The 57,671-nt window shown below is 67.7% G+C and carries 53 protein-coding genes and 2 tRNA genes (1 of these 55 running past the window's edge); 32 read left to right on the plus strand and 23 right to left on the minus strand.

Going from position 1 to position 57,671, the window contains the following annotated elements; translation table 11 throughout:
* Positions 1-158: 158 nt before the first annotated feature.
* The 6 genes from VFI59_02575 to VFI59_02600 form a co-directional block, all read right to left on the minus strand.
* Positions 159-566, minus strand: a complete 408-nt coding sequence (locus VFI59_02575) for an ATP-binding protein (protein ID HET6712578.1) — start codon at positions 564-566, stop codon at positions 159-161.
* Positions 567-575: 9 nt separating this feature from the next.
* The gene (locus VFI59_02580) at positions 576-1,205 is read right to left on the minus strand and encodes a hypothetical protein (GenBank protein HET6712579.1); all 630 of its coding nucleotides are present in this window, start codon (positions 1,203-1,205) and stop codon (positions 576-578) included.
* A gap of 65 nt (positions 1,206-1,270) precedes the next feature.
* Positions 1,271-2,077 carry a hypothetical protein gene (locus VFI59_02585; protein ID HET6712580.1) on the minus strand — a complete coding sequence of 269 codons (807 nt, stop codon included), beginning with the start codon at positions 2,075-2,077 and terminating at the stop codon, positions 1,271-1,273.
* Positions 2,077-2,946: an ATP-binding cassette domain-containing protein gene (locus VFI59_02590; GenBank protein HET6712581.1), complete on the minus strand. Its 870-nt coding sequence runs from the start codon at positions 2,944-2,946 to the stop codon at positions 2,077-2,079. The genes VFI59_02585 and VFI59_02590 overlap by 1 nt, the downstream gene beginning before the upstream one ends.
* On the minus strand, positions 2,943-3,779 hold the full coding sequence (locus tag VFI59_02595; GenBank protein HET6712582.1) for a zf-HC2 domain-containing protein: 837 nt from the start codon (positions 3,777-3,779) through the stop codon (positions 2,943-2,945). Before VFI59_02595 ends, VFI59_02590 begins: the two co-directional genes overlap by 4 nt.
* A complete protein-coding gene (locus tag VFI59_02600; protein HET6712583.1) occupies positions 3,776-4,306 on the minus strand; it encodes an RNA polymerase sigma factor in 531 nt (176 codons plus the stop codon). The genes VFI59_02595 and VFI59_02600 overlap by 4 nt, the downstream gene beginning before the upstream one ends.
* A 168-nt stretch (positions 4,307-4,474) precedes the next feature.
* On the opposite strand from VFI59_02600, the gene recO reads away from it, so the two are divergent.
* The 5 genes from recO to VFI59_02625 all read left to right on the plus strand — a co-directional run bounded on the left by recO (position 4,475) and on the right by VFI59_02625 (position 8,960).
* Entirely contained in the window at positions 4,475-5,215 is a 741-nt protein-coding gene (gene recO / locus VFI59_02605; protein ID HET6712584.1) for a DNA repair protein RecO, read from the plus strand.
* On the plus strand, positions 5,212-5,952 hold the full coding sequence (locus VFI59_02610; GenBank protein ID HET6712585.1) for an isoprenyl transferase: 741 nt from the start codon (positions 5,212-5,214) through the stop codon (positions 5,950-5,952). The genes recO and VFI59_02610 overlap by 4 nt, the downstream gene beginning before the upstream one ends.
* 130 nt (positions 5,953-6,082) lie before the next feature.
* A complete protein-coding gene (locus VFI59_02615) occupies positions 6,083-7,396 on the plus strand; it encodes a glycine--tRNA ligase (GenBank protein HET6712586.1) in 1,314 nt (437 codons plus the stop codon).
* Entirely contained in the window at positions 7,393-7,602 is a 210-nt protein-coding gene (locus VFI59_02620; protein HET6712587.1) for a hypothetical protein, read from the plus strand. The genes VFI59_02615 and VFI59_02620 overlap by 4 nt, the downstream gene beginning before the upstream one ends.
* Positions 7,599-8,960 (plus strand): hypothetical protein, encoded by a 1,362-nt coding sequence (locus VFI59_02625; GenBank protein ID HET6712588.1) that lies wholly within the window; start codon positions 7,599-7,601, stop codon positions 8,958-8,960. Before VFI59_02620 ends, VFI59_02625 begins: the two co-directional genes overlap by 4 nt.
* A gap of 8 nt (positions 8,961-8,968) precedes the next feature.
* Here the strand turns inward: VFI59_02625 and VFI59_02630 are convergent, their stop codons facing one another.
* Positions 8,969-9,463, minus strand: coding sequence for a cyclic nucleotide-binding domain-containing protein (locus tag VFI59_02630; GenBank protein ID HET6712589.1), 495 nt, complete (start codon positions 9,461-9,463; stop codon positions 8,969-8,971).
* Between the two features lie 95 nt (positions 9,464-9,558).
* On the opposite strand from VFI59_02630, the gene VFI59_02635 reads away from it, so the two are divergent.
* From VFI59_02635 to VFI59_02685, 11 genes are all read left to right on the plus strand, one after another.
* The gene (locus tag VFI59_02635; GenBank protein ID HET6712590.1) at positions 9,559-10,050 is read left to right on the plus strand and encodes a sigma-70 family RNA polymerase sigma factor; all 492 of its coding nucleotides are present in this window, start codon (positions 9,559-9,561) and stop codon (positions 10,048-10,050) included.
* Complete coding sequence (locus VFI59_02640; GenBank protein ID HET6712591.1) at positions 10,047-11,579, plus strand: hypothetical protein; 1,533 nt, start codon at positions 10,047-10,049, stop codon at positions 11,577-11,579. Before VFI59_02635 ends, VFI59_02640 begins: the two co-directional genes overlap by 4 nt.
* A gap of 76 nt (positions 11,580-11,655) precedes the next feature.
* Positions 11,656-14,346 (plus strand): pyruvate, phosphate dikinase, encoded by a 2,691-nt coding sequence (gene ppdK, locus VFI59_02645; GenBank protein ID HET6712592.1) that lies wholly within the window; start codon positions 11,656-11,658, stop codon positions 14,344-14,346.
* Between the two features lie 92 nt (positions 14,347-14,438).
* On the plus strand, positions 14,439-15,056 hold the full coding sequence (locus VFI59_02650; GenBank protein HET6712593.1) for a M15 family metallopeptidase: 618 nt from the start codon (positions 14,439-14,441) through the stop codon (positions 15,054-15,056).
* A 23-nt stretch (positions 15,057-15,079) separates the two neighbouring features.
* Positions 15,080-16,372: a hypothetical protein gene (locus VFI59_02655; GenBank protein HET6712594.1), complete on the plus strand. Its 1,293-nt coding sequence runs from the start codon at positions 15,080-15,082 to the stop codon at positions 16,370-16,372.
* Positions 16,369-16,755 carry a hypothetical protein gene (locus tag VFI59_02660; GenBank protein HET6712595.1) on the plus strand — a complete coding sequence of 129 codons (387 nt, stop codon included), beginning with the start codon at positions 16,369-16,371 and terminating at the stop codon, positions 16,753-16,755. The genes VFI59_02655 and VFI59_02660 overlap by 4 nt, the downstream gene beginning before the upstream one ends.
* A gap of 32 nt (positions 16,756-16,787) precedes the next feature.
* Entirely contained in the window at positions 16,788-17,396 is a 609-nt protein-coding gene (locus VFI59_02665) for a YdcF family protein (protein ID HET6712596.1), read from the plus strand.
* A gap of 87 nt (positions 17,397-17,483) precedes the next feature.
* Positions 17,484-18,506, plus strand: a complete 1,023-nt coding sequence (locus VFI59_02670) for a deoxyguanosinetriphosphate triphosphohydrolase (GenBank protein HET6712597.1) — start codon at positions 17,484-17,486, stop codon at positions 18,504-18,506.
* A gap of 28 nt (positions 18,507-18,534) precedes the next feature.
* A complete protein-coding gene (gene dnaG, locus VFI59_02675) occupies positions 18,535-20,331 on the plus strand; it encodes a DNA primase (protein ID HET6712598.1) in 1,797 nt (598 codons plus the stop codon).
* A 140-nt stretch (positions 20,332-20,471) separates the two neighbouring features.
* Positions 20,472-21,761 carry an RNA polymerase sigma factor RpoD gene (gene rpoD, locus VFI59_02680; protein HET6712599.1) on the plus strand — a complete coding sequence of 430 codons (1,290 nt, stop codon included), beginning with the start codon at positions 20,472-20,474 and terminating at the stop codon, positions 21,759-21,761.
* A gap of 104 nt (positions 21,762-21,865) precedes the next feature.
* Positions 21,866-22,363, plus strand: coding sequence for a prepilin-type N-terminal cleavage/methylation domain-containing protein (locus tag VFI59_02685; protein HET6712600.1), 498 nt, complete (start codon positions 21,866-21,868; stop codon positions 22,361-22,363).
* A 29-nt stretch (positions 22,364-22,392) separates the two neighbouring features.
* Here the strand turns inward: VFI59_02685 and VFI59_02690 are convergent, their stop codons facing one another.
* Entirely contained in the window at positions 22,393-22,662 is a 270-nt protein-coding gene (locus VFI59_02690; GenBank protein HET6712601.1) for a hypothetical protein, read from the minus strand.
* A gap of 113 nt (positions 22,663-22,775) precedes the next feature.
* Between VFI59_02690 and VFI59_02695 the strand changes: the two genes are divergently transcribed.
* Positions 22,776-22,848: transfer RNA gene (locus tag VFI59_02695), tRNA-Asn, on the plus strand.
* A 389-nt stretch (positions 22,849-23,237) separates the two neighbouring features.
* On the opposite strand, the gene VFI59_02700 is transcribed toward VFI59_02695, so the two are convergent.
* Positions 23,238-23,618 (minus strand): VOC family protein, encoded by a 381-nt coding sequence (locus VFI59_02700; protein ID HET6712602.1) that lies wholly within the window; start codon positions 23,616-23,618, stop codon positions 23,238-23,240.
* A 1,764-nt stretch (positions 23,619-25,382) separates the two neighbouring features.
* Here VFI59_02700 and VFI59_02705 point away from each other — a divergent pair.
* On the plus strand, positions 25,383-25,565 hold the full coding sequence (locus VFI59_02705; GenBank protein HET6712603.1) for a hypothetical protein: 183 nt from the start codon (positions 25,383-25,385) through the stop codon (positions 25,563-25,565).
* A gap of 704 nt (positions 25,566-26,269) precedes the next feature.
* Here VFI59_02705 and VFI59_02710 read toward each other — a convergent pair.
* The gene (locus tag VFI59_02710; GenBank protein ID HET6712604.1) at positions 26,270-27,052 is read right to left on the minus strand and encodes a hypothetical protein; all 783 of its coding nucleotides are present in this window, start codon (positions 27,050-27,052) and stop codon (positions 26,270-26,272) included.
* 868 nt (positions 27,053-27,920) lie between these two features.
* On the opposite strand from VFI59_02710, the gene VFI59_02715 reads away from it, so the two are divergent.
* Positions 27,921-28,547 (plus strand): hypothetical protein, encoded by a 627-nt coding sequence (locus tag VFI59_02715; protein HET6712605.1) that lies wholly within the window; start codon positions 27,921-27,923, stop codon positions 28,545-28,547.
* 23 nt (positions 28,548-28,570) lie between these two features.
* Here VFI59_02715 and VFI59_02720 read toward each other — a convergent pair whose 3' ends face one another.
* Both VFI59_02720 and VFI59_02725 read right to left on the minus strand, forming a co-directional pair.
* A complete protein-coding gene (locus VFI59_02720) occupies positions 28,571-28,780 on the minus strand; it encodes a hypothetical protein (protein HET6712606.1) in 210 nt (69 codons plus the stop codon).
* 67 nt (positions 28,781-28,847) lie between these two features.
* Positions 28,848-30,149 (minus strand): hypothetical protein, encoded by a 1,302-nt coding sequence (locus VFI59_02725; GenBank protein HET6712607.1) that lies wholly within the window; start codon positions 30,147-30,149, stop codon positions 28,848-28,850.
* Positions 30,150-30,283: 134 nt separating this feature from the next.
* Between VFI59_02725 and VFI59_02730 the strand changes: the two genes are divergently transcribed.
* On the plus strand, positions 30,284-34,123 hold the full coding sequence (locus tag VFI59_02730) for an adenylate/guanylate cyclase domain-containing protein (GenBank protein ID HET6712608.1): 3,840 nt from the start codon (positions 30,284-30,286) through the stop codon (positions 34,121-34,123).
* 30 nt (positions 34,124-34,153) lie between these two features.
* Here VFI59_02730 and VFI59_02735 read toward each other — a convergent pair whose 3' ends face one another.
* Positions 34,154-35,608, minus strand: a complete 1,455-nt coding sequence (locus VFI59_02735) for a hypothetical protein (protein ID HET6712609.1) — start codon at positions 35,606-35,608, stop codon at positions 34,154-34,156.
* A gap of 129 nt (positions 35,609-35,737) precedes the next feature.
* On the opposite strand from VFI59_02735, the gene VFI59_02740 reads away from it, so the two are divergent.
* Together VFI59_02740 and VFI59_02745 are read left to right on the plus strand one after the other, a co-directional pair.
* Positions 35,738-36,523 (plus strand): exodeoxyribonuclease III, encoded by a 786-nt coding sequence (locus tag VFI59_02740; GenBank protein HET6712610.1) that lies wholly within the window; start codon positions 35,738-35,740, stop codon positions 36,521-36,523.
* A gap of 43 nt (positions 36,524-36,566) precedes the next feature.
* Positions 36,567-37,442, plus strand: a complete 876-nt coding sequence (locus VFI59_02745; GenBank protein ID HET6712611.1) for a sulfurtransferase — start codon at positions 36,567-36,569, stop codon at positions 37,440-37,442.
* 12 nt (positions 37,443-37,454) lie between these two features.
* Here the strand turns inward: VFI59_02745 and VFI59_02750 are convergent, their stop codons facing one another.
* A complete protein-coding gene (locus tag VFI59_02750) occupies positions 37,455-37,877 on the minus strand; it encodes an AraC family transcriptional regulator (protein HET6712612.1) in 423 nt (140 codons plus the stop codon).
* Between the two features lie 81 nt (positions 37,878-37,958).
* On the minus strand, positions 37,959-39,350 hold the full coding sequence (gene fumC / locus VFI59_02755) for a class II fumarate hydratase (protein ID HET6712613.1): 1,392 nt from the start codon (positions 39,348-39,350) through the stop codon (positions 37,959-37,961).
* A 187-nt stretch (positions 39,351-39,537) separates the two neighbouring features.
* Here fumC and VFI59_02760 point away from each other — a divergent pair, with 187 nt between their 5' ends.
* Complete coding sequence (locus tag VFI59_02760; GenBank protein ID HET6712614.1) at positions 39,538-40,908, plus strand: hypothetical protein; 1,371 nt, start codon at positions 39,538-39,540, stop codon at positions 40,906-40,908.
* A gap of 707 nt (positions 40,909-41,615) precedes the next feature.
* Here the strand turns inward: VFI59_02760 and VFI59_02765 are convergent.
* Positions 41,616-41,870: a hypothetical protein gene (locus VFI59_02765; protein HET6712615.1), complete on the minus strand. Its 255-nt coding sequence runs from the start codon at positions 41,868-41,870 to the stop codon at positions 41,616-41,618.
* A 272-nt stretch (positions 41,871-42,142) separates the two neighbouring features.
* On the opposite strand from VFI59_02765, the gene VFI59_02770 reads away from it, so the two are divergent.
* The 4 genes from VFI59_02770 (at position 42,143) to VFI59_02785 (ending at position 45,346) form a co-directional block, all read left to right on the plus strand.
* Positions 42,143-42,787, plus strand: coding sequence for an ATP-dependent Clp protease proteolytic subunit (locus VFI59_02770; protein HET6712616.1), 645 nt, complete (start codon positions 42,143-42,145; stop codon positions 42,785-42,787).
* A 506-nt stretch (positions 42,788-43,293) separates the two neighbouring features.
* Positions 43,294-43,821 (plus strand): hypothetical protein, encoded by a 528-nt coding sequence (locus tag VFI59_02775; protein ID HET6712617.1) that lies wholly within the window; start codon positions 43,294-43,296, stop codon positions 43,819-43,821.
* 304 nt (positions 43,822-44,125) lie between these two features.
* On the plus strand, positions 44,126-44,338 hold the full coding sequence (locus VFI59_02780; protein HET6712618.1) for a hypothetical protein: 213 nt from the start codon (positions 44,126-44,128) through the stop codon (positions 44,336-44,338).
* Between the two features lie 75 nt (positions 44,339-44,413).
* Positions 44,414-45,346 (plus strand): hypothetical protein, encoded by a 933-nt coding sequence (locus VFI59_02785; protein ID HET6712619.1) that lies wholly within the window; start codon positions 44,414-44,416, stop codon positions 45,344-45,346.
* A 301-nt stretch (positions 45,347-45,647) separates the two neighbouring features.
* Here VFI59_02785 and VFI59_02790 read toward each other — a convergent pair whose 3' ends face one another.
* Entirely contained in the window at positions 45,648-46,091 is a 444-nt protein-coding gene (locus tag VFI59_02790; GenBank protein ID HET6712620.1) for a pyridoxamine 5'-phosphate oxidase family protein, read from the minus strand.
* Positions 46,092-46,495: 404 nt separating this feature from the next.
* Entirely contained in the window at positions 46,496-46,636 is a 141-nt protein-coding gene (locus VFI59_02795) for a hypothetical protein (protein HET6712621.1), read from the minus strand.
* A 149-nt stretch (positions 46,637-46,785) separates the two neighbouring features.
* Here VFI59_02795 and VFI59_02800 point away from each other — a divergent pair, with 149 nt between their 5' ends.
* Positions 46,786-47,718, plus strand: coding sequence for a hypothetical protein (locus VFI59_02800; GenBank protein HET6712622.1), 933 nt, complete (start codon positions 46,786-46,788; stop codon positions 47,716-47,718).
* Positions 47,719-48,272: 554 nt separating this feature from the next.
* Positions 48,273-48,776, plus strand: a complete 504-nt coding sequence (locus tag VFI59_02805; protein HET6712623.1) for a hypothetical protein — start codon at positions 48,273-48,275, stop codon at positions 48,774-48,776.
* A gap of 490 nt (positions 48,777-49,266) precedes the next feature.
* Here VFI59_02805 and VFI59_02810 read toward each other — a convergent pair whose 3' ends face one another.
* A complete protein-coding gene (locus VFI59_02810; GenBank protein HET6712624.1) occupies positions 49,267-49,635 on the minus strand; it encodes a hypothetical protein in 369 nt (122 codons plus the stop codon).
* Between the two features lie 207 nt (positions 49,636-49,842).
* A complete protein-coding gene (locus tag VFI59_02815; GenBank protein ID HET6712625.1) occupies positions 49,843-50,787 on the minus strand; it encodes a hypothetical protein in 945 nt (314 codons plus the stop codon).
* Between the two features lie 473 nt (positions 50,788-51,260).
* Here VFI59_02815 and VFI59_02820 point away from each other — a divergent pair, with 473 nt between their 5' ends.
* The gene (locus VFI59_02820; GenBank protein ID HET6712626.1) at positions 51,261-51,734 is read left to right on the plus strand and encodes a sigma-70 family RNA polymerase sigma factor; all 474 of its coding nucleotides are present in this window, start codon (positions 51,261-51,263) and stop codon (positions 51,732-51,734) included.
* Positions 51,731-53,644 (plus strand): hypothetical protein, encoded by a 1,914-nt coding sequence (locus VFI59_02825; protein HET6712627.1) that lies wholly within the window; start codon positions 51,731-51,733, stop codon positions 53,642-53,644. The genes VFI59_02820 and VFI59_02825 overlap by 4 nt, the downstream gene beginning before the upstream one ends.
* 2,126 nt (positions 53,645-55,770) lie before the next feature.
* On the opposite strand, the gene VFI59_02830 is transcribed toward VFI59_02825, so the two are convergent.
* A complete protein-coding gene (locus tag VFI59_02830) occupies positions 55,771-56,163 on the minus strand; it encodes a hypothetical protein (GenBank protein HET6712628.1) in 393 nt (130 codons plus the stop codon).
* 348 nt (positions 56,164-56,511) lie between these two features.
* Here VFI59_02830 and VFI59_02835 point away from each other — a divergent pair.
* Positions 56,512-56,585 (plus strand) — tRNA-Ile (locus VFI59_02835).
* A gap of 230 nt (positions 56,586-56,815) precedes the next feature.
* On the opposite strand, the gene VFI59_02840 is transcribed toward VFI59_02835, so the two are convergent.
* Together VFI59_02840 and VFI59_02845 are read right to left on the minus strand one after the other, a co-directional pair.
* Positions 56,816-57,382 carry a hypothetical protein gene (locus VFI59_02840; protein HET6712629.1) on the minus strand — a complete coding sequence of 189 codons (567 nt, stop codon included), beginning with the start codon at positions 57,380-57,382 and terminating at the stop codon, positions 56,816-56,818.
* Between the two features lie 83 nt (positions 57,383-57,465).
* Positions 57,466-57,671, minus strand: the final stretch of a protein-coding gene (locus VFI59_02845; GenBank protein ID HET6712630.1) for a hypothetical protein. The gene runs 655 nt beyond the window's last position; the window shows 206 of its 861 coding nt (coding positions 656-861); its start codon lies beyond the right edge, outside the window — the gene reads right to left on this strand; it ends in the stop codon at positions 57,466-57,468.

Raw genomic sequence — 57,671 nt, forward strand, 5'->3', positions numbered from 1 at the left:
GGGCCGTCGCGATCGCTCTGCGCGAACCCTCGGGTGGATCCCGAGGACTCCAGCCTACCTGGTGAGCGGGGGCCGGGCCGACCGTTCGAGAGCCGGTGTGCCCTCTCATCGGGTCCACGAGGTCGGATACAGGAGAATGTGCGTTCCATCCGACCTTCCTACGCGTCGGCGCCGTCGAACGTTGACGTCCACCGATGCTCGGGGCGAGCGTCTCCGCCGCTCGAGCTCACGGCAAGCCAACCCGTCACCGCGGTGCCGGCACCCGGACGTGAGCGAACCTCGAGCTCACCTCCCAGCGCTCGGATCCGCTCGGACATGCTCCGCATGCCGATCCCCCGCCGAGCGGTGGTGGGCTCGAACCCGTCGCCGTCGTCGCCGACGGAGAACGCGACCTCGTCGATCGATCGCCTGACCGTGACCGTGAGCGTCGAGGCCTTCGCGTACTTCGAGGCATTCTGCATCGCCTCGACGCAGCAGAAGTAGACGGCGACCTCGATCGGCTTCGGGAGCCGACCGACATCGCGGACCTCGAGCGTGACCGGTACCGCGGGTCGCGGTCGCGCCACCGAGGTCCATCAACGGCCCTCCTGCGCAGGCACCCGTACTGTCGGTCGCGGGCTGGCCGGCCGCCGGAGCCGAGCGATGATGCCGGGCACCGCAGGATCGCGATGCGCGAGCGCGAGCAGGAGGATCGCGATCGCGCCGATCGTCACCCAGTAGCTCACGGGGTCCCCGATCACCACCCGCGACGGATCGATCGCGATCGGGCGATCCAGCGAGAGACCGAGCGCGAAGGGAAGGGCAACGGTCACGCCGACCACCCCGACGGTCGCGGTGATACCCGATCGATCCGACGGCATGCGGCGTGTCGCGATCGCGGCACTCGCCAACGCGACCAACGAGATGCTGACGAACATCGCGGCCGTCGGAACGGTGGGGCCCTCGAGGGTCCCGACCCACGTCAACCCGAACCATACGAGCGCGGTGGCCGACACCGTGACCGAGGCCCGCACGGAGCGCCGCAGCCACAGAGGCACGGGCGCCGGTGAAGTCAGCTCGGCGGCATCGTCCTCGAACGTCAGGCAGATCCAGATGCCGAGCAAGGTCGTCGCGATGGGCAGCGCGACCGCGGCTGGGTCACGCCCGTCGCGAGATCCCTCGCGCACCACCGCGATCGCGACGACCACGATCACGGCCAGCGGCATCCATCGCGTCGTACGGGCGCTGGGGCGAAGGAGGAGACCGAACGTGGTGTCCCCCCGGACGGCCATCAGTAGCCGCCGGGCGGGGTCTGTTGCACCGCCGCGACGACCGCGACGCCGAGGGCAGCGATCGCGAGAACGACGCGCAGAACCGTCCTGCGATCGCGTGTGAAGGCCAGGGCGGCGAAGCCGACGATCACGGCGACGAGGTAGGCAAGGTGCCAGGGGACGCTGATACCCGAGGATGTGATCGCGATCCACGGCACGATCCACATCACGCCGGAGAACACGTGCGCGACCACGACGAGGGGACCTCCGAGCACGGTCGGGATCCAGCGGCCCACGGCCACGCCGAACGTCCCGAGGGCCACGACCGCGAGCAGGTACTGGCCGTAGAGGAACGGATCGGCGCCGGTCGCGAGATCGTCGTCGAGACGTTCGAATGCGTACCACGCGACCGCGCCCACGACGACGCTGAACCCGCCGATGCCGAGCGCGAGCCCGAGGAGCAACCCGGCCGTCCGCGCCTCCGTCGGGGCGGGGAGCGATCCGTAGAGCTCGACGAGGCGGTCGCGGCGGGCCCGAACGGTCGCGACGTTCGCCGTGAGCACGCATCCGATCAGCGTGCCGACCGCGAGCCCGCCGACGAGCCACGCCAGGTTCAGCTCGAGCCCCGTCTCCGAGGACGCCCCGATCGCGCCTCGGAACAGGAGCAGTGCGAAGGCAACGGACAGCAGGAAGGCCGGATGCCGCAGCATCTGCTTGGCCTCGATGCGTCCGATCGACCAGATCAAGCCGAAGCGTGGCCGGCCGGTGCCCGCCGGCACCGCTGAGGACCGTGCCTCATCGATCGTCGCTCGCATCGACGTCGCCATCACGCGGCCTCGTCCGCCGCCAAGGCGCGGTCGCCGACGAGCAGCAGGTATCCGTCCTCCAGCGTCGGGGTCAGGAGCACCGCGCCTGCCGGCGCGTCGCCGATGTTGCGATGTGCGCCGTCGGCCGTGCGCCACGACAACCGGGCGCCGACCGCACGCTCGTCCGCGAGCCACACGCGGCCGTCGGCGACGTCGGTGAGCTCCCGAGGCGTGCCTTCGAACAGCACCTGCCCGTCGAGCATCACGACGACCCGCTGGCACAGGGCGGCGACGTCCTCGGTCTGATGGGTCGAGAGCACCACCGTTCGGTCGGCCGTGCGATCGGAGACGAGCTCGCGGAAGCGCAGCCGTTGTTCCGGGTCCAGGCCGGCGGTCGGCTCGTCGAGCACGAGCAGGTCCGGATCGCCGAGCAGTGATTGGGCGAGCGCGACCCGACGGCGCATGCCACCCGACAACGCCTTGATCTTCCGACCGGACTCGCCTTCGAGACCGACGAGGCCGAGCACGCGGCGGACCTCGTCGTGACGGGCTCGCCGGTCGGTCATCTCCTTCAGGATCGCCACGTAGTCCACGAACTCGAACGCCGTGAACGATCGGTGGAAACCCGGTTCCTGGGGCATGTAGCCGAGGCGACGGCGGATCGCGAGGCGCTCGTCGGCGGCCTGAGGATCCCACGACATCAAGTGCAGGCGCCCGTCGTCGGGCGCGAGCACGGTGGCCATCATCCGCATCAACGTGGTCTTCCCGGCGCCGTTGGGGCCGAGGAGGGCGGTGATCCCGGCGGTGATGTCGAACGTCACCCCCTGCAGGGCCGAGGTCCGACCGAACCGCTTGCGGACGTCGGCGATCTCGATGGTCGGTGCGCTCATACGACGATGCCTCCTTCGTAGACGGTGTGACGGTGAGCCAAGACCGCGGTCGATGCACCGATCACGATGAGGCACGCGACCTGCGCGGCGGGCCGGAAGACGGCGAACCGATCCTGCGCGCTCACCGCCGCGCCGGCTGCGAGGGCGACCCACCCGAGCGCGACGACGCCGGCGGCGACGAAGGGTCGGAGCCACGTGCCGAGCGCGAGGGTGGCGACGGTGAGCCCGAGCGCCGGCAGCAGCCAGGCCGCCGCGATCGCGTCCAGGCCAGGCAGCGCGAGCGCAGCGAGGGCGGTGATCGACATCGAGGTCACGAGCACGGCTGCGGCCCGGATCAACAAGAGGCGGTCAGCTCGCATGGGCGCCGCGGCGCCGATCTCGTAGGCGGGGTCGACGCCCGGGCCGAAGGCGACGGCCACCCCTGCCACCGGCAGCAGGGCCGCCACCACGAGGAAGAGGAAGAGGGCGACATCCTCGTCGCGGCCGCTCGCGCCGTTGGCAGCGATCACGGCGAACCCCAGCACGAGCGCTTCGGCGACGAGCCACGACGCGCGCAGCGACGGGGTCGCGACGAGCAGGCGGGCGATGTGCTCGGGTACCCGCAGAGCGAGCAGGAGGCGCTCCACGACGCTCCGGCGCGGCGCGTCGATCGTCTCGACGACCCCTCCCCAGACGCGGTCGACCCTCTCGGTGGGCGTCGAGGACGCGAGCCCGTTCCGGCAGCGGTCGCACGTGAGCAGGTGGGCCTCGAGGGAGGTCGCCCGCACGTCGTCGAGCGTCCCGCCCGCGTAGTCCGAGAGCGTCCCAGGGTCGGCGTGCCAGGTCGTCGTCATGCCAGTACCTCTCGCAGTTCTCGGCGCGCCCGCGCCGCTCTGGTCTTCACGGTTCCCTGAGGGATGCCGAGCAGGGTGGCCGCCTCCTTCGTCGTGAGCCCGTCGAGCACGGTGGCCTGCATCACGGCGCGCAACTCGGGAGAGAGACGTCCGAGTGCCTCGCCGAGATCGCCGTGTTCCACGCCGAGCAGCACTTGATCCTCGGCGGAGACCACCGTGTCATCGTTCGCCCCTCGCCGGGTGACCGCATCCGGCGTCCGTCGCAGCCGATCGATCAGCCGGCGGATGCCGATGCCCCAGATCCACGCGGGGACCTCGCCGGCGCCCCGATAACGTCCGGCGCCTCGCCACACGGCGACGAACGTGTCTTGAACGACTTCCTCCACCAGGCCGGGGTCCGCGCACCGACGCCGCAGGCGCGCCAGGAGCCAGGGAGCGTGTCGGCGGTAGAGCACTTCGAGCGCCGGCCGGTCTCCCTGGGCCACCGCACGCAGGAGCGCGTCGTCCTCGTCTGCGTGGATCGTCATCACCCTCCCTGTCGTATGGAACCTTCCGAACGGTTCACGGTGGCCATCGGACCACGCTCGCCGCCCGCGGTCGAGGGTGTCTGCACGCCGCTCAGTGACATGGGCCGCAACGGAAAGAACACACTTCCGCTGGGGTGTTGGCGAGGGTGCGGGCGCTACGATTCGCGGATGCCGCCCTACAAGGAACAGGGCATCGTCCTGCGCTCGTACAAGCTCGGCGAGGCCGACAAGATCGTCACCGTCATGACCCAAGGCACCGGCAAGGTGCGCGCGGTGGCCAAGGGCATCCGCAAGACGAAGAGCCGCTTCGGCGCGCGGCTCGAGCCGTTCACCCACGTCGACCTGATGCTGTACCGGGGACGCGGCGCGCTGGACACCGTGACCCAGGCCGAGATCATCGCGCCGCACATGAGGATCCGCGAGGACCTCGCGCGGTTCGCCGCAGGCGAGACGATGCTCGAGGCGGTCGACCGGGTCGCCGAGGAACACGAGCGGAACGTGCGTCTCACCCTGTTGCTGCTCGCGGGCTGCCGCGCGCTCGACGCGGGGCCGGGCGACCCGGCAGCCGTTGCCGAGTCCTTCATGCTGAAGCTGCTGTCGCTCTCGGGGTTCCACCCCTCGCTCACCGCATGTGCCGTCTGCGGCGACCGCGATCCGCAGCTGTGGAACGCCGGGCTCGGCGGCGCCGTCTGCGCACGATGCGCCGAGCAGGGCGCCGGTCCGTGCTCCCGAGCGGCGCTCGAGTACCTCGCGACGCTGGCACTCGCCGATCTGGGTGACGCGGGAGCCGTGCTGGAACCCGATCCCCGCGTGCGCAAGGAGACCCGAAGCCTGCTGTACGGCTTCGCCGAGTACCACCTGGAGCGGCGGATGAAATCGGTGCCGATGCTGGTGAGGACGGCGACATGAGCTTCCTGCTCGACATCGATCGCTCGCGCGTGCCCGAGCACGTCGCGATCGTGATGGACGGCAACGGCCGGTGGGCGCAGCAGCGAGGGCTGGCCCGTACCGAGGGCCACGGCGCCGGTGAGGAGGCCCTCTGGGACACCGTGAAGGGCGCGAACGAGGTCGGCGTGCGATGGCTCACGGTCTACGCGTTCAGCACCGAGAACTGGAAGCGCCCCCAGCCCGAGGTGCTCTACCTGATGAACTTCAACCGCGATCTGCTGCGGCGCCGTCGCGACGAGCTCAACGGCATGAACGTGCGCATCCGATGGGCCGGCCGGCGCGACTGGCGCATGCCGCGCAGCGTGCTGAAGGAGATGCGAATCTCCGAGCAGCTCACGCGTGACAACACGGGCATGACGCTCACGATCGCGTTCAACTACGGAGGCCGAGCGGAGATCGTCGATGCGGTGAAGGACCTGGCGCGTGACGTCCGGGACGGCACGCTCAAGCCCGAGAAGGTGAACGAGCGCGAGATCGCCAAGCGCCTGTACCACGCCGACATGCCTGAACCCGACCTGCTGATCCGCACGAGCGGCGAGGAGCGCATCTCGAACTTCCTGCTGTGGGAGGTCGCGTACTCCGAACTGTGGTTCACGCCCGTCTTCTGGCCGGACTTCACGCGCGAGACGCTCTTCGAGGCGATCCGCGACTTCCAGAAGCGCACCCGTCGGTTCGGGGCGCTGCGCGAGGACGACTGACCGAACGGCGCGGTCGTGACGTTCCCGTTGCGGTCCGGGTCCGTGTGCGGGACACCGGTACGATGGTCTCCACGCCAGCGGCCGCCGCCAGCGGCCGGGAGAAGGGAGACCCGCACCGATGACCGACCTCATGGAGGCCGTCACCAGCCTCGCGAAGCGCCGGGGCATCGCGTTCCAGTCCGCGGAGATCTACGGCGGGTTGCGCTCGTCGTGGGACTACGGCCCCCTCGGGGTCGAGCTGCGGCGGAACATCCGCAACGCCTGGTGGCGCTCGACCGTGCAACTGCGCGACGACGTCGTCGGCGTCGAGGCCGCGGTGATCACGAGCCCCCGTGTCTGGCAGGCGAGCGGACACCTCGACACGTTCCACGACCCGCTCGTCGAATGCACGAATTGCCACCAGCGCTGGCGTGAGGATCACCTCGCGGCCGATGCGAACGGCATCGTGACGTGTCCGAACTGTGGTGGGGCCGAGTTCACCGAGCCGAAGCAGTTCAACCTGATGCTGAAGACGTTCCTCGGCCCGATCGAGGACGACGACGCCGTCGCGTATCTGCGTCCCGAGACGGCCCAGGGCATGTTCGTGAACTTCTCGGCGATCCAGACCGTGTCTCGCAAGAAGCTCCCGTTCGGCATCGCCCAGATCGGGAAGTCATTCCGCAACGAGATCACGCCGGGGAACTTCATCTTCCGCACGCGCGAGTTCGAGCAGATGGAGATGGAGTTCTTCGTCGAGCCCGGCAGCGACGAGGAGTGGTTCGAGTACTGGGTCGAGCAGCGTCTGAACTGGTACCTCGAGCTCGGGGTGTCGAAGGAGAAGCTGCAGCTGCGCCCGCACGACGCGGAAGAGCTCGCGCACTACGCGAAGGCGGCCACCGACGTCGAGTACGAGTTCCCGTTCGGCTGGCAGGAGCTCGAGGGCATCGCGAACCGCACGGACTACGACCTGAACGCGCACCAGTCCGCAAGCGGCGAGGACCTCACGTACTTCGATCAGGAGCAGGAATCGCGGTACCTGCCGTACGTGGTCGAGCCGGCCGTGGGCGTCGATCGGGCGCTGCTCGTGTTCCTGCTCGACGCGTATCGCGTCGAGGAGGTGCCAACCGCGAAGGGCGACACCGACAAGCGCACGGTGCTGGGGCTGCACCGCGACCTCGCGCCGATCAAGGTGGCCGTGTTGCCGTTGTCGCGCAACGAGAAGCTCGTGCCCGAGGCCCGCCTCGTGCACGACCTGGTCAAGCCCGAATGGATCACCCAGTACGACGACGCCGGAGCGATCGGGCGCCGGTACCGACGGCAGGACGAGGTCGGCACGCCGTTCTGCGTGACCGTCGACTTCGACTCGCTCGACGACCGCCAGGTGACGGTGCGAGAGCGCGACACGATGCAGCAGGATCGCGTCGCGATCGACGGCCTGGTGGCGTACCTGCGGGAGCGTCTGTGAACGACGAGGCACCGACCCCCCGGCCGCGCGGCTCGATGGTGCTGTACGCCGCAGGGTTCGTGGCGATGCTCGCGGCCGGCGTCCTGCTGGGCATCGCGGCGAGAGAGTTCCTACGCGAGAGCGGCCTGCTGTGGGCCTCGATCGCGCTGTCCGCTGGCGCGGTCGTGCTCGCCGTGCTGAGCGTGCTCGTGCCGAGGCGGTCGTGAGGCGCGCGCGCCTCGCTGCGATCGTCGCCGTCCTCGCGACGGTGGCGGCGGCATGCTCGGGCGACGGCATCAGCATCGAGATCGGATCCCCCCAAGCGTCGGGATCGGCGGTCGGCGGTCCGAGCGAGGCAGCCGGTCGCACCGGCCTCACCGTCGACCCCGTGCACACCGGCGAGGAGCGTGCCCTCGGGGCGATGCGGGCACTCTGTGTCGGCCCCACCCCCACCGGCACCGATGACGACGGCGCACCGGCCGACACGCCGGCCGACGTCGAGGAGTTGGAGGCGCAGGTCGAGCAGGTCCGGGAGCGGGAGTTCCTCCGCGACGTCGTCGTGCAACCGGTCAGCGCCGACGAGATCGCGGCGAAGCTGGAAGGGGCATTCGACGAGACGTATCCGAAGGAGTTCTACGACCGGCGCTCCGTCGCCTGGCAGACGATCGGGGTGCTGCCCGATACGGGCTCGATCCGCGACGCGCTGCTCGCGTACCAGACGGGCCAGGTGGTGGGGTTCTACAACCCGCTCGACGGCGAGCTGGTCTACAGAGCCGACGGCGATCTCGACCTCCTGGAACGAGTGACGCTGGCCCACGAGCTGACACACGCGATCGATGACCAGCACTTCGACCTCGCGCGCATCGACGAGGTCGCAGCCGCCTGCCGTGACGAAGCGTTCCAGGCGGCCCTCGGCGCCGTCGAGGGGAGCGCCCAGTTCTTCTCGATCAGGGTCCTGTTCGAGTTCCCGCCAGCCGACGGCGACTTCTCCGGGCTCGACGGAGGTGGCGGCATGCCCGACGCGGTGCCGCCGTTCGTCGCCGAGCTCCAGCTGTGGCCCTACGCCGCCGGGCAGAGCTTCATCACCCAGCTCGACGCGAACGGCGGCGTCGCCGAGATCGACGAGGCGCTCCGCACGTTTCCTCTCACCACCGAGCAGATCCTGCACCCCGAGCGCTACCCGTCGGATCGTCCGTCGCCGGTCGACGTCCCCGACCTCTCGAGCGAGCTCGGCGACGGCTGGGGCGACCTCGACGTGATGCAGGTGGGGGAGGCCTGGCTGGCGGCGATGTTGGGCCTGCGCCTCGAATCAGCCACCGCCGATGCAGCTGCTGCAGGCTGGGACGGCGGCCTCTACCGCGCGTTCACCGACGGCGACGACGCAGCGGTCGTCCTCGCGACGGCATGGGACTCGAGGGCCGACGCCGACGCGTTCGAGCAGGCGGCGAGGGAGTGGTTCGCCGCGGACGACGCCCCGGGGATCGTCGGTCGACCGAGCGCCACGCGGGTCACCATGGCGATCGCGACCACCGGCGACGCTCAGGTTCGCGCCGCGCTTGCGGGTGCCGCCGACGCCGACGTTTGAAGGGTCGCCTAGGCGGTGTCGGAGATCGGCGGAGGGGGCACGTCGGGGATCTCGAGGTCGAGGAACTGGAAGTCGACGATGTGGCTCGCGTACGTGCGGACCGAGGCTCCCAGTGCCGCGAGGACCCGATGGGTGAGCGCGGGATCCTCGGAGGCGAGCGTCAGCCAGCGAGCACGGTCGACCTCGAGCAGCACGGTCGGCTCGATCGCGATCGCGGTCGCGGCGCGCGGACCCCCGTCGAGCAGCGCCATCTCGCCGAAGAGCTGCCCCGGCTCGACGATCGTCACCGTCATCTCTTCTCCGTAACCTGGGATGAACGCCCGCACCCGGCCGGTGACGACGACGTAGAACTCGGTCGCGAGGTCCCCCGCGAAGTAGACGTGCTGCCCGAGTGGGATCGACCACTCGGAGGAGATGTCGGCGACGTGACCGAGGGTGACGTCGCCGACTCCCCGGAAGAGCTCGACGTGCGACAGAGCTGCGACGGTCGCGGCCCGATCCATGGCCGGAGCTTAGTCCCAAGTCCGCGAGCACAACTCGATGCGATCTTTCCCTCTCGCTGTAAGCGCATAGGCGATCGTCGGGATAGAACCGTGTGGTGGCCGACCGTGAGGGCTTCGAGCGGTTCTTCCGGGCGAGATATCCGCAGTTGGTGCGGGCGTGCGCCCTCGTGACCCTCGACGTGGCCGCCGCAGAAGAGATCGCGGCAGAGGCGTTCTCGCGATCGTGGCCACGGTGGGGACAGATGCACGACGACGACCACGCAGGCGGATACGTGTACACGACGGCGATGCGGCTCTGCTCGAAGCGACGGACCCGGGCTCGCCGGGAAGTCGTCGGCGACGTGGTCGAGCGTCCATCGAGTCGTGACGAGACAGGCACGGCGCTCGATCGCGCCGAGGTGTTCGCTGCCCTCGCCCGACTCTCGCTCCGCCAGCGGCAGGCGGTCACTCTGCGCGACTGGGCAGGGTTCGAGACCGACGAGGTGGCTTCGATGCTCGGCTTGAGCGCGAGCACGGTACGCGTGCACGTGGCGCGTGGCCGCGCGTCTCTGCGCGAGACGCTCGGCGTGAAGGAGCCGGAAGCATGAAGACCGACGACCGCGACGAGCCCCTCGGGGCAGCCCTTGAGGACGCGGTGACCGACCTCCGGCCGCGGTCGCCCGACCCCGGGCTGCTGATGCGCAGGGGGACGAGCCGGCGACTCGCCGTGCTCTCTGCGGCCCTGCTCACCGTCGTGGTCTTCATCGCGGCGGTCGGGCTCGCGGCAACCCAGGTCGGCAAGGAAGCAGACGGCAGTATCGCGGGAGCCCGCGCGTCCAGGACGTTCGCGTCGCCGGACTACCGCTGGACGATGCCGGTCCCCGACGGCTGGCGTGTGTTCGCGACGCGATCAGTCGGAGGCCCTCGGGATATCGTCCAAGGACTCCGCACGAGCCTGGTGACCGACTCCTCTGCCGATCTGCGCGGGGTCCAATCGGTCGCGTCTGAGCTCCCACCGGACGTCCCCGATTCCGACGTGATCGTGTTCGTTGATCCGTTCGTCGGAACGGGCGCCGCCGAGCCGACGACGCTCGTGTTGGGAGCTGAGCGCGATGACGACGCCAATGTCGGCTGGACCTGGCGCGACGGGAAGCTCTGCGGAACGACCGGGTGCGCCCGTGTCTACCTTTGGCACGGCCCAAACGCGAGCAGAGCGGCCGTGGAAGACGGCTTACAGGTCGCGCGGGGTGTCCGCCTCGTCGAGTCGCGCCCGAACCCCACAGAGGTCACGCCGACGATCACCTACCAGAACCTCGGGCGGAACGCTTTCCGGGTGGAGTACCCGACAGGGTGGACGAGCGCAGACGAGAGCCTGGCGCCGGATCTCTTCGATCCTCGCGAGATCCTGTCGATCGGAACGTTCCCGCTTCGACCCGGCGGCACGGCACCCACCGAGGCGGTCCTCCCCGGAAATGCGATCGCCGACATCGGCCCGGGCGACGTGTTCCTCACGGTGCAGGAACGAGTCGGGCGCTCGGGGGGTCTGGACTTCCCGACCCGGCCGTCGGGCTTCGGTCCGGGCACGGGTTGCCCCTCCGGCGACGAGGCATGCTTGGAAGGCACGTCGATGGCGATCGAGGGGCTCCGCGCATGGTGGATCCCGTTCTCGGACCGTCCGTCGGGCAGAGACTTCTACGCATTCGTGGCGATGGGTGAGGAAGCCTACCGGGACCCAGCTCGGTCGGCCGCGGCGTGGAGGGTCCTCGATTCGTTGGCGTTCGACCCGGAACAGCAGCTCACCGAGCTCCCTCCTCCGATCCGCGACGACTACCGGTCGGAATTCGTGAGCGACGAGCGCGGCTATCGCTTCTGGCCACGGTCAGGGCCCGCCGAGCGCGGCGCCATCTACCGATTCGAGGTGCCCCACTGCGGGCTCGACTGGCTGGTCGACTTCGACGGCAGCTTCTGGGAGCCCGTCTACGTGATGCCGGACCGTAAGCCCGACTCTGCGATCAACAGCGACATCGGCACGATCACGCTGGTCGAACCTGATGAGGCCAGGTATGTGAGCTCGACCGATGAGCAGGTCAGCCTCTTCCGGGTCGACGGACCGATCGTCCGCCAGCTCTGCTATTGAGCTTTTCCGCGGAAGCGTCGCGACCTCGCCGTAGACTGGCGGCTCCGAACCGCATCGACCGTGCCGGAGGCATGCCGTGACCAAGTACGTCTACGACTTCTCTGAAGGCAACAAGGACATGAAGGACCTGCTCGGCGGGAAGGGAGCCAACCTCGCCGAGATGACGAACATGGGGCTGCCCGTTCCCCACGGGTTCACGATCACCACCGAGGCGTGCCTGAGCTATTTGGCCGAGGGCGGCTTCCCCTCCGGATCGATGGACGAGGTCGAACAGCACGTGCAGACACTCGAGTCCTCGATGGGCAAGCGGCTCGGCGATCCTTCCGACCCGCTGCTCGTGAGCGTGCGTTCTGGCGCCAAGTTCTCGATGCCCGGCATGATGGACACGGTCCTGAACCTGGGGCTCAACGAGGAGTCGATGAAGGGTCTCGCCGAGCAGTCGGGCGGCGACGTGCGGTTCGCACGGGACGCGTATCGGCGGTTCATCCAGATGTTCGGCAAGATCGTGATGGACGTGCCCGGCGACGCGTTCGAGGAAGCTCTCGACAACGCGAAGGAGCGGAAGGGCGAGGGGGCGACCGACACCGACCTCGACGCCGACGACCTCGAGCAGCTCACGGGCGAGTTCCTCGGCATCTACCACGAGCACACGGGCCAGGACTTCCCGATCGATCCCCGGGAGCAGATGCGTCTCGCGATCGAGGCCGTCTTCAAGAGCTGGAACGGCAAGCGCGCGATCGACTACAGGCGCCAGAACAAGATCTCCGACACCCTCGGGACTGCGGTGAACGTGCAGTCGATGGTCTTCGGGAACCGCGGCGACGACTCGGGCACCGGCGTCGCGTTCACGCGCGACCCGGCCACGGGCGAGAAGGTCCCCTACGGCGACTACTTGGGCAACGCGCAAGGGGAGGACGTGGTCGCCGGCATCCGCAACACCCTGCCGCTCGCCGACCTCGAGCATGTCGACCCGACGTCGTACGCACAGCTGCGCGACGTGATGCACACGCTCGAGCAGCACTACCGGGACATGTGCGACATCGAGTTCACGATCGAGAAGGGCCGACTCTGGATCCTGCAGACCCGGGTCGGCAAGCGCACCGCGTTCGGCGAGTGGGTGATGGCCTACGACATGCTCGAGGAGAGCCTGATCGACGAGGCCGAGGCGCTGCTGCGGGTCGACGCGAACAGGCTCGAGGAGCTGTTCAAGCGCAGGGTCGACGCGACCGGTGCGACCCCGATCGCAACCGGGCTCAACGCCTCGCCCGGCGCCGCGACCGGCGCGGTGGTGTTCACGGCCGATGATGCGCAGGCTCGCGGACAGGCCGGGGAGCGGGTCATCCTCGTGCGCCGGGAGACCACCCCCGACGACTACCACGGCATGATCGCGGCCCAGGGCATCCTCACGAGCGCGGGCGGAACGAACTCGCACGCGGCCGTCGTCGCGCGCGGAGAAGGTATCCCGGCGGTCTGCGGCGCCGACGCGATCAAGCTCCGTGTGGCCGACGGTGAGTTCAACGCCAACGGCACGATCGTGCGTCAGGGCGACACGATCACGATCGACGGCTTCACCGGTCACGTGTTCGTCGGCGAGCTTCCTCTTCAGGAGTCGCTGCTCGAGCGGGCCCGCCAGGGCGACGCCGAGGCCCGCGAGGAAACCCTCTGGAGATCGTTCGAACGCCTGATGGCGGTGGCCGACGAGCGCCGCCGGCTGAGGGTGCGGGCGAACGCGGATACGCCCGATCAGTCGGTGAACGCCCGCGATCGCGGGGCCGAGGGGATCGGCTTGTGCCGCACCGAGCACATGTTCCTCGGTGAGGAACGCGTGCTGGCGGTGCGACAGATGATCTTCGCGGAGAGCGCCGAAGAGGAACAGGCCGCCTACGACACCCTGCTGCCGCTGCAGCGCGGCGACTTCGTCGGCATCTTCACGGCGATGAGCGGCCTGCCGGTCACCGTGCGGCTGCTCGATCCGCCCTTGCACGAGTTCCTGCCCGATCAGGTCGAGCTCGCCGTCGACGTGGCCCTGGGTAAGGCGAACGGCAACGACGTCGCCGAGCAGGAGCGCGTACTGCAGAAGGTGAACGAGCTGCACGAGACGAACCCGATGCTCGGTCTCCGAGGGGTACGCCTCGGCATCGTCAAGCCCGGGCTCTACGCGATGCAGGTGCGGGCGATCGTCGAGGCGGCGGTCGAGGTCAAGCGGGCGGGAGCCGACCCGAAGGTGGAGATCATGATCCCGCTCGTGGCGACGGCCCCGGAGCTGTCGCAGATGCGCGCCGAGCTCGAGCCGGTGGCGACCGAGATCCTCGAGCGCGAGGAGGTCACGCTCGACCACCTCGAGTGGGGCACGATGATCGAGTTGCCTCGGGCCGCGGTGACGGCGGGCGAGATCGCCGAGACGGCCGAGTTCTTCTCGTTCGGCACGAACGACCTCACGCAGACCGCGTTCGGGTTCAGCCGTGACGACATCGGCAAGTTCGTCGGCATGTACGAGGAGCGCAAGCTCGTGCCCGCCAACCCCTTCGTGACGATCGACCGGCCGGGCGTGGGGTCGCTCATGCGCACCGCCGTCGAGGCCGGGAAGGGAGCGAACCCGTCGCTGCACCTCGGCATCTGCGGCGAGCACGGGGGCGACCCGGCGAGCGTGGTGTTCTGCCACGACCTCGGGCTCGACTACGTAAGCTGCTCGCCGTTCCGGGTCGAGACGGCGCGCCTCGCGGCCGGACAGGCGGCGGTCGGCGAGGCGGAGGTCGCGTCGAAGTAGACGCCGCGGCGTGATCGGCGTCACCGAACGATCGGGCCCGACCCACTAGTCTCTGCGCTCCTCCCACCTCCCCCGAGCAGGAGGTGGTTCGCATGCAGGGCTCGTCGATCCGTACGAGCGCCGTATGGCTCGCCCTCGTCGCCGCGGTCGGGCTCTCGCTGTACACCGGGACCGCGGCCGTGGCGGGTCATATGTCCGACTGGTCGCACGACCACTCGAAGGACGGCATCCCACCGAGGCCGAGCGGGCTGTCGGAGCTGAACGACGTCTTCGGAGACCGGTGCAGCAACCGGGCGAACAACGCCCGATCGTGGTGGCCGCACGCAGATTGGGATCCGTTCGGTGCCGGCGCGTACGTCGAGTACCACACGTACCTTGCCCGCAACATCGGGTTCAACATCCGCAACCACATCAACGCCGCGCATCGTGACGGCGCCCTGTACCCGGGCATCGGCGCGTACAACTGCCGGCTGATCGACGGATCGACGTCCTGGTCGGTTCACTCCTGGGGAGCCGCCGTCGACACGAACTGGCAGCGCAATCCGCGCTACCAGGACCACTGGAACGGCCGTGGTTTCGACGGCCAGAACCACGGCACGTACATCCCCGACGTCTGGCGAGGCGGGTTCCCAGGGCATCGCTTCTTCTGGGGGCTCAACTGGGACTCGGCGCCCGACCCCATGCACTTCCAGTACGTCACCAACTATTGAGCGTTCGGTCGGAGGAGGCAGCAATGGTGAGGAAGCTCGTGATCGGCCTGACCGCGATGATCGCGGTGGGCGCCGGACTGGTCAGCGGTCAGGAACGCGGCGACTCGGCCGCTCCGGCGCGGGCGCCGGGCACGGCGGGGTGCAGGCCACTCCCGGTGTTCGCCCGAGGCGAGGCGCCCGGCCTCGCGACGGGTCGAGGTGTCTGGGCCGTGGCCGGGGGCACCCTCGTCTCGGCGACGGCGGGCCGGTCCTTGCCCGCCCGGGTCGCGGAGGGCGAGACGATCCGGCACGTGGCGACCGCACGAGGGCTCGGCACCGCGTACGTCGTCGATCGTCCAGGCACCGACGAGGTCGTGGTGGTCACACGCTTCGGCACGCGCCGCATCCCCGTGCACGCCGAAGCGACGCACCCGGCGTGGTCTCCCGACGGCGATCTCGCCTGGGCGACGGGCGGGGGCGTGGCCATCCTGCCTCACGACGGCGGGCGCATCGTCAGGGTCGATGGGCCGGTCTCCGGCGGCACGGTCTTCTCGCCGGTGTTCCTCTCGCCGACCAGGCTGGCTGTGGCGGTCGCTGCTCGGCCGTCTCGCAACGCCCCCGAAGGCGGCCGGTACGACGATCTCTGGGTCACCGGTCTCGACGGCGGTGGGTGGCGACGGGTCACCTCGTTCCGGGCGAGCGGCGACCGCTGGGTGACGATCCGAACCCCGATCGTCGCCGACGGCACGCTGTCCTTCGTCCGTGTCAGCGCTCGCGGCTCGGCAACGGGCGAGCCACGGTTCGAGCTCTGGCGATCCGAACCGGGGATCGTGCACCGAGCGCGACGGCTGCCCGGCGAGCGATACTTGGCGGGAGTTCGACGAGGCGATCTGGTCTGGAACGTGCCCGATCCCGAACACAACCGACTCCTGTTGACGGTCGCCGGCCGGACGATCGGGTGCGGAGCGGTCATGGCCGATCCACCCGACGCGGTCGACCCCGATCGGCGTTCCGGCCACGGTGTGCACGTTCCCCCTCGGGGTGACTGGCCGGAGCTCGACACGCCGACGCTGGATCACACCGAGGAAGTGGCGGTCATCGTCGGAGACTTCATGACCACCGGCGAGGCCGAGGCCGTCGCCGCGTCGATCATGGCCGTGTACCCGGACTCCCGGGTCGACGTCGTCGACTCGTCGGTCGCCCCGTTGGCGATCCGACCCGGGGTCTATGGGGCGCTGCTCCACCTGCCTGTCGACGCCGACCCGACGGCTGCCCTGGCGGCCTTCCGCGAGCGGCTGCCGGGGTACGCGGCGAACAGCTGGATCGTGACGCCATGACGACGAGCCGGCTCATCCACCTCGCCGGTCTCCTGCTGATCGTGGTGATCGCGCTCGCCGGGTGCGGAGGCGGAGGTGAGACGACGGAACCCTCGGCTCTTCCGTCCGTTCCGCCGGCAGCCGACGAGCGATGGCTCTCGGTGATCGAGGCGGCTCCCCGGGCCGACGATCTCGATGCCCTGACGCGACGCGTGCGCGACTCCCTCGGGCCGGCCCTGGTCGTGTCGCCCGTCTCCTGCTTCGAGGGTCTGCCGGCGGCGGCCGGTGAGGGATACGTGATCGGCGCGATCGCACAGTCACCCGTCGAGGCGGAACGTCTCGTGAGCGACACAGGGGAGCCGGTGCTGCTCACGGCGTCCGTGACGATCCTGTGTACGGACTGAGCCGGAGGGGGAGGCGTTGCTAGCCTTGGGTGGTGCGCCTCGTCCGAAGCCATCCGTTCCTCGCCGTGGTCTCCCTGCTGGCCGTGGCCTCCGTCGTCGCCCTGTCCTTCAGCGCCGTCACGGTCTGGCGTGAAGCCCATCACGACGACGCGCGCGATCACGATCGCGTGGACGCGATCGTGGTGCTGGGCGCCGCACAGTACGACGGCACGCCGTCTCCGGTGTTCGCCGGCCGCCTCGATCACGCGGCCCTGCTCTTCGAGCAGGGCCGCGCCGGCACCGTCTTCGTCCTAGGCGCGAACCAGCCGGGCGATCGCACGACCGAAGCGGAGGCCGGCCGCGACTACCTGGTCGCCCGAGGGGTGCCTGCCGCCGCCGTCGTTCCGCTGCCGGTGGGTGACTCGTCGTACACGAGCCTGCGAGCGGCGTCTGGTGCGATGCGCGATCGTGGCCTCTCGACCGCGTTCCTCGTCTCCGATCCGTGGCACAACGCCCGCATCCAGGCCATGGCGGCCGATCTGGGGATCGACGGGCATGCCTCGGCCACCTGGACGTCGGCCGCACGCACCGAGGAGACACGCCTGCCCGGCTACGCACGCGAGACGTTCGCATACCTGTACTACCTCGTGACCGGGCACTGACGGGCATCGACCGAGCCTCGGCGCAGCGTCGAACCGGGGTCACCGTCATCCGGGAGAGCTGTCGCTCGTCGCCGCTACGATGGGCGCGTGAGCGCCGCACCGACCCCCCGGGAGCGCACCGAGCAGCTCGAACGAGAGATGCTCTCGCCGCGCGCCGTGCTGGCCGCCGAGACGAAGGGTCGAGATCGCGACGAGCCGCTCGACCGCATCCGCACCGTGTTCCAGCGCGATCGTGACCGCATCCTGCACTCCAAGGCGTTCCGGCGGCTGAAGCACAAGACGCAGGTATTCCTCGCGCCCCAGGGCGACCACTATCGCGTGCGGCTCACGCACACGCTCGACGTCTCCCAGATCGCCCGCACGTGCGCCAGGGCGCTGCGGGTGAACGAGGACCTCACCGAGGCGATCGCACTCGGACACGACCTCGGACACACCCCGTTCGGCCATCTCGGCGAGCAGGCGCTCACCCCTTTCCTCGGGCGGCCGTTCCGTCACAACGAGCAGTCGCTGCGCATCGTCGAGCACCTGGAGAACGACGGCACGGGGTTGAACCTGACCTGGGAGGTACGCGACGGCATCGTGCACCACCCGTGGTCCACGCCGATGCCCGCCACCCTCGAGGCGCAGCTCGTGCGGTTCGCCGACCGCATCGCCTACATCAACCACGACATCGACGACGCCGTCCGGGCCGGGGTGCTCGAGGAGAGGGAGCTGCCGGCCGACGCGGTCCGCGTGCTCGGGGCCACGCACTCAGACCGCATCGACACGCTCGTCAGCGACCTCGTCGCCCAGAGCGACGACCGCGACGAGATCGCGCTCTCGGCTCCCGTGTTCGCTGCGCTCGACGCCCTGCGCGACTTCATGTTCAGCGAGGTCTACCTGGGCGAGAGCGCGCGCGACGACCACGAGCGCGCGACGAAGCTGATCCGTGACCTGTTCGGCTACTTCCTCGATCACCCCGACGAGATGCCGTCGGAGTACCATGGGGCGCCCGGCGACCTGGCGACCCACGTGGCCGACTACATCTCGGGCATGACCGATCGCTACGCGATCCGCACGTACGAGCGGCTCTTCCTTCCCCGGGGCTGGCTGCTCGACCGGGACCTCTAGGCGCCCGTGCGAGCAGGGGAAGGAACCGTTGGCCGGACGCATCCGTGACGACGACATCCAGGCGGTGAAGGAACGCACCGACCTGGTGCAGCTGGCGTCGCAGTACCTCACGCTCAAGAAGGCGGGCGCCGACCGCATGGTCGGGCTCTGTCCGTTCCACCAGGAGAAGACGCCGTCGTTCGGCATCTCGCCGTCGAAGCAGCTGTACTACTGCCACGGCTGCGGCGCGGGCGGCGATGCGATCCGCTTCGTGCGAGAGCTCGAGCATCTGAGCTACGTCGAGGCGGTCGAGCGCCTCGCGCAGCAGGCGGGGGTCCACCTGCGGTACGAGGGCGATTCGCCCGAAGCCCGGCGGGCCGCCGCCCGCCGGCAGGCCCTGTTCCGCGCCAACGAGCAGGCCGCCGAGCTCTACGCACGCATGCTGGCCGACGGCAAGGAAGCCCAGGATGCCCGAGCATACGTCACCGAGCGTGGCATCTCGGCCGAGGCTGTCGAGATGTTCGGCGTCGGATACGCCCCCGGGTATCCCGACTTCCTACTGCGGCGGCTCTCCCAGGCGCGCGATCTGAGCCCGGAGATCCTGCTCGAGGCGGGCCTCGCGACGCGGGGTGACGACGGCACGGTGCGAGACCGGTTCCGTGGACGGCTGATCTTCCCGATCCACGACCTGCAGGGCCACGGCATCGGGTTCGGCGCCCGCATCCTGCCGAACGATCCACGCGCTGGCGAGCAGGCCAAGTACCTGAACACCGCCGAGACGCCGATCTACAAGAAGCACGAGGTCCTCTACAACCTGCATCGGGCTCGCGCGGCGATCGCGAAGAGGGGCGAGGTGTTCGTGGTCGAGGGGTATACCGATGTGATCGGGTTCTCGCAGGCGGGCATCGAGAACACGGTCGCGACCTGCGGTACGGCGCTGGGGGAAGGGCACTTCCGGCAGCTCGCTCGGTTCACCCAGCGGGCGGTCATGGCGTTCGACTCCGACGAGGCGGGCGCCCGCGCGGCCGAGCGTGCGGCCGAATTCCAGGAGCGATTCCCGTCGGTGCAGACGGTGGTGATGATCATGCCGGACGGCCTCGATCCGGCGGACTTCGTCGAGAAGCACGGCGCCGACGCGGTCCGCGAGGCGGCGAGAGGAGCCCGGCCCCTCGTGGAGTACATGGTGCGGCGCACGATCGGCCGCCACGATCTCTCGAGCGTGGAAGGGCAATCGCGGGCCGTGGCCGACGCGATGCCTCTCATCGAGGGACTCGGCGACCCGGTCCGTCGCAGCGAGTACGCGCATCTCGTCGCCGACCTCGCGGGGGTGACCGAGTTCTCGGTCGTGCAGGCGCTCGACGCCCGTCGTCACGGGCGTTCGAGCGAGGTGGTCGTCGAGACGCCTCGACGGATGAGTGCTCGTGACAAGGTCGAGCGCGAGATGCTGAAACTGCTCGTGCGCGACCGTGTCGTCTACGACGAGTACGCTCCTCGGCTCACCGACGAGCACTTCCGCGGCGCGGCGGCGCGCAGGGCGCTCGCGGCGCTGCGGGAGGCGGGCGGCGATGCCTCGGTCGTCGCCGGAGGCGATGACGAGCGGCTAGGTGCACTGCTCAGCTCCCTCGCGGTGGAGCCGCTCGACGGTGACGGAGGTCCCGACTACGTCCTCTCGGTCTGGTCGCGACTCCAAGAGTTCGCGCTCAAGCATCAGAGCGACGCCCTGCGCATGCAGCTCCAGAAGCTGAACCCGACCACCGACGATGGCTACGACGAACTCTTCGCCAGGCTGGTCGCGATCGACGGCGAGCTCCGTCGGTTGCGCCAAGGAATCCGCAGCGCCGTCTGATCGAGATCCTCGCCGCACGGTCGTTCGGTGCGGAAGGGTCGCCGCGTTCTGCGTTCCGTACACTGAGTCGTCGTGCCGAACCCCCATCCGACCACTCCCGAGGAGACCTGTTGGCTGTTCCGGCCCGCGATGAACCCCCGTTGAGCCTCGACGAGGTCAAGGAGTCGATCACCGCCAAAGGGCGTGAGCGTGGCTTCGTCACGTCCGAGGACCTCCTCGAAGCGGTCCCGGTCGACGACTTCACCCCCGAGCAGGTGGAGGAGTTCCTCACCCAGGTCGGCGACCACCTCACGACCGAGGGCATCGAGGTGATCGAGGTCCCCGGCGAGGAGACCGACGCCGCGACCCAGGTGCGCATCGAGGTCGACCTGCTGAAGGCGCCGACCAACGACCCGGTGCGCATGTACCTGAAGGAGATCGGCAAGGTCCCCCTGCTGAACGCTCCGCAGGAGATCGATCTCGCCCGCCGTATCGAGGCAGGCGAGATGTCGACGGCGCTGCAGGTCCAGCTGCGCGACGAGGACGAGGCCAAGGTCGATCCCCACGACCTGAAGGTCTGCGTGACCAAGGTCTGGGAGATCCGCGACCATCAGCTCAGCGCGTTCGGCAAGGTCGAAGGCATCGGTCGCGAGAAGATCGCGAAGAGCTACCGGCCGAAGAGCGACGACGAGTTGCAGGCGTGGCTGCACCGGGTCGAGCGCGACGGTCAGCTGGCCAAGCGCAAGCTGATCGAAGCGAACCTGCGCCTGGTCGTCAGCATCGCCAAGCGCTACGTCGGGCGCGGCATGCTCTTCCTCGACCTGATCCAGGAAGGCAACCTCGGCCTGATCCGCGCGGTCGAGAAGTTCGACTACGCGAAGGGCTTCAAGTTCTCGACGTACGCGACGTGGTGGATCCGCCAGGCGATCACTCGCGCGATCGCCGACCAGGCGCGCACGATCCGCATCCCGGTGCACATGGTCGAGACGATCAACAAGCTCGTGCGCGTGCAGCGCCAGCTGCTGCAGGACCTCGGACGTGAGCCGACGCCCGACGAGATCGGCAGGAACATGGGCATCAGCGCCGAGAAGGTGCGCGAGATCCAGAAGGTGTCGCAGGAGCCCGTCTCGCTCGAGACGCCGATCGGTGAGGAGGAGGATTCTCACCTCGGCGACTTCATCGAGGACGCCGACGCCGTCGTACCGGTCGACGCGGCGAGCTTCATCCTGCTGCAGGAGCAGCTCGAGTCGGTCCTGCACACCCTCTCCGAGCGAGAGAAGAAGGTGATCCAGCTGCGGTTCGGTCTCGTCGACGGTCACCCGCGCACGCTGGAAGAGGTCGGCCGCGAGTTCGGTGTCACGCGTGAGCGCATCCGCCAGATCGAGTCGAAGACGCTGTCGAAGCTGCGCCACCCGAGCCGCTCGCAGAAGCTCCGCGATTACCTCGAATAGGGTACGCGGCGCCCGCCGGGCGGACTCAAGTGGTTCCCGGATGGACTCCGATGCTCCTCACGGTGGGCGTTGGACGGCCCGGCGCCTCGAGGACGGGGAGCGCCATGATCCGGATGTCGGATCTTCACGACGAAGACGGGTTCACACTGATCGAGCTGATGGTCGTGGTCACGATCCTGGCCGTCCTCTTGCTCATGTCCGTGAGCACATTCATCGGCGTGAAGAAGCGAGCCAGCGATTCCGCCGCGAAGCAGATGGCTGCCACGACACTCGAGATCGCGCGGGTCGTCTTCACCGATCACGCGACGTACGCGAACGCCACGCCGACGGAGCTCATGGCGGCCGAGCCTTCGTTAGACGCGGTTCCCCAGGCCATCAACAGCTCCGGCCCGGGTTCCGCCAGCGTCTTCCCCGACCCCACCGCCACGGGAAACACGTTCGTGGCCGCTGTCTATAGCGAAACGGGCAGGTGCTTCTTCATCCGCGATTGGATCGGGGGCGTTGGGATCGGGTTCGCTGTCGATGACGGCGTCGCGGCGGCGGACTGCAGGGCGGATCGGCATGGTTCGCTCAGCTTCCTGATCCGCTGGCCCGCCGGCTGACCCGAGCGAAGGAGTCGCCGGACCGATCGTCAGTTCCAGGCAGCGTCGTCGAAGGTTTCGTTCTCGCCCAAGCGCGTGCGGATCGCCCCCCGCGCCCGCCGGATCGCCTCGAGACTGCGCACGCTCGCCTGGTCGGCGATCCGCTGCGCCTGGCCCGTGACGAGTTGCAGCCCAGGTGATTTCGCCGACTTCCGCTGTGGACCTCGCACGACCTCGGGGTCGTCCTCGTGCATCTTCTGGGCGATCGTGTAACCGATGCCGATGCCTGCGGCCACGAGCACGAGCGAACGGAGCTTCATGCGGTGATCCTTCCTGACGACGGGGATCGGGTGATGGGACAGCCTACCGTTGCGCGGTGGTCCGCGTACCGGCCGGCGAGAGGGCCACTGGTAGACTGCCCGACGCTCCACTTTCCGGGGTAGCTCAACCGGCAGAGCGGCGGACTGTTAATCCGTAGGTTGTGGGTTCGAGTCCCACCCCCGGAGCACTTCGGACCTGCGGCGATGCGTCGCAGCGTCGGAGTCAACGATCCTGCGCTGTGACTGAACGGTGACAAGAGGTGCGTAGAATCCTGCCCCCTGTGGATGCCAAGAGCGAACAATAGGCCCCCCAACGACGCACGGGATCGGAGGGCGGCAAGGCAGGCGAAGGTCGCCAGACGCGCGGCGAGTTCATGGCGGGGCTGATCGTCCGAGTCATTGACTGCTAGCGACATCCCGCCAACGCTCCGCGACGACCTCCTGACGTCCCAGTTCTGCACTCGCCCGACCGAGCCCGTCTGATCGCCAAGCGGTGGTCCGCAAACAAGGCTCGAGACTCCCGCCTCGAGACGGAGTGACCCACTTGCACCGTCGTCCACGCGGACGTCGCCGGCCTACCGGCCGTTGATGTGGAGGATGTTTCCGTCGGGGTCCTTGAACCACGCCGCCTTGAAGCCTTCGGCCACGTGCACATCACCCTCGCGCCGCAGCCCCGGCAGGTCGTCGTATCGCTCGAATACGACCCCGCGGTCACGGAGCGTCTGCACGATGCTGTCGAAGGCGTCGCCGACCGACCACGCCAATGCGTTGGCTTGGTTCGTTCCGGCGTAATCGGATTCGTAGAGCGCGATCGGGGTTGCACCGCTCTCGAATGCGACGATGCCATCGCCTGAGTCATCGCGCACCGCGAACCCCAGCACGTCCGAGTAGAAGGCGCGAGCCCCGTCCAGATCGTGCGTCGCCAGCATCGCCGTCGCATCGATACGTTCGAACATGTCGCTCCCTTCTGCCCATGGCTTGCCCTCAATGGCAGGTATTCGGTCTCACGTTGGCGCCTCTCAGGGTTGCCAAAGCTCAGGATCAGCCGGCCGGAAGTCCCTTGCCTCCCCGGATACGGATCTCAACACCCGACGTCATCACTCAGGACGACGTCACCGACCCGCTGCCCGGCGACCTCCTCGTTCCGCAGCCCGGAGAACTGCGACATCATATCCGGGGAGTGGGAGGTGTCGTCGATCTCGAGAAGCAGCATGGCTGTGCGGTCCGGCAGGGGGAACACCATCGGACTCACGCCGAGAAGATCAACCCTCGCACGCGTGAGGCGTACGACGCTCTATCCGGGTTCAATACGACTCTTGCTTCGACACCGCCGTTCGAAGGCGTTGGGTCGGATGGCTGCCCGGAATGCTTGGACGTACCAAGTCCTGGCCCAGCTTCGCGGCGGCTTCCTCGGCGTCATTGCGGGTGGGGGGTAGCAGCGGCTGATCGTGAAGGCGAAGGAGCCATGGCCGGGCCCTCTTGTGAACCATCTCGGGGGAGATGCCCACGGACCCATCCGGTGATCGCGGTGTGGCGGGTGGAGTAGAAGGCCCAACCACTGAACACCGGGATTCTCGGCGAGAAAACTGTCGCGCAGCCGCTCGAAGCAGTCGATGATGCGCTGGGAATGGATGGGCCCGGTGGGGGAGAAGACGTCGCCGTCGAGACCCACGACGCGCAGAGACGGCGGGCCGATGAGTGGCGGGGCTCATGCGTCGGACCAGCAGCGTTACTGCCCGCACTGTTCGTGCGGGGCTGGTCGAATGAGCAGCCGATCGATAGACGTCTCTTCCAACATCCAGCCCAGACGTCTTCCTCGTCGACGATCGCCGGCACGGCGAAGACGTCCGCTTGCCAGGTGTCGTCCCAGGCCGTCAGCCCTGCAGCCGCCACCGGGCCGCCCTCGTCGAACCAGACCGGGAGCGCCAGCTCGTGGTCGCCCGCGGGCGGCGCCACCACCACGGGTGTCCAGACAGCCGCGCAGCGGGTGGTGCATAGCGCAAGTGCCACACTGAGTCGTAACCTCGCGTTGTCAGCCCCGCCAAAAGGCAGGCTTGAAATCGGGAAGCACTGCCTCACCTGACGTAGGGAAGTAGGCCCTTCAGCCGATTCAAGCCCATTCATACGCTTGTCGGATGGAACTCCCGTTTCCGCCTCTCTCCGCGATCCACGCCGCGCGATTGCTCTTGATCGTCTGGGCGGTTGCCGCAATCGCCTACACAGCCCTCCGCGCCTCGGGCCGCTGAAGCCATCGCGAAGTCGATCTCGGCGTCCTGCCAGCGCTGCGCCATGCTGGATGAGCCGAACTACATCACCGGGGCCGGCGCGGACGAGTCCACGATCGTGGGCTTGGGAGCTGTGTCCGAGGTGTTCCTCATCATCGCCAACGTCGGCACCGCCGTGGTGCTGTTCCCGATCATGAAGCGCTTCAGCGAAACAGGTGCGGTCGCCTACGTCTCCGCTCGTCTCGTCGAGGCCATGTTCATCGCCATCGGCATCATCAGCATCCTCGCGATCTTGTTCCTTCGGGAGGACTCCCCGAGGATCGGGGACGCCGCTCTCGGCCAGGTGCTCCTCTCGATCCACGATCGGTCGTTCCTGGTCGGGCCGGGGTTCTTCGCCGGCCTCGCGAACGGCCTAATCCTAGGCTACCTGATGTACCGGACCGGATTGGTGCCGCGAGGCATGGCGATGCTGGGCTCATCGGAGGGCCGCTGGTCATGCTCTCGGGGATCGCCATCATGCTCGGCCTCTTCGAGCGGGGCGATGCGCTCCAGGGGATCGCGACCATCCCCGAGTTCCTCTGGGAGCTGTCGCTCGGCATCTACTGCGTCGTCAAGGGGTTCAGACCGTCCCCAATCATCACCGGCGATGCCCGTGTGTCTGATGCCGTCGCCGGCTGACATCTGGACGGGCTCGACGAGCGGGTGGCCGAGGACCTGACCCGCGCGGTCACGTGCCGCGTCGAGGACCGGGGTCGAGACGCGCAGCGACCCCCGGGCTACGGGGAACCGAAAGCGCGGGGGCCTCTACGTTCCGACGGGTGTCCTAGGTCGCGGACCCCGGCTTCTGCAGATTGTAAGGTCCGACCGATTCGGAGCTGCGTCGGTCCCTGCAGGATAGACCTGACCTCTGCGTCGTGTAACCCCTCCGCATGTCGCGTCCGGATGTCGGGATAGCCTGGCCCGTGCCGGCGATCCTGGTGCACCACCCGAGTGACCGAGTCTCCCGAGTCGTCGTCCGATCACTTCGAGTCAGATGGGGCCAGTGTGAACCCGCTGCAGCCGCACTCGGAGTAGAGACACCTGCGAGCCTCGAAGTCGCCGTGAACGAACTCCGTGTGATCACACACCGTGCAGAGGACTCGACGCGGGTCGGCGGGGGGGAGGAGCACGGTCTGTTCAGAAGGGCGCGTCTGCATAGACCCCGACCGTAGGGCATCTGGGGGACCAGAAACATCGGCCGAACGTCTAAGCTTGCCGCGGTTGGTCTACGGGCTCCCGCCGACTCGAACCGCTGTTGCCCACCTCGTGATACGCGGGGAGGCGAGGAGGACTCCATCGGCGGGGCACGGCGAGATCGGCACCTGCGACTCTCGATCCGATGTTCAAGGGGGCGGTGCCGACGCCGGAACAGTCACCCCCGGCATGTCCGCAGCGACATCGCATCGCAGTGCGTCCTCGGGCTCGGGAACGAGCACGACCCGCTTCGAGCCCCTGTACTCGAGCCGGAACACGTGACGCTCGTCCGGACCGATGAGCCACAGGAACTGAGGGTGCATCTTGACCAGCCCCCTGTACTTGTTGTGGTGGTTGCCGCTCCGGCGCCTCAGCGTGACGCTGCACTTCTCCTTGTCGTGCGCACCGAGCCCGCTACATTCAGGGATGTCCTCCACGAGCTCGTCCACCTCCGACTGCTTCCACTTCGTCTCACCGGCGATCACGAGCTGATCCTTCGTCATCGGGTCATCCTGCGGACCGTACGCCGAGATTCCGAAGTACTCGGGCCGGGTCCGGAAGCCGAGCCGCTCTTCGGGCCAGCCGAGATCGAGGGCAAGCAGACCGGCCGCGGCGACGTCGAGCGGCCCCTCGTTGAGGAACGGGAGGCGCCCTTTCGAGGTCGGCCTGTCGAAGAGGGCACAGCGGCCTTTCGGCCAGTCCTTCGGGAGACCGAACGAGGTCGGTCTACGCTCGACGGGTCCTTCCTCCACGGCCCGAAGGAAACCCGCCGCGGTCACAGCGCTCGTCTTGATCTCGTCCGGGTTGAAGCTCAACGGGAGGCCGGGCACCACACGGCCGATGTACCTCCGATCGAGATTCGCGATGTAGGTGGGCAGGTAGACGTTCCTCACCCTCTCCACGAACTCTGCGAGCGGATCGGCGTGGTCCACCACGTTCTCCTCCTCGGGTTGCCTTGGCCGGCCGGTAGACCCAGGTGGGTCACTCAGGCCGAAAGGTGTCTCGCCTCTGTGCGTCGAGGACCTGACCACGCTGCCCGGATCGTGATGATTGGACGGGGCGACCCTCCGACGCCGGGGGGAGGAGATCTCGCAGGCCCGAAGAACTGCGTGGCTCCGGAGGGCCGTCCCGCCGTCCGCACGTCGTGAACAGACCGAGCGACCGCAGGGCGGTGAGGCAGTCCGGAAGACCCCGCAGCCTCTCGGCGCCGCCGTTCGGAGAGCATTCCCCCCGGACGCTCTCCCAGACGACTCCCAGAGCCTGCCACGAGCGCACGCGCTGCGCAGTGGCCCGGACGACCGATTGTGCAGCCCCAATTCGACCGACGGCGTCGGCGCACCCGCGCCTGCCCTCGCACTCGATCGGACGCGGCCAGCTTCGTGACGCGGGACAGATGAGAGTGTTCGAGCATGCGACAGGCCCGCGGGGCGGTCCGAGAACAGGGCGGCCGAGCCCGTGACCTCAACCTCCACGTCTCGGGACGACGTACCGAGGATCCCGTGGAGGCCGTCGACCGTATCGTCGCGGTGTCGAAGTCGCCCTTCTCGTTGGCGGCCCACAGGGAGGCGCGTGCCGAACGCGTGTGCGACGTCTCGGTGCCGAGAACCGTCCCGCCGAAGAGCCACGCCCTCGGGCGTGAGGACGTCCTCGAAGGGTCACATCGCGACGCGTGTTTCAGGATCGGGGTCTCGTGCCTCCGCCCCGGTGCGGCCCGAGACGGGTACCCTGAGGTTGACCACGAATCGATCAGGGGATCGCACGGATCGATCCGCTCGCCCGACATCCGCCACGAGACGAGCCATGTCCACCCAAGACCTCGCCATCCTCGCCGACGCGTTGACGTTCGCGCTGCTCATTGGGGCCGGCGGACTGATCGCGTGGGTTGTGATCAGGCGCGTGTTGCGCGGCCCCGGCGTCGGTCAGGGCCTGAAGGTCGGCCTGTCCACCGCCGCCCTCGTGGTGGTCGGTCTCGCAGCGGTCGCCCAGTGGCCCACCGCTCCCGATGTCGTCGATCCGGGCGCCGAGGGGGAGGGCGACCTGGTCGATCAGCCGACGACTGCCCCGAGATCAGCGCAGCTGATGGCGCCACAGGCCCCCACGATGTCATCCTCAGAGGGCCGCCGCGCCGACGGCGTCGAAGGATCCAGCGGCACCGGCACCCCTTCCAACGCGTCGAGCCCGGGCGGCTCGTCAGTCGATCCGGGCACGGATCCGAGCGCCGAGCCGGATCCAGGAGACGATCCCAGCCCCGGGCCCGATCCTTCGCCGACGCCCGACCCCTCTCCTTCGCCGGAGCCCTCGCCCGAGCCATCCCCATCGCCGTCACCGTCGCCGTCGGCTTCTCCGAGCGATCCACCCGGCGGTGGCCCACCCGGGGATCCACCCGGCGGTGGCCCACCACCCGGCGGCCCGCCGGGTCAAACCTGATCGCCCTCGACGACCTGGATCGTCTAGTGCTCGTCCCAGTGTCCGTGGTGGAACCAGTGGCGATGCCCGTCGTGCACGTAGTCGACGTGGTCGTCGTGGGGAACGGCCTCGTGACCGCAGCCCTCGCCGTGCTCGTGGTCGTGGTCGGGGTGGTGGTCGTGTTCGGCCTCCTCGACCTCTCGGTGCTCGAAGGCCTCGGGGTCCTGCCACATGCTGGGCGGGATGGTCGTCATCGGTGCCTCCTCATCGCTCGGGAGCCGTTCCTACCATGGATCCCCTCGGTCCGTCGCATGGACATGGTCACGGCGACCAAACGACGTAGACGCCTTCACCGATGGCCGTGGGTCGCCCGCCGACCTCTTGCACGACGATCCGTCCCGTGCCGTCCTCACCCTCCGCCGGGTAGGCGAACGCCGAACCGTCCGGCGCCCACGGCGTGGCGCTGTGGGCGTACTGTGTGAAGAACGGCGCGTAGTCGCGCAGCACCTCGATCGTGGGTGAGTGCCGCCCCCTGGCGTCGACCACGCGGCCGTCCTCCCAGACCTGCCAGAGGAACGGGATCGCTCCGGACGACTCGGGCTCGGGCGCCAGCGCGAGCAGTCGCTCCCCGTCGGGGCTCCACCAGAACGTCATCGCACGGATCGAGGTGGCCATCCGGGTCCGGCCGGTGCGCACGTCGACGACACGCACGCCGTCGCCCGGTTGGGTCGCGCGTCGATCGAAGAAGTCGCCGTCCCCCTCGCCGAGGAGCTGGTAGGCGACCGCGCCGCCGTCGGGTCGCAGCACGAACGAGAGGGCTCCCTCCCCTTCGAACAGGACGCGGGGCGGCCCGTCATCCACGACCGCGACCAGCCGCTGTGACCCGCCTCCGACACGTTCGGCATACACGAGCGTCTTGCCGTCGACGCTCCAGGCAGGTGCGGCGAACAGACCGGGTCGGTCGGTGACGCTGGTGGCACGCCCTGCGAGGTCGATCTCCTCGAGCCGGTCGAACCCGGCGTGGGCGAGGACCCCCCGCCCGTCGGGGGCCCAGACGAAGTAGAAGAACGGCTCACCCCCGGCGATGGCCCGGGCCTTCGCACGGTCGCTGGTCAGGTCGAGCACCCCCATCTCCACCGGCGCGGCGGGGTCGCCCCCCGCACCGAGGAACGCCACCCGTTCCCCGGTCGGATCCCACGCGAGGTAGTAGGGAAGGAAGGGCGTAGGGGTCACCGTCGGATCCTCGCCGCGGGGGCCGGCCACGACGATCGCCCCCGAGACCCCGTCCCCGCTGGTTTCCTGCACGACCCACGCCAGCCGGTCGCCGTCGGGCGACCAGGTCGGCTGGAGGGACGGTCCGGCACCGGTCGAGACATCGACGCGATCGGACCCGTCCGCACGCATCGTGGCCAGCGAGCCGTCGGCGCCGACGACCGCGAGGCGGCCGGGAGCGCTGACGAGCGCTGCGGTGGGTGAGGGGTCATCGTCGGGCGAGATCGATGCGGGGGGCTGACTGGTTGGTGGTTCCGCCCCGCCCCGCTCCCCGAACGTGATCGAGCAGCCTCCGGCGACGATGGCGAGGCATGGCGCGAGGAGCATCCACCGCGAGGGGAGAGTGGCCATCGACCGACGCTATCGTAGGGAGCGGGAACGTGCAGCGGAAGGGTTCCGTTCGATCGCACGTCTTGTGTACGGTTGGAACGGCTCTCTTTCGAAGGATCGGTGTCAGTGCCGCTCTCGGGCAGACCCTCGATGCCATGGTGACCGCACCCACGGTCCGCGCCAGCCTGCAGCCCTACGTCCCGCGGCTCACGCTGCAGTGGCTCGACGCCGAACCGGATCAGCTCCACCGCGAGGTGCAGGCGTCGATGGTCTTCGTCGACATCTCCGGATTCACCAAGCTCTCGGAGAAGCTCGCGAAGCTCGGCAAGCTCGGCGCGGAAGAGATCGCCGCATCGATCGATGCGTGCTTCGCCCAGCTGCTCGAGGTCGCCTACCGCGACGATGGGAGCCTGCTGAAGTTCGGCGGTGACGCCCTGCTCCTGTTGTTCACGGGGGACGAACCCGCCGAACACGCCGAGCGGGCATGCAGGGCGGCTGCCGGCATGCGTCAGCGGCTGCGCGAGATCGGCCGGCTCGATACCGCGGGTGGACGGGTGACCCTTCGGATGTCGGTCGGGGTGCACACCGGGGCCTATCAGATGTTCCTGGTGGGGGGGTCGCATCGGGAACTGATCATCACCGGGCCCGCGGTGTCCGACCTCACGGACATGGAAGGGGCAGCCGACGCCGGTGAGATCCTGGTGAGCAGGGCCACGGCGGCGCTGCTCCCGGTGTCGTGGACGGGGGCCGCCAAAGGGCCTGGCGTCCTGTTGCGCGCAGCCAAGGGCGATCCGCTCGATCGTGTCTCGTTGATGCCGTCCCCTCCCGAGGAGCGGCTCGAGGCCTGTATCCCGCTCGCGACACGCGAGTACCTCTCGTACGGTCGACCAGAGCCTGAGCACCGGCAGGTGTCGACCGCGTTCATCCACTTCGACGGCACCGACGAGATGCTCGAGCGGCTGGGACCTGCACGGTTCGCGAAGAAGCTCGACCGCCTCGTCCGAGGCGTGCAGCTGGCCGCGGACGAGCTGAAGGTGTGCTTCCTGTCCTCCGACGTCGATCACGACGGAGGGAAGATCATCCTCACTGCCGGCGCGCCGCGGGTCACCGGCGACGACGAGGAACGACTGCTGATGGCCGCGCATCGGATCGTCGCCGGAGAGAGGACGATCCCGGTTCGGATCGGCTTGAACAAGGGACATGTGTTCGCCGGAGACGTCGGTCCGACCTACCGGCGGACGTACACAGTGATGGGCGATGCCGTGAACCTCGCCGCCCGGGTCATGGCCCGCGCGGAGCCGGGCCAGCTTCTCGCCACGAAGGATGTGCTGGAGCGGTCCGAGACCCTCTTCGACCTCACCCCCCTCGAGCCGTTCTCCGTCAAGGGCAAGGCGGCACCCGTCGAAGCGTGGTCGGTCGGGGCGCCGGTCGGATCGAGGAGCCGGCCGGGCGAGCGACCCGATGAGGCGCTCGACTCCGCGCCACTCATCGGGCGACGGGAGGAGATGGCGGCCCTCCGCGCCGCTCTCCGGTCCGCGACGGATGGCCGAGGGCGGCTGGTCTCGCTCGTCGGTGACGTCGGGGCGGGCAAGTCGCGACTGGTCGACGAGCTTCGGGCCGAGTCAACCGAGATGCGCGTGCTGCGAGCCACGGGCGAGTCCTACACCTCGTCGACCCCTTACATCGCGTGGCGCGAGCTGCTTCGAGAGATGCTGGACATCGGTTGGGAGGATCCCGCGGACGTGGTCCTCGACCGCCTCACATCGGCGATCACCGAGAGCGATCCCAGCCTCCTGCCGTGGCTCCCGTTGATCGCGCTGACGCTCGACGTGAACGCCCCTCCGACGCCGGAGGTCGAGATGCTCGCCGAGGAGTTCCGGCGGGCGAAACTCCACGAGGCGATGCTGCGGTTCCTCGACGTCCAACTCGCCGAACCGACCCTCATCGAGATCGAGGACGTCCAGTACATGGACGAGGCGTCGGCGGCGTTGCTCACGCATGTGGTCGAGGCGGTCGGCGAACGTCCGTGGCTCATCGTCGTGACACGCCGCGAGGAAGGCGGCGGGTTCCGTTCGTCGCAGAGCCCCGAGGTGCTCCCGATCGAGGTCGGGCCGCTCGGCCCTGCAGACGCGATCGCGCTCGCCGAGGCGTCCACCGAGCACGATCCGATGCCACCGCACGTGATCAAGACGCTGGCGGAGCGTTCCGGCGGGAACCCGCAGTTCCTGCGAGACCTCATCAGGGCCGTCGCGGAGACCGGGAGCATCGACGAGCTCCCCGACAGCCTGGAGTCGGCCGCGATGGCCCGCATCGACCGGCTCGACGTAGGCGATCGAGCGGTGCTCCGTCGGGCAGCCGTGCTGGGTCTCAGCTTCCACCCGAGGATGCTCGGGTGGCTCACGCTCGACGGTGAGCCCGCCCCGGAGGTCGAGTCACTGGAGCGGCTCGGGGGCTACTTCGAGGAAGACGGCGCCGGCTACCTGCGGTTCCGCCATGCGCTCGTCCGCGAAGCCGCCTACCAGGGCCTGCCCTTCAGGACCCGTCGCCGACTCCACGAGGCGGCCGGTCGCGCCCTGGAGAGCGAGACCGAGGAACCCGAAGAGCTCTCCGGACTCCTTTCCAGGCACTTCTCCCTCGCCGGCGACGACGTCCGTGCGTGGCGGTTCAGCCGCCTGGCTGCAGAGCGGGCCCGCAATGCGTGGGCGTACGAGGAAGCCGCGGGACTCTATCGCCGGGCGTTGGACGCCGCCGCCGGTGCGGCGGTCGACGCGATGGAGCTCGCCGACGTCTGGGAGGCGTTCGGCCTGGCCGAGGAGCAGGTCGGCGAGCCGCACGCCGCGATGCAGTCGTACACGGCGGCCCGACGGCTGGTGAGAGGAGACCGGATCCGAGAGGCGGAGCTGCTGTACCGCCACTCCGGGGTCGATGGCCGTTCAGGACGGATCGTGCCGGCGGTGCGGTGGGCGCGCCGAGGTCTCCGCACGATCGAGGGCATCATCGAACCGCGGGCTGTGGCCTGTCGCGCCCGTCTCTACACGATGCTCGCCGGTATCCGCGTTCGACAGGGGCAATACGCAGAAGCCATCGAGCTGGCACGGCACTCGATCAGAGCCGCGGAGATATCCGGTGAACAAGCCTCGCTCGCGAACAGCTGTCTCGTGATCGGATGGGCGCTCACGTCGCAGGGTGACTCCGGTGACGAGCCGTACCTGCGTCGCGCGCTCGGCATCTATGAGGGCCTCGGTGATCTGGAGGGTCAGTCGCGGGCGCTCAACAACCTCGGAACGAGCGCGTACTGGCAGGGACGGTGGGAAGACGCGGTCGAGCTCTGGACGAGGGCCGTCGAGACGAGCGAGCGCGCCGGGGACGCGCTCGGCCCTGCCTTCGGTGACTGCAACATCGCCGAGGTGCTCTCCGACCAGGGCCGGTTCGACGAAGCGGAAGCACGTCTGCGGCGCGCCTTGCGGGTGTGGCGCGGCACCAACGACGAGCAGGGCATCGCGTACGCATCCGCACAGCTCGGACGGACCTGTATCCGCAGCGGACGGCTCGGCGAGGGCCTCGAGCTCCTGCACGACGCGCTCGCTCGGTACCGCACGCTCCACGTCGAGGGTGACGCACTCGACGCCGAGGTCTGGATCGCCGAGGGCGAAGTTGCACAGGGTGACCCGTCGGGTCAGCGCACGATCGCGCGGCTCGCGGCACAGGTCGAGGAGGGATCACCCGCCCAGCGCTCCCTCGAGCGCCTCGTCGCCTACGCGTTCGCACAACATGGCGACGTCGACGCTGCCCGGGATCAGCTCACCGAGGCCGCGCAGCACGCCCGAGAGGCGGAGAGCCCCTACGATCTGGCGCTCACGCTCGACGCGCTCGTGAAGCTCGAAGTGACCGACGAAATCGCTCTGAAGGCCATGTCGAACGAGCGTGAGTCGATCCTCGGCTCGCTCGGCGTCGTGCGCCTCCCGGAGCCGCCCCTGCGGAGCCGCTCCGGGTGACGCCGAACGCGTGACGCGCTCGCTGAGACGCTACCGGTTCCTCGGGTCGAGGTTGTACGGACCCGGAACGCTGGCCTTGACGATCGCGTCGCCGTTCACCTTGTTCTGCTGGAAGATGCACGGGAAGACTGAGGCGTCCACCTTGTTGCAGGTGGGGAGCAGTCCGGGCCCGAACCAACCGGGTTCGCCCGCCGTCGCTGGGGATTCCGTGATGCCGTCCTCGAGCATGAAGGGCAGTTTCGCCTGGAAGCAGACCTCGAGCTTGGAGGCACCGTTGTTCGCCAACTCGTTGAAGAGCTTCTTCTTCACGGTCGTCTCGATCGTCCCGGTGCGCTCATCGTTGCTGTATTCGTACTCGGAGTAGAAGTCGGTGAACTCGATGTAGGTCGTGCCGTCGAGGTAGGAGCAGTCGAGCGTTCCGGGGCCGGCGCCCTCGGTGGCCGTCCAGCCCGGGTCGGTGATGAACCTGTTCGTCAGGACGCCGGTGTCGGTGTCGCCCCCGGGGTTGAACTCGTTCATGGTGATCGTCTTCGAGCTGAGGCCGCCGTTGCCGGTGAACGAGGTCGAGCAGTCCACGTCCTCAGGACAGAACTGCTGCACGATCATGAAGTCCGCCGACGAGACGTCCGCGGCTCCGGAGGTGCTGGCGACGAGCGTGTAGGTCTCGGTGGAGGCTTTGTCAACGGAGAGGTCGTCGAACGTGGCGACGCCGGCGTTCGCCGACTTGGTCTTCGTACCCGAGAGGGTCGCCGTGGGGTCCCCGCCGCTGAGCGCGACGCTGATGGTGCCGGTGAAGGAGGCGATCGGGAGCGAGGTGGCCGGGTCGACGAGAGCCACCTGGGGGCTCGTTGCGTCTGGTGGCGTCAGCTGCGCACCGAAATCCTGGGTGCCTGTGATGCGCCGACCCTCCTCGGCGTCCTGTGGCTGGGTCACGAACCGGAGCTCACACGAGTCGGCCGGGAACGTGGTCGTCAGGCTGGTGAGCGGCGAACCCGTCGTCGTATTGAGCTTGAAGTCGTTGCCGGGCGAGCCGGAGAAGTTGTTGGACTGCTTCGCACGGATACCCCACGTCTTCATTCCACCGCTGCACCCGGCGGAAGCGGTGAACAGCGGAGCCGCCGGCGTCTTGCTCGTGCCTGGGGCGATCGCGAGGTTGCGCAGTTGGATCGTGCCGGCGTAAGTCACCCCGCCGTAAGTCACCGCGCCACTCACGTACTTCGCGTTCGTGGCGACGTTCGTGATCGTGACTCCGGCCGGAACGTACAGATCGGCCGAGCCGAGTTGCTGCGTCCCGGCGTCGTTGTAGAGCGTCAGGGTGAGCCCAGCGGTCGATGAGGCGGGGTTGGCCGGCAGGAGGGTTGCCCGGTAGGGCTTCACTTCGGTGGCCGCCATCGCGCCAGGGACGAGCGCGACGAGGGACGCGAGGAACGCCAACGCTGTCACGAGGATCGTGGCATTGGTGGATCTCCGAGCGGGGGGTCGCATCTGTGCGGTTCCTTCCATTCCGATGGCATGAGCGGTCGCCCAGCAACCCGCGAAGCATACGACGTAGGTGGTTCGGTTGGGAAGCCCTCCGCCGTTCGGCCGACACGCGCCGGTCGTAGGCTCTGGTCCGTGCGCGTGATCACCTGGAACGTGAACTCGATCCGGCAACGCCTGCCTCGGTTGCTAGCCCTGTTGTCTCGACAAGCACCCGATGTGGTGTGTTTGCAGGAAACGAAGGTCACGGATGCCGACTTCCCGATCGAGCCGCTCCTCGAGCAGGGGTACGGCGCCCTCAGCCACGGGCAGGGCGGGCGCAACGGGGTCGCGATCGTCTCGCGCCTGCCGATGGAGGAGGTCGGCAGGGGTCTGCCCGGCTCGCCCGTGCCCGACGACGCTCGGGTGCTGGCGGCGAGGGTGGACGACGTGACCGTGGCGAGCATCTACGCGGTGAACGGCAAGGAGGTCGGCGACCCGGCCTACGAGACAAAACTCGACTGGTACGACGCGTTGGTCGCCTGGCTGCGTGCGACGATCGATCCCGCCGTGCCGGCCCTGCTGGCCGGCGACTTCAACGTCACTCCCGACGATCGTGACGTCTACGACCCCGAGCTCTGGCGCGGGCGGAACCTCGCGAGCGAGCCGGAACGCGAGCGGCTGCGAGCGGTCATGGGTGCGGGGCTGGTCGACCTCGGCCGTCATGCCGCGGGCGACATCGAAGGCCCGTTCACCTTCTGGGACTACCGCATGGGCGCGTTCCACCGAGGGTGGGGGCTGCGCATCGACCTCGCACTCGGCACTGCCCCAGTGGCCGACCGGCTGGTCTCGGTCGAGGTCGATCGCGAGGAACGCAAGCCGACGGCGGGCGAGGGCAAACCGAGCGACCACGCTCCCGTGATCGTCACGTTGCGCGACTGAGGGCTCGACCGCGCTTCGAACGGGCCTCGGTATCCTCCGTTGCGTGGAACTGCCGGAGATGCTCGTCGAGCCGAAATGGTTGCGCGCGCGACTATCTGCCGATGGGCTCGATGGCACGGTGATCGCCGACGTGCGCTGGGTTCCGGGGGGGCACGCTCGCGAGCGATACGCGCTCGGGCATATCCCCGGGGCGGTCTGCGTGGACGTCGACACCGATCTCGCTGCCGCTCCGTTCGAAGGCCCGGGACGGCACCCGCTCCCGTCGCCGGATGCGTTCGCGTCCTCGATGTCGCGCCTCGGGATCGGTGACGACAGCGCCGTGATCGCCTACGACGACGTCGGGGGCTGGGTTGCGGCGAGGCTGTGGTGGATGCTGCGCGTGCTGGGTCGCCGTGCGGCGCTGCTCGACCTCCCGTCGCTCGATACCTGGATCGACGGGGGAGGGTCGCTCGAGACCGGCTCGTGGGGGGTCCCCACGCAGGCGTCGTTCACGCCGTCGCCATGGCCCGCCGACCGCGTCGTCGACGCCGACGCGGTGGGTCGAACGCTGAGGGAAGGCTCGGCCGTCGTGCTCGACGTCCGCTCGGGAGAGCGCTATCGGGGCGAGGACGAACCGATCGACCCGGTGCCTGGGCACATCCCCGGGTCGGTGAGCGCCGAGTGGGCCGGCAACCGCGACGAACAGGGTCGGTTCCTCGATCCGGGGGCGCTGCGCCGCCGATACGAGGGCCTCGGGGTTCGCGACGACGGCAGCGCGATCGCGTCGTGCGGCTCCGGCGTGACGGCGGCGTTCGGGCTGTTCGCGATGGAGCGCGCCGGACTCGGCCTCGGGCGGTTGTACGAAGGCTCGTGGTCGGACTGGGTGTCGGATGCCGCACGCCCCGTCGCGACCGGACCGGAGCCCGGCGAACCCCGCTGAGTGAGCGGGTGCTCAGACCGTGAAGCGTTTGTTCGGCTGCTCGACCAGCGGCCGCGTGAGCGGGGAGAATCGCACATCCTGCTCCCAGTCGCGGCGACGTCGGTAGGCGGAGGGACTCACGCCCGTGTGCTGATGGAACGTCGTCGTGAAGTGGGACAGGCTGTTGAAGCCCACCCGGTGACAGATCTGGGTGACGGTGAGCTCGGTCTCGCGAAGGAGCTGCTGCGCGCGGTCGATGCGGAGCCCGATCAGGTACCGGTACGGCGGGACCCCCACGAACGCCGTGAACTGGCGCGTGAAGTAATAGGGACTCAGCGCCGCTTCGTGCGCGATCGCCCGCAGGTCGACGTCCCGGTCGAGGTTGGCGGCGAGGAAGACCTGAACCTCGCGGATCCTGCGCTGCAGGTGCGGGCTGGGCAGTTCGTGATCGGTCACGCTCAACTCCGGGAACCCCCTTGCTCCCTGCATGATGGTACGCCGGTGCGGCGCGTTCCGGCTTCAGGAATCCTGCCGTTCCTAAACCATGCCCTCGGGCTTGACCTGCCGGTCGTACTCCTCCTCGGAGAGGTGCCCGAGGGCGATCGCCGCTTCCTTCAGGGTGAGGCCCTCGTGGTGGGCCTTCTTCGCGATCGCCGCGGCATTGTCGTAGCCGATGCTGGGCGCGAGCGCGGTCACGAGCATCAGCGACCGGTCGACGAGCTCCTGGATGCGCTCACGGTCCGCCTCGAGGCCCTCGATGCAGAACTCCCGGAACGTCCGGCTCACGTCGGCGAGCAACGCCGTCGAATGCAGGAAGTTGCGGATCATCACGGGCTTGAAGACATTGAGCTCGAAGTTGCCCATCGATCCCGCGACCTTGATCGCGGTGTCGTTGCCGATCACCTGACACGCGACCATGGTGACCGCCTCGGATTGCGTGGGGTTCACCTTGCCGGGCATGATCGAGGACCCCGGCTCGTTCTCGGGGAGCACGAGCTCGCCCAGCCCGCTGCGGGGGCCGGATCCGAGCCAGCGGATGTCGTTGGCGATCTTCATGAGGCTGGCGGCGAGCGTGGCCTCGGCCCCGCTCGCGAACACGATCGCGTCGTGGGCCGCGAGCGCGGCGAACTTGTTCGGCGCGGTCACGAACGGCAAGCCGGTGAGCTCGGCGATCTTCGCCGCGACCGCCTCGGCGAACCCCGGAGGCGAGTTCAGTCCGGTGCCGACCGCGGTCCCTCCAGCGGCGAGCTCGTAGAGCCCGGGCAGCGCGAACTGGAGTCGTTCGAGGTCGGCGTCGAGCTGAGCGGCGTACCCGCCGAACTCCTGCCCGAGCGTGAGGGGCACGGCGTCCTGCAGGTGGGTGCGGCCGATCTTCACGATGTCGGCGAACTCTTCAGCACGCGCGGCGATCGCGTCGCGGAGCGCGCGCACCGAAGGGAGCAGCCTCTCCACGATCGCCTGGGCCGCCGCGATGTGCATCGCGGTCGGGAACGTGTCGTTCGAGCTCTGGGACATGTTCACGTGGTCGTTCGGATGCACCGGCGACTTCGAGCCGAGGTCGCCGCCGGCGATCTCGATCGCGCGGTTCGAGATGACCTCGTTGACGTTCATGTTCGTCTGGGTGCCCGAGCCCGTCTGCCACACGTAGAGCGGGAAGTGCTCGTCGTGGCGCCCCTCGATCACCTCGTCGGCCGCTTGCACGATCAGGGCGGCGATCGCGGGGTCGAGGGCCCCGGACGCCTCGTTCACCAGCGCAGCCGCCTTCTTCAAGATCGCCTGGGCGCGGATCACCTCGAGTGGCATGCGATCGGCCTCGGCGTGCCCGATCGAGAAATGATGCAGCGATCGTTGGGTCTGCGCGCCCCAGTAGCGGTCGGTGCCGACGTCGATCTCGCCGAGGGAGTCGGACTCGGTGCGGTGCTCGGTCATCGTCGTTCGGCCTTCCGGGAGCATGCCGCCATCCTCCCAAAGCACGGCTTCCCTCGCCCGCCTAGGTCGTACGGCCCATGGGACGCGTCGACCGATGCAGGTTGTCCAGAGCCCGACTCACCCGTAGGGTAGGTCCGACAAGGAACCCCAGACATCCCCCCGGACCAGGCAAGGAGTGATCCCCCCGATGCGGTCTTCGTTCGCCCGTCTTCTCACCGTGCTCTGTCTCGCCCTCGGCGGCCTTGCCGTCATGCCGTCACCGGCCACGGCGCTCAGTCAGAACCCCGATCCCTCGACGTGGATGGCCAACGGCAAGATCTTCGCCAGCGTGCGGTACGGCGACGTGATGTTCATCGGGGGAACGTTCAAGAAGCTCCGCGAATCGCTCTCGCCCGGGCCGGCCTCCGGCCCGCAGGTCACCGGCCTGACCGGGCTCGCCGCGATCGACCTCACCACCGGGGAAGGCATCCCGAGCTTCAAGCCGCAGATCACCGTGAGTGGCAACCAGACCCTCGAGGTGCAGTCGCTCGCGATCGTGGGTGACACCTTGTACGTCGGTGGGCAGTTCAGCGAGGTCGACGGTCGGCCCCGGCTGAACATCGCAGCGATCGACATCGACCCCAACACGATGACGGGCACGGTCGACCCGACGTTCGACCCCGTCGTGGGGGCGCCCGACGGCAACCTCGCCAACTTCGAGGTCCTCAAGATCCTGCCCGGCTCGAACGCCCTGTACATCAGCGGAGCCTTCAGCAAGGTCGACGGTAAGGGCCGGAACAAGATGGCCAAGCTGAGCTACGCGGGCGTCGTCGACAACACCTTCAAGCCGGGGTCCACGAACGGGGCGGTCCGGGACCTCGAATGGGCAGCCGACGGGCAGACGCTCTTCGCCAGCGGCAACTTCTACACCCTGAGCGGCGCCGCACGCCTGGCGGTTGGCCGGATCGACCCGACGACCGGCGCGGCGACGAACTGGGCGGTTCCCTCGGGGCAGATCCCGGCGAGTGGCAGTCCTGCGAAGCAGATCTGCTGGGACATCATCGCGACCTCGACGCGGTTGTTCGCCGGGTGCGGTAAGGGTCCGAACTTCATCGCCGCGTTCCGGGTCGACACGGGAGACACCGGCAGCCGCACCTGGATCCTCAGCACGGGTGGCAACGTCGTGAGCCTGCACCTGCTCGCCGGCGGAGACGCGATCGCGTTCGGCGGTCACTTCGGCATCAACAGCACCGGGAGCTACAACGGCCTGATGCCCGTGTGCGGCAACGTTGGCCCCACCCGGTACCTCCGTGCGCTCGGCATCCTGCGCAACATCAACCAGACGACAGCGTCATCGGCGATCAGGAACGGGGACACCAGCACGGCGACTGCCTACCTCGACTGCAGTTTCACCCCGAACTTCGAGGGCCAGGACCCCGACGGCCCGAACTTCACAGGCACGAACCCGTTCGGCGGTGTCTGGGAGATCCAGGTCACGGGACAGCACATCTGGGCGCTGGGTGAGTTCAAGTACGTCAACGCCAACGTCCGTCGCGCGATCGCCCGCTTCCCGCTGTAGGGGAGCGGGCGAGCGTCGTCGTCGGGCTGGGTCTACCCTGTCGATCGCGGGGCCGTAGCTCAGTCGGTCAGAGCAGGGGACTCATAATCCCCTGGGAGCAACGTACGGCGAAGACCGGTCACATCCTCTGAACTGCGAGAACGTCCGGAGCGTCGGCGGTCGCATTCCTGACGTGGGGCGGAAGTTCGTACATGGATTCGTACAACGCTTCCTCGGAGGGCATCCCGAGAGATCGGCCTCAATGACCCGGGGTCCCACCCCGGGGGTAGTCGAAAAAGCGCGGGGTCGCTTCGGGTGCCGGCAGCTGCCGGTGAGGGCGTATCACCGAGGCCACCCGCAGAGGCCTATCGATTCACTCCTACGGACCCTCGGGAATGGCACACGTCAGCAGGGATAGGACTAGGGTAGGAGGGACGACGCGGCTCCTAATCGGTCGGACCGCCGTAGGCGCAACCTTCGAAGGCCCGCAACCTAAGGACACCCGTCGGAGCGTAGAGGCCGCCGAGCCGTCTGCCTCCCGGAGCGGCGAACCGCGATGGGACCCAGACCACCCGGGGGTCGCTGCGCGTCTCGCTCACTCCCGTCGATGACCGCGCCGTGATCGGTGGCGAGCTCCGTGACCACAGCCCCGGGAGGTAGAGGAGCGGCCTCGCCGCAGCTCGCCGAAGAGGCTCTGCCCGCACCATAACCGGCGGGACTGCAGACAATCATCGTTCCCTTCCCTCGACGTTGCCTGAGGACTCGGTGAGCCGGCGTACGGCCACGGAGAGGCGGGAACGAGCGAGGGCCGTCCCGAGTTGCTCTCCCTCGTCGTGGCTGATGATCTCCAGATGGGTCCCGAGATCGATCATCGTTCGGGCTTGGGCGTGGCGTTGGTCCTTGAGGCTGCCACCCTTCTCATGCATCGTCGCTTCCTCGCCCAACCGCTTGAGGAACTCGGCACGCTGCTGCTCTGCGTTCATGCATTGCAACCCTGGACTTCGGTGCCGCCCGTTGTCCACCCATCGCCACCTGCGGGAAGGCGAGACATGCAGGTGGTGGTCGCCATACTCGCAGTACAGCGGCTACCTCAAGTCTGGGTTCCACCGGCCGGTGATACCGTCAGGTCTACGGCACCGACTGCCTCGTCGATCACGCTGGCGCCTTTCGGAAGTCGAGAGCCAGAGAGGGCGAACGAGGGCTCCACCGAGGCAGTCTCCGAGCCCGCCGAGCGCTACCGAGTGTAGGAGCGAGCATGAAGGAGACAACCAACTACCTGGTTCCCGTCGTTGTCGAGCAGACGAGCCGTGGCGAGCGCTCCTTCGATATCTACTCTCGCTTGCTGAGCGAGCGCATCGTTTTCTTGGGCACGCCCCTCGACGACGCGGTCGGCAACCTGATCATGGCCCAGCTCCTGCACCTCGAGAGCGAGAACCCGGACAAGGACATCAACCTCTACATCAACTCGCCGGGCGGCAGCATGACGACGCTGTTTGCGATCTACGACACCATGCAGTACATCAAGCCCGACGTGTCGACCATCGTGATGGGGCAGGCGGCCTCGGCTGCGGCCGTCTTGGCGCTGGCCGGTGCGAAGGGCAAGCGCTACACGCTTCCCCACGCGCGGATCCTCCTGCACCAGCCCTACGGCGGCGCGGAGGGCCAGGCCGTCGACATCGAGATCCAGGCGAAGGAGATCGTTCGCAACCGGGAGCTGATGAACGAGATCATCGCCACGCACACCGGCCAGCCGCTCGAGCGCGTGTCCAAGGACTCCGACCGCGACTTCATCCTCACCGCCGAGCAGGCCGTGGACTACGGAGTGGTGGACGAGATCATCACCAGCCGTGGAATCACACCCGAACTTGCGGCAGTGGCCGCGGCCGACTTCAAGGACTAGTTCTCGTGACCCCCTGCTCTGGCGTGAGGTGTCGGGCTGGCTCGAGCGCGACTGGCCGTTCGAGCGGGTCGCGTGCACTCCGCGAGGCTGACGCGTAAGCGCACACTGGATAGTGATTCAGCGTAGCGACCCGCGATTCTGAGATGCCCCCCTCTCGCAGGTACCGTCATGAGCGGATGGGCCTACGAGAGATTGAGATGGCTGGGCAGCTGCACCTGACGATTCGTCAGTACCGCTCCCTCGAAGCCGGCGAGCTGCACATCACGTTCAACCTGTATGAGCGGATCGTCGAGCTCTGCGGGTGGCCACGCGGCTAGCCACCCCGCTTGACCCATTCCTCCGGCACGGCGAAGGATGGGACCGCAAAGCCATCGGTCATCCCCCAGGAGGTGGCGAGTGGACCGTTCGCTCATCCTGTCAGTGGCGAGAGTCGGCCCCTCACGGGACCCGCCAGCCCCGACGCTCCGACTTGATCGTGAAGGCACGCAACAAGACGGAGGCTGCTGATGCATCGGAAAGTTCTCGCAATCCTCTCGACGGCGATCGTCTTTATCGCCTCGATGGCGATGGGCTCGTTCGCTGGCGGAGCGCCAACACCAAGGGACCACGCGCCCAACCTCGTCCGCCTCCTCGGACGGGAGACGTTCGAAGCCAATGCCCTGGTCACCTCCACATTCCGGTTCTCGCCCGAGCGCGAGTTCCTGCACACCGGCGAACGCGTCCGGTGGATCGATCAGGACCAGGTGCCGGACCCCCACACGATGACCGTCGTGCGGAAGTCGCAGTTGCCGACCTCCTTCGCAGAAGCGTTCGCGTGCGAGCCGTGCAACGACGCCCTGGACGCGCATTTCGGCACGACGCCGCCAACCACGAGGGTCGATGTCGGAGCGGCAGGGTTCGGCCAACCCGGCGACTCACTGTTGATCCTCGACGGGGCAAGCATCGGAGCAACGGTCAGCGCTCCTGCTGGCACGAGCGTGTTCTACCTGTGCGCTCTCCATCCCTGGATGCAGGGGTCGCTCAGGGTCGGCTAGAACACCGGGCGGAACTGATTCGGCAGGCGTGCCCGAGGGCGGAACAGGATGAGGGGCACGCCTGCCGTTCCTCCCCAGAAGGTTCGACCTATACGAGCAGATCGCGCACCTATGCGAGGGCGCGCCGCTAGTAGGCGGGTCGCGTGTCAGACTTGGGCGGTGAGTCGTCTGGTCACCGTCCGTCCGGCTCGTCGCTGGGGCTGGTGGATCGAAGGGCGAAAGAGTTCCGGCGGTTTGTTCATGAAGACGTGGTGGCCGACTGAGGGGATGGCAAGGGCCATAGGCCGATGGATCGGAGACGACGATGCCTCCCCTTGAAGGCATCCCGCCGACTCTCCGCGACGACCTCTTGACGTACCTGTTCTGCACGTCGCCCGACCGAGCCCGCATCATCGCCGAGCGACTGACGAGGGACCCGGGCATGGGCGAGCTGGTGGCAGACCTCGAAGCCGATGACGACGTGCGAGCCAGGTTTGAGATCGAGTTGCTCAACAGGGCTAACCTCGGAAAGCGCTGAGCCTGGTCAACGCCCCAGATGGGGCATAGGGTCTGAACAGCTCCATTCCCCGAGTGCCCGCAGTGAGGGGTAGTCATGAAACGGTCACTTGGAGCGGTTGTCGTCGCGACCGTTGTCGGACTGGTCACGGTCAACGCGTCGATGGCGCTCGCCACAACGTCAGGGAACAACGGGCGGATCGTGTTCTCTGCAGATGATGGGTCGGGCTTCGAGCTGTTCAGCATCAGGGCTGACGGCACCGGACTCATCCAGCTCACGGATGTCGATGGGGATGCGGTGACTCCGGACTGGTCGCCCGACGGCCGCCGAATCGTGTTCGCGTTGGAAGACGAGACCACCTCACGCCTCTTCGTCATCAACCGGAAAGGCAGCAACATGCACGAGCTGACTTCCGGATTCCAAGGGCAGCCGGCGTTTACCCCCGATGGGCATCACGTCGTCTTCGAGGACTGCGAATGTCCCCAGCAAGGCATCTTCATCATGCGCGATGACGGCACGGAGCGTCGCCGTCTCACGACCCATGAGTTCGAGGGCAACCCGGATACGGATCCCAACGTGTCACCCGACGGTGGGACGGTCACGTTCGTTCGACACAAGGAGACAGGAGTGCTGCAGGCGCTGTTCGCCATCGACAGAGATGGTGGCAACGTCCGGAAGCTCGTCCCCTATCGGTTCGAGATCGCCATCAAGCATGACTGGGCCCCAGACGGCCGGCGCATCGCGGTGACCGTCAACGCCGACTACCCCGGAGGTCGTTCTCCCAACGTGGCGACGGTGGCCGCAGACGGTTCCGGCATGCAGATGCTGACGACGCTCAACCGACCAGACATGGGGGCCTTCGCGGGGTCCTATTCCCCGAACGGGCGCTGGATTGTCTTCCGACAAGAGAATCTGGCGACCGAGCGGTTCCGGCTCTTCAAGTTGCGCCCGGACGGGAGCCACCGTGTTCTGATTGCGGAGCTGCCGTTCGCCCCGCGTCACATCGACTGGGGCCCCTCTCCCACGTAGAGATCGGCCGCACGAACGGGGCGAGACCCCCTCACCATCCTCCGACCTGTTCCCTTCGAAGCCGCAGAGCGAGTTGGCCCTTGGCGCTTCCTAGGATGGCGATCAACGCTCGTTCGTTCCTTTGATCGTGCAGGCCGGAGAGACGCGGATGCCGTCCACGGTCTCGATCAGATTCAGGGTCACACCGGCGCGAGCGAAGACGGCTGTCCAACAGCGTGAACGCGGTCGAGCCGGATGACACGCGGTTGGACAACCCCGCGGGTAAGTAGCCTCGGTGAAGTTCGCACTCGGACGTGCAGGATCAGTCGGAATCGGCTCGACCGAGCCACCGATCTGGTCTGACCACGAGCGTTACGGTGTCGGCGTACTCCTCGTCAGCGGCGGAGCCGGAATCGCGCCCGTATCTGAGGTCGAGCGCTTCGAGATCGGCCTGGTCGAGGCCGTCCTCTATCCGGACCGGTCCTTCCACGGTGACGTACCTGCGCTCCCCGTCGACGTCGGCGGTCACGCACAGGGTGGCGCGGCCGGTCCGCAGAGCGTTGCGAACCTTCACGGAACCCTTCTCGGCGATGAACCGGATCTCGCCATCGATGAACACGAAGTGGATCGGAACCGAGTGCACGGACCCGTCAGCCGCAACGGTCGAGAAGACCGCGGGGAGCGGGAGATCGAGCAGTGCGACGCGCTCGGCGTCTGCCAAAGGGCGATCCAGTGGATCATCGGAGGGCGGCGCGGTCTCCGTCACACGACGAAGTGTATGTCCGCCAACGTTCAACCGATCGAGCGACACACGGCTACCCGCGCTGCGGGTTACACGCGACATCCCGACCGGATCAAAGCCCAGGGCAAGAACGACTTCGTCCACAGGGGCGGCGGCAGCGAGCGAATCATTGGGGGACCTGACAACGACACGCTCCTGGGTGGGAGCGGCGACGACGTGATCAGGGCGGGCGCAGGACGGGGGTGACGACAACGATACGGTCTACGGGGCGGCGGTACGACACGTGGTTACCTCGACACCCTCGACAACCAGCTCGGCTGCGAGGACGTCATCCTGCCTGTCTGATCACTTGTCAGGCATCCATAGCCGAGGCTTCGCGTCGAGCCACCGCTCCACATCCTTGCGTCGCCACAACCGGTGCCGTCCGATTACCTTCGCCGGGGGCAGTCCTCACGCTCGGCAACGATCTGGCTCACGCGCTGCTTGGTCACACCGAGGTTCGGTGCGATGTCGATGACGCGCATGTAGCCCTGCTCGACCAGGGCGCGGATCTCGGCTGACTCAGGCATGCACGGGGAGGTCTATCTCCGTCGTGAGCGAGTCGTGAACGGAACTGTCCCCTTGACGGGCATCACCTCGGCAGGTCACAGTGCCGAGGACTTGCCCGCCCGATCCGCCGGATGCCTTGTATCGGACCGTCCGTGAGAGGGGGAGCATCGTGCGACGACTACTCGGGCTGGGGCTCACCCTCGCGCTCATCTCGGTGGCGGGCATCGCTGCCGCCGCGACGCCCGAGGTCGTATTGAACGATCCGGCGGTCAACGAGCGGTTCCCCTCCGCTTCCGACGGTTACCTCGTCTGGAGCGCGAACAGCGAAGCGAGGCCCAACCGAACCCACAGCTACGTGATGGCCGATGGAGGCGACCCGGTCCGGGTCAACCCGGCTGGCACGCAGAGCTTCGAGGCAGCGATCGACGGCACGACGGTCGCGTACCAGCAAGTGACCTCCGACGGTGCAGATATCTGGTTCTACGACGTGCTGACCGAGGAGCGGACGCCGGCTCCGAGCGGTGTGAACACCCCGAATTGGGAGTCTCGACCGACGCTCTCAGGCAACTGGCTGTTGTTCACGCGGTTGATCTTCTCGTCGAAGGCCTCGGTCAGGGTCGTGCTGTTCAACCTGATGACCGACGTGCGGATCGTGCTCCGGGAGGTACCCAGCCGTCGCCACTACCTCGTGAGCGACCAGGTGAACGGCGACTGGGCCACGTTCGAGTCCTGCCGGTACATGCGGGGCAGGTTTTCCAACTGCCAGGTGTTCCGCTACCAGATCTCGACCGAGGAGCTCGTGAAGGTCCCGAACCCGGGCGTGCAACAGTACGGGGGAGCGGTCTCGGCCGACGGCACGGTCTATCTCGTGCGCACGCGGAACCGCGATCACTGGGTGTGTGGGAGCCACACGAAGCTGGTCCGCATGGATGGCGGCAACGGAACGGTGATCGCAACCCTTCCAGACGGCAGGGACTCACTGACGCCTTTCGCCCTCGACGAGACCGGCGGTTCGACGACGCTGTACCTCGACCGGTACAGGTGCAGAAGCAGCGCGAGCGGTATCTACCGCATCCCCGACGCCGACTCAGCGACTCTCTGAGCTGGCCTGCGGCCCGACCGCAGGGCCCACTCGAATGTGTGCTGGGTAGCCTGAGCCATGCTCTCGATCCTCGTGCAGCACCTCCCGCGGGACCGTGAGCGGATGGGCTTCGCGACGTGCAGATGGCAGGCCGTCTGGAACCGACCCTCGCCGTGCCCGCACTCATGAGTGCAGCGTGGAGGCCTGGTCGTGGAGCTTCCCTGAGCTGCATGAAAATCGGAGGCAACCGCCTCGCGCCCTCGGGGACCCCAAATGGCAGTTCGGCGAGGAGCACATCCCGCTGGTGATCGACGCGCTCGACGCCGCCCTGGCATCGCAGGGGCCGCTAGGCTCGGCCGCGGACTTGCGCCGGTCTCAGGCCAGCTGATCGCTCTACGCGCCAAAGTAGAAGCCGGCGAATGGTCATAGCCGGTCTTGTCGCTCTTTCTTCGCCTATATGTCCCTGGGTCACAAGTGTTCTCCCCCCTGTCCCTCATCTGACCGATGGTCGATATAGGCCAAAGGTCTACGACGTTGCTTAGGGAAGGGTCCTGCCCGCAGAAAGGGAGGACGGCATGAGGAAAAGGATTCAGGCAACGGCGGTAACGGCGTTCGTCCTGGTCGGGATGATGTCGAGCGCCGCCCTCGCAGTCAGCCCGCACTTCGTACGTGCGAGCGCCAGGCTGAGCGGGACGAACTTGGTCGTCTCGTTCAAGGAGGCGGGGCTCGGCAACAACCAGTTGATCGACTACGTCGCGTCGGCGGACGCCACGGCGACGTATGTGTGCGTCAACAACGGTGGCGGGAACCCGTCGGCTCAGAACAAGACGACCGTGACCGAGCCGGTCAGCGAGACTGGGACCTTCAGCTCTGGGAAGAACGGCACGATCTCCCAGAGCCTGACGATCTCGCCGCCGGGGGAGGGCAGCTTCTCCTGCCCGCCGGGCCAGTCGCTCGAGATCGCGCAGGTGACGTACACGAACGTGGCGATCACCGACACGACGAACAGCATCACCGAGCCGATCCCGGGGACGTTCGACACGGGGTGCCTGCTCCCCAACGTCAGGAACGCGTGCTGAACGGGTAAGTCGTAGGGGGGGAACGCGAAGGGACCCTGGAGACGGGGTCCCTTCGTCTTTTTCCAGATACCCCAAGTCCCTGGGCGACCGCGAGGATGCGCTGCACGATGAAGACCGCGTTCGCTTCGATGCGGACCGTGCTCGTGTTCGTCTTGCCCGCGTTCTCTTCGAAGGTGGCGATGCGCACCTGCGAGGTGTAGAGCGTGCCGAGCGCGTTCGGGTCGAGCACGTACGGCGTCGTCAACCCGCTGACCGCGACCCGCTACAGTCGGTCCAGCGGAATCTGCTTCCTGCTGACACGTAGTCACCGCTCGATGGCTGCGTCATCAACAGCAGGCCGATCAGGTCCTGCGGGGCTGGCCGCCTCTCAAATCCAAGCCTATCGTCGGCTGACGGTCCGGTAACGCGCGCTTCCTGTGCCCGCAACGCATCTGGCACCCCATCCCCCTCGGTACCTCCCAGAGGGGGGCATCCCAGAATCGCGGGTCGCCTACGCCGAATCACCGTAGGGCCCGCTCGGCTCCCCGAGCGCATCCAGCTCTTCTGCCCACTGCTCGACGAGCGAGGGGCCGACGCTTACCTCCTGGGACGAGTGAGGTCCGACGCCGACCCGGTCGAGGATGGCCATGGCCGCACGGATCTTGTCAGCGTCTCGCGCGTCGCTGGTCAGGATCTGGCCAAGCGTTGCTGCTGCCGGCTCGGCGAGTAGGGCAAGCTCCTGCCTTGTCTGCGTCACGCGATCTCGGAGATTCTGTTCACGCTTGGCTGCTCCCTTCGCGCCCATCTCTTTCGCGTTGTCGGATGTGATCCGTCCTTTGGGGTCCGCTTCATGCGGTGGGACCTGCGGACTCGTGGACATGAGCTGATCACCTCCATCGCGAAGGTTAGGGCCAGGGTCTGACGATGCTGGAGCGGGGCTGGGATGGAGGTGGCGGAGCGTCAGGGGGGAGCTTGAGCCTCGGGGCGACCGACCGTGGCGTCCCACGCGGCAATCGGGAGCGGGAGGCGGCGCAGCCCTGCTGTCACCGCGCCCATCCATTCCTCATCGAGGCTCGAAGGCGGGGCCTCAGGGCGACAGCGCCTGCCAGGACCGCGGGAACTCGCGGCGGTTCGGGGTGTGGGTCAAGGGCTGCACGTTGGAGCCATCGACCGCCATCGTGAACATGTCGCTCATCCCGTATCCATCATGGGCATAGATGTGGAGGAACGCGATCCGCGTGCCGTCGGGCGAGAAGACGGGGGCGTACTCGGTCCTTCGAGGGGTGTCGGTGAGGGCGGCGAGACCGGACCCGACGGCATCGACGATCCACAGGTCGGGATGACGTTCTTCGAAGCTGGTGGAGCCGACCACGATGCGGGCACCGTCGGGCGACCAACTCGGAGAGGAAAAGACGGCCGCCCGGTCGGCGTCGCGGCCAGAGATCACGACCACCCTGTCGGAGCCATCAGGGTCCATCGTGACGATCTTCGCGCCGGACCCGAACGCCTCGGCGGCGATCCGCTCGGTCGGTCCCCAGTCCGGCTGGCACTCTTGGCGGTTGCCAGAGATCCGGACGAGAGCCGTTCCGTCGACTCCGACGGTGAAGAGCGAGGTCCCCGAGCCTCGCCTGACTGCGCAGAAGACGATCGCATCGCCATCGGGCGAGATGCCGAGCGAATCGATGAACCGCGTGTCCGGGACGTCATCGGACCTGATGACGAGGGACCGTTCTCCCGTCGCAACATCAAGCATCACGACACGGTTCGGCTCCTTCCCGAGGACCATCGCGACTCGTGTGCCGTCGGATGACCATTCCACGTCGGGAAGGCCGACGCCTGGACGAGCGAGGACGCGCCCGGGAGCGCCGTTGGGTTCGATCGTCCGCAGCGTGGACGGCACGCGCTTCCCGCCGTGACGCGCATACGCGATCTCGCCGTTGGTTCCGGGATATGTCGCGCTCGCCGATCTCGCGGTGATGAGCACCGCGATCGCGATCGGCAGTGCCACTACTCGTCGCTTCGATCCGGTCATGCGCAAGCCGCCCTTCATCGGGGTTGCTCGGGCACGATAGCCCGAGCTTCTTTTCGAAGCGAGAAGCATGCAGCCCGAGGCTGGTCCGGCATGGTCGTCTCGCCCCGAGATCTTGAGATCGGCGACGGAATGGCCCCACCGGCGACTGACGGGTTGCCTCCGAGTATGCGGACGGAACCACGACGCAGGCGGTACCTTTGCCCAATTTCGGACCGCATAGGGCGTGGATGATCCATGCATGCTTAAGTGCCGCCGGTCCCAGGGTTGGAGGCGCAACTCCTTCCCGGAGCCCGGCGGCTGACTGAATGCTGGATGGGACCCACTGCCGGCAGCGGGTTGCCTCCGAGTCGTCTCGACCAGTCCCTAAGTCCGCCAACACGCGGTTCAACACCTAGTCTATGAGCTGGCGGTGTTAGGGCGAAAAGATCCGCTCGCCCTAAGCGCGACGACCTCTCCGAGGCGTCTAATCAGGCGTGAGCACGGACGAGGACGCGCGCTTCGAAGCGTTCTTCAAGGAACAGTTCCCGAGGGTGGCGAGAACCACCGCCTTCGTTACGGGCGACCTCCAAGAAGGGATGGACATCGCCCAGGAGGCCATGGCCCGTGTCTACCAACATTGGCGCAAGGTCTCGGCGATGGATCGTCCGGATGCGTGGGTGCACAGGGTCGCGACGAACCTCGCTCTGTCACGGCTCCGCCGCCGCCGTCCGGAGAAGCTCGTCACCGAGCCGCCGTCGCTGCAACCCGCCCCCTTGGATGACGAGCTGCTGGATGCGGTCCGTTCGCTCTCACCGGCCCAGCGCTCTGTCATCGCCCTTCGCTTCTATCTCGACTGGTCGGTCGAGGACGTAGCCGAGGCGCTAGGCAAGAAGCCCGGCACGGTGCGCGCCCTGACCCATCAAGGCATGGAGCGGCTTCGGTCGCTCCTGCTGGAGGAGACCCCATGAACGAGCACGACGAACTCGCTCGAGAGATCCGAGATCGAGCCGAGCGGCTCCCGATCGAGATCCCCTCGCCGACAAGCGCCATGGCCCGCGGGCGTCAGCGTCGACGAGTCTCTCGCGTCGCCACCGCGCTGGCAGCCATCGTCATCGCCGTCGGCGTCGCGGTGCCGCTCCGCGCCTTGATGCATCTCGGAGAGGACGCCCCTCCGGTGTCGCTCGGTCCCTCGCCGTCGGGGGAGAACGCTACTCCCGACCCGACCGGCACGATCGCCTTCATCGGCGGTGGCCAAGCCTTCGGCCCGATCACGTTGTTGGATGTCGCCTCAGGAATGACGGAGCCGCTCACGAAGCAGTCGTTCACCTCGGTGAGCCTCGCGTGGTCGCCGGATGGGTCACTCATCGCGATGACGAGGGGATTGTCGGAAGGGACCGGCGAACTGGTGCTCGTCTCGACGAGGACCGGCGAGCTGACTCAGACGATGCCTATCGACCCTCTCCTCAACCCGCAAGATGTGGATTGGTCTCCGGACGGCACCCTTCTCGCATTCACGGACACCTACGCCACGCTCCACACGATAGAGCCCGACGGTTCGCATCTTCGAAGCGTTGCAACCGACAGCCGAGGCCTCAACATCGCCTTCTCTCCGTCGGGAGACCACATCGCCTTCGTCGGCGACGAGGGGGATCTCTCGGTCCTGGACCTTGAGACCGGAGTGACGACGAACGTGTTCTCGGCCCCGGCGAAGCATCGGGTCTGGTTCGGGCCGACGTGGTCGCCGGACGGGTCCATGCTCGCGTTCTCGATGTTCGAGGAAGGGGGCAGTTCGATCAACATCGTCAACGCGGACGGGACGGGGTTCAGACAGGTCCTGGAACCCTCCCATGATGGTGTCAGCCCATCCTGGTCGCCGGACGGAAACTGGATCGCGTTCGAAGGCGGAGGGGAGCGCGGGGATCTTTTCGCGGTCACGACGGACGGCGCGACCGTTCGCCAGCTCACCGACACCGGCGTCGGAGAGTTCGGTCCAGATTGGGGAACGCCGCAACTCGTGAGCTCTTCGGTGACCGAAGTGGCTCCGACGTCGGCCGAGTATCTGCCGCTCGTTTTCGCCCAGTTCGGGGATGGATGGAAGGTCCGCAACTTCGGCAGCGTCGAAGAGGGAACCCCCACGAAGGCTTGGGCGGCGACCGTGGCGATCGACGCTCGCGATCTCGGCCCACGAAAGCCCGCGATCCCCGTCCATACGATCGAGAGCCTGCCTCCAGGTGAGGCCGTCATCGTGGCGCTGGCCACTCCCTGGCATTTCGATCCGAGCGAAGGCCCCTATCCATCGGGATCCCTCGACCCTCTCAACTTATCGGATGCAACGATCCGGGGCCCCGAGGCCGAGGAGCCGGAGGGCGACTACACGATCTATGACGTTCAGAACGGGTACACGGCGGTCCGAGTCTTCTTCGGAGACACACCGACCGGGGCAGAGCTTGAGGCGGCGCAGGCTGAACTCGCGACTCTCCAAGTACCCCCAACCTGCCCGATCGGATACGAGGCATCGGCGAGTCCCACCGAAGCGGAGCCTGGCGAAACCGTGACACTGACCGGACCGATGCCGTTCCAGTTCGAGGACGGGTCGTATGACGCGGAAGGCCGCACGATCGCTATCGCGTGGTGGAACGCGGACGAGAAGGATTGGCCATACTTGTCCTCGTTCTCAACTCGTTCGCCATCTCCGGTGGCGTCGGGACCGATCGTTCGGCTCGGTGAAGGCGGCGTGGGCCAATGCTCCTTCGCTATCACGTTCACGGTTCCGGACGTACCGCCCGGTGACTATCCGATCGTCGTGATTCAAGAGGGGCCACTCCGGAGCCCCGATAGTTCGGCCATCTTGGCCTCGCTATCGGTTCGAGTGGGGTGATGAGCGGGTCGCCCAACCCTCAGAGCAAGGCACCACCCTCTGTCCCATCCAGTGGGCGATCAAGTCCGCCAGATGCTGCGACGCCGAGACGCTCACGTTCGTGGGCTAGACGCCGTCGATCCGGAACCTCCGAGGGGGTGGTTCCAGAAACGCAGCTCGCTCACGCGGAATCACCACCCTGCTGGCTCCGCTGGTTCCGGCTCAGGACTCCTTCTCGGCCGCGCGCACCGTCGAGCAGCTCGATCTCAAACCTGGCTCGTAGTTCATCGTCGGCTTCAAGGTCGGCCAGTAGCTCGCCCCATCCCAGGGTGTCGCACCAGTAGCTCGGCGATGATGCGGGCGCGGGCGGGCGACGTGCAGAACAGGTACGTCAGGAGGTCGTCGCGTAGCGCTAGTGGAATCTCAGCCACCGGCTTCTCCGTGATCGGCTTCGCGACGCCACACTTCTCCATCATCGCCGCAACCTCGACGAAACGCGCGAAGCATAGGATCAAACCGATGGATTCGGACGAGCCCGACCGTTCGCCTGAAGCAGGACCGACAACGGACCAAGGGTCGGGAACGCCATCGCGGGAGTCTCGCTTGCTCTCGGCACCGTAATCACGATCCTCGCGGTCCTCGCATTGCGGCCGCTGTCCGACATCGGCATACTCCTTGGCCCCGTCGCCGCCCTCTTTGGCTTGGCTGGGTTCATGTTGGCTCGGGCCGGAACGCGTGCGAAGGGCATGGCGGCCGCGGGGATGATTCTCGGGGGACCGGGTTCATGATTGCCGTGATCAGAATCCTGAGTTCCGTCCCACGATGACCCGTAAGGTCATGGGTGCTAGACCCCGGTTCCGGGTGGGGCGAGCGGAGCATCCGGGGCGGTTGAGTAAGACCACCCCTCGTCGGCCAACCGCACAACTCCACGATCCGCTCGTACAGGTCGAAGGTGATGTGCAGCTCGCTGGCTTCGAAGCTCGATACGCCGGAATGTCGGTCGAGTGTCATTCCTACCAATCCTCAGAACCAGGGCGACAGGCCCACACCGACACGAGCCACCACTCGTCAGTCTTCGGCGTGCTCATGCTGATCTCCGCGAAGATCTGATTGTCGAGATAGATCCGGAGGCGTTCTGCGTCGAACCGGTCTAAGCCAAATCGGGCGGCGAACGCGGCCTCGAGTCGAGATAACTCAACGCCGTGCATACGGGCAGCTGAAGACAGCCATGCCTCAATCGCCGCCTCACGAGTCACGTATGCTCGCGCCCCTGGCTCCTCGGCGGGGAAGCTGTTCGCACGATCATCTCGTTCGCACGGCCAGGAAGCTCCGTCCGAGCACGATGAGAGGAAAACGGCCACGAGCGTCAAGGCTGCCGCTCGCCGGATCAGGCGGCTGAGGCCTCCGCATGCCCAGACCCGGTCGCGACCGGTGGGCTGTCGGGCCGAAGCTAAACGAAGGCTCACAATCTCAACCTGATCACGGCTGATCACGATTGCGGTTCGTGCGGTTCGAGATCGATGGTCTGCCAATGCTTCGGCCACGGTGCTGACGAGGGCCGCCAATCCCAAGACGATGACTCCGACCCCAAGCAGGGGACCAAGACAACTGGTCCGAGCAGGAACACCCAGCCCCCAGGGGTCGAGGAGGCATCGTTTACGCCGCGAATGACCGAAATGAGGATCATGAACACGCCGAAGGGTGCGACGATCCACCGCAGCACCACGACGATTCCCCGCAGCACCTTGACGATCCCCCGATGTACCACCTCGGAGAGAGGCCGAGGGCCCGTCGGCTCGATGCTCGGCAAGTCTCGCCCTGGCGGCATCCGTTCCATGGGGCCGAGTATCGGGATTGATATCCGGCTCGGGAAGAGGTGCGAGGCAACCACCACCTATGCGCCACAAGTCCACACCACCTAGTCAGAGGGGGTGCCTGGTCTCAAGCGCGTGCGTAACCTCCAAGAGTGCCTGAGTCAGCTGAAGTCCTCGCCCTGGTCGAGCAGGGCTATGTGCGAGTTACCGACATGCCCGCAATGTTCGGCGTTTCTCGGCAGGCTGCTCGCACCTCACCCGCCGCGAGGACTTCCCACCCCCGGCGAAGGTGGTCGGCACCAGACGGCTGTGGCGGCGAGAAGACGTGTGGAGTCACGTCGGGGGATTCGAGGAGGGGGAGTTCATCCCCCCCTGTTCCAGGCGTTTCGCCCCGCCATCGATGCTTTGCCAGATGACGTCCGCCAGACGGATGTGAACGATGGCTTCCTCCTTGGCAGGGAGGGACGACTGGCCGTCTTCTACGCGCCGTTCGACTGGATCAACGTCGATGCCCGCATCGTCATCCTCGGTCTCACGCCTGGCTGCAAGCAGACCAAGATCGCGTTCGAGACGGTCCACGCTGCTCTGCGCCGTGGCCAGTCCGACGAAGATGCGATCAGGGCAGCGAAGGACATAGACGGCTCGACCATCGCCGCGCTCGCGGGGCTGCGTGATCGGCAGTCCGCCGAGCCTGTCGCCGACGTGGGCGGGCTGGTGTTTGAGCATCCGACTTCGGAGGGGTTCCTGCCGTGGCGTCCGGACTCGACGACTCACGCCCTTCCAGCGACTCTCGAAGGCGGCGAAGGTCCCGGTGGCTCCGTTCCACTACCTGCGCCACGACTGCGCGTCGTGGCTCCTGGAGGCGGGGCTCGACGTGGTGTCGGTCTGCGAACGACTCGACACTCGTCGCCGGACGTGACGTTGCGAATCTACTCCCACGCGCTTCCGGGTCGGCAGCGTGAGTTGGCTCGCGCCATCGGTGCTGCACTTTCGTAGGGTTGTTCTTACATGATTCTGACATGCGCCCAACTGTGAGGATCGCGGGCTCCGCGTTCTTGCAGGTAGATGCGCGTGGGGGCGGTAGCTCAGTCGGTTAGAGCAGGGGACTCATAATCCCTCGGTCGCAGGTTCGAGTCCTGCCCGCCCCACCTGCAATCCATACCCGAGGCTTCGCATCGAGCCACCGCTCCACATCCTTGCGTCGCCACAACCGATGCCGGCCGGCTGCCTTCGCCGGCTTTGGATGTCGTCGCGCTCGGCGACGATCTGGCTCACGTGCTGCTTGGTCACTCCGAGGATCGCGGCGATGTCGATGACGCGCAGGTAGCCCTGCTCGCCCAGGGCAGAACCTCGGATGACTCCGGCACGCTTGTTCGTTCTACGGCGCGGCGAGCTCCACGAGGTCCCCGCGCCGATCGATTTCGAGGAACGTCACACCTTCAGGAAGGGACGTGCCGGTGATCCGTGCGGGGTTCGATCTGCGTCGATCGGCCGCCCAGTCAAGAACCCCCGTCGTGCAGAGCTGCGCCTGATCGTCCTCGGTCAAGCTCGCATAGTTCAACTCGAACGTTCCCTCGGCGGAACCGAATCGCACGGTCCCGGCGAGGTGGAAGGAGTAGGAGGGCGGCTGTCCCGGTTGCGGGCGCAAGTCGTACTGGAACTCGCCGCCTTCGCCAAGGCGGAGCCGCTCTGCCCAGAAGCCGATGCCGATGCCAGGCAACCAACCGGTCGATCCGTCCTCACAAGTCACGGTGAAGGAGATGAGGAACTCGCCGAGGAAGCGTCGCCCGCTGTCACGTTTCAAGACGTCCAGACGAACCCTCTCAGCCTCGGAGGTTTCACCGCGGTAAGTGATGATCTGGCCCGCCGACGCTGAACCGACGAGCGTGACGACAAGCGTCGCGGTCAAAGTGAGCACGAGAGCGCATCGGGCGGGGGTCTTCATGTGTGAGTCCTCCGTTCCACGGGTGAGCAACCAACGCGCGAGCGGATGTCCTCGCGAGCATCGTTCGTGGTCGGTGATCGCTCCTACGTGGCCTGCCAGCTCAGGATAGTGCCGGTTACCTTCATGTCGGTCACACGAACGACATCCGTTCCGGCCGTCGACATGATGAAGATGTCGCTGCGCGCAGTCCCATCGACGAACGCGATCTTCGTGCCATCCGGCGAGAACACCGGCGTGAAATCCCATCGATTGGGAGTGTCCGTGAGCCGAACCCGGCGGGTGCCATCGC

Source organism: Actinomycetota bacterium (genome assembly GCA_035697485.1).
GTDB lineage: Bacteria > Actinomycetota > UBA4738 > UBA4738 > HRBIN12 > JAOUEA01.

Excerpts from the sequence above, each read along its gene's own strand:
- VFI59_02580 (HET6712579.1), bottom strand. The coding sequence starts at position 1,205 with ATGCCGCTGGCCGTGATCGTGGTCGTCGCGATCGCGGTGGTGCGCGAG.
- VFI59_02585 (HET6712580.1), bottom strand. The coding sequence starts at position 2,077 with ATGGCGACGTCGATGCGAGCGACGATCGATGAGGCACGGTCCTCAGCG.
- VFI59_02590 (HET6712581.1), bottom strand. The coding sequence starts at position 2,946 with ATGAGCGCACCGACCATCGAGATCGCCGACGTCCGCAAGCGGTTCGGT.
- VFI59_02595 (HET6712582.1), bottom strand. The coding sequence starts at position 3,779 with ATGACGACGACCTGGCACGCCGACCCTGGGACGCTCTCGGACTACGCG.
- VFI59_02600 (HET6712583.1), bottom strand. The coding sequence starts at position 4,306 with ATGACGATCCACGCAGACGAGGACGACGCGCTCCTGCGTGCGGTGGCC.
- recO (HET6712584.1), top strand. The coding sequence starts at position 4,475 with ATGCCGCCCTACAAGGAACAGGGCATCGTCCTGCGCTCGTACAAGCTC.
- VFI59_02610 (HET6712585.1), top strand. The coding sequence starts at position 5,212 with ATGAGCTTCCTGCTCGACATCGATCGCTCGCGCGTGCCCGAGCACGTC.
- VFI59_02615 (HET6712586.1), top strand. The coding sequence starts at position 6,083 with ATGGAGGCCGTCACCAGCCTCGCGAAGCGCCGGGGCATCGCGTTCCAG.
- VFI59_02630 (HET6712589.1), bottom strand. The coding sequence starts at position 9,463 with ATGGATCGGGCCGCGACCGTCGCAGCTCTGTCGCACGTCGAGCTCTTC.
- VFI59_02640 (HET6712591.1), top strand. The coding sequence starts at position 10,047 with ATGAAGACCGACGACCGCGACGAGCCCCTCGGGGCAGCCCTTGAGGAC.
- VFI59_02650 (HET6712593.1), top strand. The coding sequence starts at position 14,439 with ATGCAGGGCTCGTCGATCCGTACGAGCGCCGTATGGCTCGCCCTCGTC.
- VFI59_02655 (HET6712594.1), top strand. The coding sequence starts at position 15,080 with ATGGTGAGGAAGCTCGTGATCGGCCTGACCGCGATGATCGCGGTGGGC.
- VFI59_02660 (HET6712595.1), top strand. The coding sequence starts at position 16,369 with ATGACGACGAGCCGGCTCATCCACCTCGCCGGTCTCCTGCTGATCGTG.
- VFI59_02685 (HET6712600.1), top strand. The coding sequence starts at position 21,866 with ATGATCCGGATGTCGGATCTTCACGACGAAGACGGGTTCACACTGATC.
- VFI59_02690 (HET6712601.1), bottom strand. The coding sequence starts at position 22,662 with ATGAAGCTCCGTTCGCTCGTGCTCGTGGCCGCAGGCATCGGCATCGGT.
- VFI59_02700 (HET6712602.1), bottom strand. The coding sequence starts at position 23,618 with ATGTTCGAACGTATCGATGCGACGGCGATGCTGGCGACGCACGATCTG.
- VFI59_02705 (HET6712603.1), top strand. The coding sequence starts at position 25,383 with ATGCTCTCGGGGATCGCCATCATGCTCGGCCTCTTCGAGCGGGGCGAT.
- VFI59_02715 (HET6712605.1), top strand. The coding sequence starts at position 27,921 with ATGTCCACCCAAGACCTCGCCATCCTCGCCGACGCGTTGACGTTCGCG.
- VFI59_02720 (HET6712606.1), bottom strand. The coding sequence starts at position 28,780 with ATGACGACCATCCCGCCCAGCATGTGGCAGGACCCCGAGGCCTTCGAG.
- VFI59_02725 (HET6712607.1), bottom strand. The coding sequence starts at position 30,149 with ATGGCCACTCTCCCCTCGCGGTGGATGCTCCTCGCGCCATGCCTCGCC.
- VFI59_02730 (HET6712608.1), top strand. The coding sequence starts at position 30,284 with ATGGTGACCGCACCCACGGTCCGCGCCAGCCTGCAGCCCTACGTCCCG.
- VFI59_02735 (HET6712609.1), bottom strand. The coding sequence starts at position 35,608 with ATGCGACCCCCCGCTCGGAGATCCACCAATGCCACGATCCTCGTGACA.
- fumC (HET6712613.1), bottom strand. The coding sequence starts at position 39,350 with ATGACCGAGCACCGCACCGAGTCCGACTCCCTCGGCGAGATCGACGTC.
- VFI59_02760 (HET6712614.1), top strand. The coding sequence starts at position 39,538 with ATGCGGTCTTCGTTCGCCCGTCTTCTCACCGTGCTCTGTCTCGCCCTC.
- VFI59_02765 (HET6712615.1), bottom strand. The coding sequence starts at position 41,870 with ATGAACGCAGAGCAGCAGCGTGCCGAGTTCCTCAAGCGGTTGGGCGAG.
- VFI59_02770 (HET6712616.1), top strand. The coding sequence starts at position 42,143 with ATGAAGGAGACAACCAACTACCTGGTTCCCGTCGTTGTCGAGCAGACG.
- VFI59_02775 (HET6712617.1), top strand. The coding sequence starts at position 43,294 with ATGCATCGGAAAGTTCTCGCAATCCTCTCGACGGCGATCGTCTTTATC.
- VFI59_02780 (HET6712618.1), top strand. The coding sequence starts at position 44,126 with ATGCCTCCCCTTGAAGGCATCCCGCCGACTCTCCGCGACGACCTCTTG.
- VFI59_02785 (HET6712619.1), top strand. The coding sequence starts at position 44,414 with ATGAAACGGTCACTTGGAGCGGTTGTCGTCGCGACCGTTGTCGGACTG.
- VFI59_02795 (HET6712621.1), bottom strand. The coding sequence starts at position 46,636 with ATGCCTGAGTCAGCCGAGATCCGCGCCCTGGTCGAGCAGGGCTACATG.
- VFI59_02805 (HET6712623.1), top strand. The coding sequence starts at position 48,273 with ATGAGGAAAAGGATTCAGGCAACGGCGGTAACGGCGTTCGTCCTGGTC.
- VFI59_02810 (HET6712624.1), bottom strand. The coding sequence starts at position 49,635 with ATGTCCACGAGTCCGCAGGTCCCACCGCATGAAGCGGACCCCAAAGGA.
- VFI59_02815 (HET6712625.1), bottom strand. The coding sequence starts at position 50,787 with ATGACCGGATCGAAGCGACGAGTAGTGGCACTGCCGATCGCGATCGCG.
- VFI59_02825 (HET6712627.1), top strand. The coding sequence starts at position 51,731 with ATGAACGAGCACGACGAACTCGCTCGAGAGATCCGAGATCGAGCCGAG.
- VFI59_02830 (HET6712628.1), bottom strand. The coding sequence starts at position 56,163 with ATGCTCAAACACCAGCCCGCCCACGTCGGCGACAGGCTCGGCGGACTG.
- VFI59_02840 (HET6712629.1), bottom strand. The coding sequence starts at position 57,382 with ATGAAGACCCCCGCCCGATGCGCTCTCGTGCTCACTTTGACCGCGACG.